Source organism: Vibrio sp. Y58_MX_L22 (assembly GCF_024181865.1).
GTDB lineage: Bacteria > Pseudomonadota > Gammaproteobacteria > Enterobacterales > Vibrionaceae > Vibrio > Vibrio alginolyticus.
In genome coordinates this window covers 288,358-346,028 of sequence record NZ_JAMZAN010000006.1, presented here as the reverse complement: position 1 = coordinate 346,028, position 57,671 = coordinate 288,358, and the positions used below count along the sequence as shown (strand labels likewise).

General features: G+C 45.4%; 50 protein-coding genes and 1 riboswitch (2 of these 51 only partly in view). Of the genes, 23 read left to right on the top strand and 27 right to left on the bottom strand.

Annotated elements, in window-relative coordinates:
* The 3 genes from NL626_RS16300 to dhaR all read left to right on the top strand — a co-directional run.
* Positions 1 to 41, top strand: partial view of a mannitol-1-phosphate 5-dehydrogenase gene (locus tag NL626_RS16300; protein ID WP_053306863.1) — the end only. It extends 1,108 nt beyond the left edge of the window; only the last 41 of its 1,149 coding nucleotides appear in the window; its start codon lies off the left edge, out of view; it ends in the stop codon at positions 39 to 41.
* 86 nt (positions 42 to 127) lie between these two features.
* Entirely contained in the window at positions 128 to 658 is a 531-nt protein-coding gene (locus NL626_RS16295) for an MltR family transcriptional regulator (protein WP_005379708.1), read from the top strand.
* A 145-nt stretch (positions 659 to 803) separates the two neighbouring features.
* Positions 804 to 2,729, top strand: a complete 1,926-nt coding sequence (dhaR, locus tag NL626_RS16290) for a dihydroxyacetone kinase operon transcriptional regulator DhaR (RefSeq protein ID WP_213868544.1) — start codon at positions 804 to 806, stop codon at positions 2,727 to 2,729.
* 80 nt (positions 2,730 to 2,809) lie between these two features.
* Here the strand turns inward: dhaR and ptsP are convergent, their stop codons facing one another.
* Genes ptsP through dhaK form a run of 3 tightly spaced genes read right to left on the bottom strand, consistent with a single transcriptional unit; the run spans position 2,810 to position 6,920 of the window.
* The gene (gene ptsP, locus NL626_RS16285) at positions 2,810 to 5,209 is read right to left on the bottom strand and encodes a phosphoenolpyruvate--protein phosphotransferase (protein ID WP_253657533.1); all 2,400 of its coding nucleotides are present in this window, start codon (positions 5,207 to 5,209) and stop codon (positions 2,810 to 2,812) included.
* Position 5,210: 1 nt separating this feature from the next.
* On the bottom strand, positions 5,211 to 5,846 hold the full coding sequence (gene dhaL / locus NL626_RS16280) for a dihydroxyacetone kinase subunit DhaL (protein WP_005379705.1): 636 nt from the start codon (positions 5,844 to 5,846) through the stop codon (positions 5,211 to 5,213).
* Between the two features lie 15 nt (positions 5,847 to 5,861).
* The gene (dhaK, locus tag NL626_RS16275) at positions 5,862 to 6,920 is read right to left on the bottom strand and encodes a dihydroxyacetone kinase subunit DhaK (RefSeq protein ID WP_005383055.1); all 1,059 of its coding nucleotides are present in this window, start codon (positions 6,918 to 6,920) and stop codon (positions 5,862 to 5,864) included.
* Positions 6,921 to 7,272: 352 nt separating this feature from the next.
* Here dhaK and NL626_RS16270 point away from each other — a divergent pair, with 352 nt between their 5' ends.
* On the top strand, positions 7,273 to 8,355 hold the full coding sequence (locus NL626_RS16270; protein WP_206953639.1) for a glycerol dehydrogenase: 1,083 nt from the start codon (positions 7,273 to 7,275) through the stop codon (positions 8,353 to 8,355).
* An 82-nt stretch (positions 8,356 to 8,437) separates the two neighbouring features.
* On the opposite strand, the gene glmS is transcribed toward NL626_RS16270, so the two are convergent.
* Positions 8,438 to 10,270: a glutamine--fructose-6-phosphate transaminase (isomerizing) gene (gene glmS, locus NL626_RS16265; protein ID WP_253657532.1), complete on the bottom strand. Its 1,833-nt coding sequence runs from the start codon at positions 10,268 to 10,270 to the stop codon at positions 8,438 to 8,440.
* 110 nt (positions 10,271 to 10,380) lie between these two features.
* Positions 10,381 to 11,142, bottom strand: a complete 762-nt coding sequence (locus tag NL626_RS16260; RefSeq protein ID WP_005379701.1) for a DeoR/GlpR family DNA-binding transcription regulator — start codon at positions 11,140 to 11,142, stop codon at positions 10,381 to 10,383.
* Between the two features lie 433 nt (positions 11,143 to 11,575).
* Here NL626_RS16260 and pykF point away from each other — a divergent pair, with 433 nt between their 5' ends.
* Both pykF and NL626_RS16250 read left to right on the top strand, forming a co-directional pair.
* Complete coding sequence (gene pykF / locus NL626_RS16255; RefSeq protein WP_005392243.1) at positions 11,576 to 12,988, top strand: pyruvate kinase PykF; 1,413 nt, start codon at positions 11,576 to 11,578, stop codon at positions 12,986 to 12,988.
* Between the two features lie 157 nt (positions 12,989 to 13,145).
* Positions 13,146 to 13,832 (top strand): GntR family transcriptional regulator, encoded by a 687-nt coding sequence (locus tag NL626_RS16250; RefSeq protein ID WP_080659233.1) that lies wholly within the window; start codon positions 13,146 to 13,148, stop codon positions 13,830 to 13,832.
* A 54-nt stretch (positions 13,833 to 13,886) separates the two neighbouring features.
* Here the strand turns inward: NL626_RS16250 and NL626_RS16245 are convergent, their stop codons facing one another.
* The 8 genes from NL626_RS16245 to NL626_RS16210 all read right to left on the bottom strand — a co-directional run bounded on the left by NL626_RS16245 (position 13,887) and on the right by NL626_RS16210 (position 24,712).
* Positions 13,887 to 15,767 (bottom strand): GGDEF domain-containing protein, encoded by a 1,881-nt coding sequence (locus NL626_RS16245; RefSeq protein WP_206953635.1) that lies wholly within the window; start codon positions 15,765 to 15,767, stop codon positions 13,887 to 13,889.
* A 110-nt stretch (positions 15,768 to 15,877) separates the two neighbouring features.
* Positions 15,878 to 16,372, bottom strand: coding sequence for an acetolactate synthase small subunit (ilvN, locus tag NL626_RS16240; protein WP_005379697.1), 495 nt, complete (start codon positions 16,370 to 16,372; stop codon positions 15,878 to 15,880).
* 1 nt (position 16,373) lies between these two features.
* Positions 16,374 to 18,098 carry an acetolactate synthase 3 large subunit gene (locus NL626_RS16235; RefSeq protein WP_005383061.1) on the bottom strand — a complete coding sequence of 575 codons (1,725 nt, stop codon included), beginning with the start codon at positions 18,096 to 18,098 and terminating at the stop codon, positions 16,374 to 16,376.
* Between the two features lie 449 nt (positions 18,099 to 18,547).
* Positions 18,548 to 20,356: a long-chain fatty acid--CoA ligase gene (locus tag NL626_RS16230; protein WP_005379694.1), complete on the bottom strand. Its 1,809-nt coding sequence runs from the start codon at positions 20,354 to 20,356 to the stop codon at positions 18,548 to 18,550.
* 293 nt (positions 20,357 to 20,649) lie between these two features.
* A complete protein-coding gene (calR, locus tag NL626_RS16225) occupies positions 20,650 to 21,609 on the bottom strand; it encodes a LysR family transcriptional regulator CalR (RefSeq protein WP_005379693.1) in 960 nt (319 codons plus the stop codon).
* 555 nt (positions 21,610 to 22,164) lie between these two features.
* Positions 22,165 to 23,211, bottom strand: a complete 1,047-nt coding sequence (locus NL626_RS16220; protein ID WP_005379691.1) for an MJ1255/VC2487 family glycosyltransferase — start codon at positions 23,209 to 23,211, stop codon at positions 22,165 to 22,167.
* Between the two features lie 3 nt (positions 23,212 to 23,214).
* On the bottom strand, positions 23,215 to 23,763 hold the full coding sequence (locus tag NL626_RS16215) for a phosphatase PAP2 family protein (protein WP_017820266.1): 549 nt from the start codon (positions 23,761 to 23,763) through the stop codon (positions 23,215 to 23,217).
* 151 nt (positions 23,764 to 23,914) lie between these two features.
* Positions 23,915 to 24,712, bottom strand: a complete 798-nt coding sequence (locus NL626_RS16210) for an SH3 domain-containing protein (RefSeq protein ID WP_085569670.1) — start codon at positions 24,710 to 24,712, stop codon at positions 23,915 to 23,917.
* 517 nt (positions 24,713 to 25,229) lie between these two features.
* Here NL626_RS16210 and leuA point away from each other — a divergent pair.
* The 5 genes from leuA (at position 25,230) to NL626_RS16185 (ending at position 31,194) form a co-directional block, all read left to right on the top strand.
* Complete coding sequence (leuA, locus tag NL626_RS16205; protein ID WP_005379685.1) at positions 25,230 to 26,777, top strand: 2-isopropylmalate synthase; 1,548 nt, start codon at positions 25,230 to 25,232, stop codon at positions 26,775 to 26,777.
* A gap of 82 nt (positions 26,778 to 26,859) precedes the next feature.
* The gene (leuB, locus tag NL626_RS16200) at positions 26,860 to 27,951 is read left to right on the top strand and encodes a 3-isopropylmalate dehydrogenase (RefSeq protein WP_005379683.1); all 1,092 of its coding nucleotides are present in this window, start codon (positions 26,860 to 26,862) and stop codon (positions 27,949 to 27,951) included.
* Between the two features lie 110 nt (positions 27,952 to 28,061).
* Positions 28,062 to 29,462 (top strand): 3-isopropylmalate dehydratase large subunit, encoded by a 1,401-nt coding sequence (gene leuC, locus NL626_RS16195; RefSeq protein ID WP_239932122.1) that lies wholly within the window; start codon positions 28,062 to 28,064, stop codon positions 29,460 to 29,462.
* Positions 29,463 to 29,473: 11 nt separating this feature from the next.
* Positions 29,474 to 30,076: a 3-isopropylmalate dehydratase small subunit gene (leuD, locus tag NL626_RS16190; RefSeq protein ID WP_005383071.1), complete on the top strand. Its 603-nt coding sequence runs from the start codon at positions 29,474 to 29,476 to the stop codon at positions 30,074 to 30,076.
* A 335-nt stretch (positions 30,077 to 30,411) separates the two neighbouring features.
* Positions 30,412 to 31,194, top strand: coding sequence for a DUF547 domain-containing protein (locus NL626_RS16185; RefSeq protein WP_042522426.1), 783 nt, complete (start codon positions 30,412 to 30,414; stop codon positions 31,192 to 31,194).
* Between the two features lie 138 nt (positions 31,195 to 31,332).
* On the opposite strand, the gene djlA is transcribed toward NL626_RS16185, so the two are convergent.
* Complete coding sequence (gene djlA / locus NL626_RS16180) at positions 31,333 to 32,187, bottom strand: co-chaperone DjlA (protein WP_005383076.1); 855 nt, start codon at positions 32,185 to 32,187, stop codon at positions 31,333 to 31,335.
* 266 nt (positions 32,188 to 32,453) lie between these two features.
* Between djlA and lptD the strand changes: the two genes are divergently transcribed.
* The 6 genes from lptD (at position 32,454) to apaH (ending at position 39,214) form a co-directional block, all read left to right on the top strand.
* Entirely contained in the window at positions 32,454 to 34,799 is a 2,346-nt protein-coding gene (lptD, locus tag NL626_RS16175; RefSeq protein ID WP_005379673.1) for an LPS assembly protein LptD, read from the top strand.
* Positions 34,800 to 34,858: 59 nt separating this feature from the next.
* On the top strand, positions 34,859 to 36,142 hold the full coding sequence (gene surA, locus NL626_RS16170; RefSeq protein ID WP_253657531.1) for a peptidylprolyl isomerase SurA: 1,284 nt from the start codon (positions 34,859 to 34,861) through the stop codon (positions 36,140 to 36,142).
* Positions 36,132 to 37,130: a 4-hydroxythreonine-4-phosphate dehydrogenase PdxA gene (gene pdxA, locus NL626_RS16165; protein ID WP_213905902.1), complete on the top strand. Its 999-nt coding sequence runs from the start codon at positions 36,132 to 36,134 to the stop codon at positions 37,128 to 37,130. The genes surA and pdxA overlap by 11 nt, the downstream gene beginning before the upstream one ends.
* Positions 37,127 to 37,936: a 16S rRNA (adenine(1518)-N(6)/adenine(1519)-N(6))-dimethyltransferase RsmA gene (gene rsmA, locus NL626_RS16160; RefSeq protein WP_005379669.1), complete on the top strand. Its 810-nt coding sequence runs from the start codon at positions 37,127 to 37,129 to the stop codon at positions 37,934 to 37,936. The genes pdxA and rsmA overlap by 4 nt, the downstream gene beginning before the upstream one ends.
* A 75-nt stretch (positions 37,937 to 38,011) precedes the next feature.
* Positions 38,012 to 38,392, top strand: a complete 381-nt coding sequence (gene apaG / locus NL626_RS16155) for a Co2+/Mg2+ efflux protein ApaG (RefSeq protein ID WP_005379668.1) — start codon at positions 38,012 to 38,014, stop codon at positions 38,390 to 38,392.
* A 15-nt stretch (positions 38,393 to 38,407) separates the two neighbouring features.
* Complete coding sequence (gene apaH, locus NL626_RS16150) at positions 38,408 to 39,214, top strand: bis(5'-nucleosyl)-tetraphosphatase (symmetrical) ApaH (protein WP_053306853.1); 807 nt, start codon at positions 38,408 to 38,410, stop codon at positions 39,212 to 39,214.
* Positions 39,215 to 39,471: 257 nt separating this feature from the next.
* Here the strand turns inward: apaH and folA are convergent, their stop codons facing one another.
* The 6 genes from folA to rplU all read right to left on the bottom strand — a co-directional run bounded on the left by folA (position 39,472) and on the right by rplU (position 43,408).
* A complete protein-coding gene (gene folA / locus NL626_RS16145; protein WP_132936736.1) occupies positions 39,472 to 39,951 on the bottom strand; it encodes a type 3 dihydrofolate reductase in 480 nt (159 codons plus the stop codon).
* A 9-nt stretch (positions 39,952 to 39,960) separates the two neighbouring features.
* Positions 39,961 to 40,434 (bottom strand): threonine/serine exporter family protein, encoded by a 474-nt coding sequence (locus tag NL626_RS16140; RefSeq protein WP_053306852.1) that lies wholly within the window; start codon positions 40,432 to 40,434, stop codon positions 39,961 to 39,963.
* On the bottom strand, positions 40,434 to 41,234 hold the full coding sequence (locus tag NL626_RS16135) for a threonine/serine exporter family protein (RefSeq protein ID WP_005383089.1): 801 nt from the start codon (positions 41,232 to 41,234) through the stop codon (positions 40,434 to 40,436). The genes NL626_RS16140 and NL626_RS16135 overlap by 1 nt, the downstream gene beginning before the upstream one ends.
* Positions 41,235 to 41,430: 196 nt before the next feature.
* Complete coding sequence (cgtA, locus tag NL626_RS16130) at positions 41,431 to 42,606, bottom strand: Obg family GTPase CgtA (protein WP_005383091.1); 1,176 nt, start codon at positions 42,604 to 42,606, stop codon at positions 41,431 to 41,433.
* Positions 42,607 to 42,818: 212 nt separating this feature from the next.
* Entirely contained in the window at positions 42,819 to 43,076 is a 258-nt protein-coding gene (rpmA, locus tag NL626_RS16125) for a 50S ribosomal protein L27 (protein WP_005383095.1), read from the bottom strand.
* A 20-nt stretch (positions 43,077 to 43,096) separates the two neighbouring features.
* Entirely contained in the window at positions 43,097 to 43,408 is a 312-nt protein-coding gene (gene rplU / locus NL626_RS16120; RefSeq protein ID WP_005383096.1) for a 50S ribosomal protein L21, read from the bottom strand.
* Between the two features lie 256 nt (positions 43,409 to 43,664).
* Between rplU and ispB the strand changes: the two genes are divergently transcribed.
* The gene (gene ispB / locus NL626_RS16115) at positions 43,665 to 44,636 is read left to right on the top strand and encodes an octaprenyl diphosphate synthase (protein WP_064353590.1); all 972 of its coding nucleotides are present in this window, start codon (positions 43,665 to 43,667) and stop codon (positions 44,634 to 44,636) included.
* A gap of 93 nt (positions 44,637 to 44,729) precedes the next feature.
* Here the strand turns inward: ispB and NL626_RS16110 are convergent, their stop codons facing one another.
* Complete coding sequence (locus NL626_RS16110; protein ID WP_005379661.1) at positions 44,730 to 44,921, bottom strand: hypothetical protein; 192 nt, start codon at positions 44,919 to 44,921, stop codon at positions 44,730 to 44,732.
* Between the two features lie 113 nt (positions 44,922 to 45,034).
* A complete protein-coding gene (gene mdh / locus NL626_RS16105; protein ID WP_005379660.1) occupies positions 45,035 to 45,970 on the bottom strand; it encodes a malate dehydrogenase in 936 nt (311 codons plus the stop codon).
* A gap of 359 nt (positions 45,971 to 46,329) precedes the next feature.
* On the opposite strand from mdh, the gene argR reads away from it, so the two are divergent.
* From argR to NL626_RS16085, 4 genes are all read left to right on the top strand, one after another.
* On the top strand, positions 46,330 to 46,800 hold the full coding sequence (gene argR / locus NL626_RS16100; protein WP_005379659.1) for a transcriptional regulator ArgR: 471 nt from the start codon (positions 46,330 to 46,332) through the stop codon (positions 46,798 to 46,800).
* Between the two features lie 405 nt (positions 46,801 to 47,205).
* Positions 47,206 to 48,174, top strand: coding sequence for a TAXI family TRAP transporter solute-binding subunit (locus tag NL626_RS16095; protein ID WP_005379657.1), 969 nt, complete (start codon positions 47,206 to 47,208; stop codon positions 48,172 to 48,174).
* Between the two features lie 291 nt (positions 48,175 to 48,465).
* Positions 48,466 to 51,045, top strand: coding sequence for a TRAP transporter permease (locus NL626_RS16090; RefSeq protein WP_005383099.1), 2,580 nt, complete (start codon positions 48,466 to 48,468; stop codon positions 51,043 to 51,045).
* Positions 51,046 to 51,090: 45 nt separating this feature from the next.
* Positions 51,091 to 51,528 carry a universal stress protein gene (locus NL626_RS16085; protein WP_005379654.1) on the top strand — a complete coding sequence of 146 codons (438 nt, stop codon included), beginning with the start codon at positions 51,091 to 51,093 and terminating at the stop codon, positions 51,526 to 51,528.
* Positions 51,529 to 51,591: 63 nt separating this feature from the next.
* On the opposite strand, the gene NL626_RS16080 is transcribed toward NL626_RS16085, so the two are convergent.
* On the bottom strand, positions 51,592 to 52,668 hold the full coding sequence (locus NL626_RS16080; RefSeq protein ID WP_253657530.1) for an alkene reductase: 1,077 nt from the start codon (positions 52,666 to 52,668) through the stop codon (positions 51,592 to 51,594).
* 92 nt (positions 52,669 to 52,760) lie between these two features.
* On the opposite strand from NL626_RS16080, the gene NL626_RS16075 reads away from it, so the two are divergent.
* Complete coding sequence (locus NL626_RS16075; RefSeq protein ID WP_005379650.1) at positions 52,761 to 53,708, top strand: LysR family transcriptional regulator; 948 nt, start codon at positions 52,761 to 52,763, stop codon at positions 53,706 to 53,708.
* Positions 53,709 to 53,726: 18 nt separating this feature from the next.
* Here the strand turns inward: NL626_RS16075 and thiQ are convergent, their stop codons facing one another.
* The 4 genes from thiQ to NL626_RS16055 form a co-directional block, all read right to left on the bottom strand.
* Positions 53,727 to 54,431, bottom strand: a complete 705-nt coding sequence (gene thiQ, locus NL626_RS16070) for a thiamine ABC transporter ATP-binding protein (protein ID WP_171345714.1) — start codon at positions 54,429 to 54,431, stop codon at positions 53,727 to 53,729.
* Positions 54,431 to 56,017 (bottom strand): thiamine/thiamine pyrophosphate ABC transporter permease ThiP, encoded by a 1,587-nt coding sequence (gene thiP / locus NL626_RS16065; RefSeq protein WP_151514461.1) that lies wholly within the window; start codon positions 56,015 to 56,017, stop codon positions 54,431 to 54,433. Before thiP ends, thiQ begins: the two co-directional genes overlap by 1 nt.
* 41 nt (positions 56,018 to 56,058) lie before the next feature.
* Entirely contained in the window at positions 56,059 to 57,051 is a 993-nt protein-coding gene (gene thiB, locus NL626_RS16060; RefSeq protein WP_151514462.1) for a thiamine ABC transporter substrate binding subunit, read from the bottom strand.
* 72 nt (positions 57,052 to 57,123) lie between these two features.
* Positions 57,124 to 57,260, bottom strand: a riboswitch (TPP riboswitch).
* Between the two features lie 37 nt (positions 57,261 to 57,297).
* A protein-coding gene (locus tag NL626_RS16055) for a flavin prenyltransferase UbiX (protein ID WP_033906022.1) crosses the window boundary here: on the bottom strand, positions 57,298 to 57,671 show its 3' portion. The gene runs 265 nt beyond the window's last position; the window shows 374 of its 639 coding nt (coding positions 266-639); its start codon lies off the right edge, out of view — the gene reads right to left on this strand; its stop codon occupies positions 57,298 to 57,300.

The window sequence follows — 57,671 nt, the reverse complement described above, 5'->3', positions numbered from 1 at the left end:
ATGAAGTGGCTCAAATCGAGACACTTTACAACCAACTTTGATTTACCTAGGGGAGCTTGGCTCCCCTTCTATGTCCTTCTCTGCTTGAAGAGTTGGGATAGCTAATAATTAGAAATGTATTCAGTATATGGCAGATAACATCAACGAAACCGAGATCATTGAGCGATTAAACAGCGCCCCATCGGTACGAGGCTTTTTCATTGCAGCAGTCGACGTTTTTAACGATTCGATCGACGGGTTAGTGCAAAGAATCTTTCGTAAAGATAACTTCGCTGTTCAATCGGTTGTCGGTCCGCTGCTACAAGACTCTGGACCTCTGGGCGATCTGTCTGTTCGTTTGAAGTTATTGTTTGGCTTGGGAGTGCTCCCCGATGACATTTACCACGACATCGAAGACATCATCAAACTCAAAAACCAACTCAATAGTGACGCTTCAGATTACGAATTCACTGACCCGAATATTCTAGAACCAATTAAGAAACTGCACTTGGTGAAGAAAATGGGCATGGTGCAACTGGAAGTCAGCGAACCAGATGACGACATCGACCTTGAGTTTTATCAGCTACAACTGCAACGTCAACAACAAATCATTAAGTCAGGGCTCTCACTTGCCATTGTCGAGATTTGCAATGAGCTCGGCAAAGACAGCCCTTTTTAATCGAAAAACTGGCACGGAAGCCTCCTCAACTCGCCCCTCTTTTTGCACATTCTTCTATACAACGTGCGTGAAAGCCATCACAGTCCATATTCCGATGTCTCTGTAACATCAGACCAATCTATCGCTAGTATTGAAACGGTATCGCATGCTTTCAATCGAAGACACTAAAACTAAGTGGGAGTTTTTCCAGAAACACCACTGGGTATCTCCAGAATTTTCCCGCACTCCCGTCCTCGAGTCGTGGGAGCGTTGCATAAAGCAATGCAGCCCTTACACCTGGTCAAAACCACATATTGCTTCTGGATTTACCTTCTCATCTCTAATGAAGCGCAACGAGCATCTCATCGAATGCGCCACGACCGTACTTGAAGATACGTACGATATGCTTGGTGACGAAGACCTGGTGTTGATGGTAACCGATGGCAACGGCTGTATTCTCTCCACCGTCGGGCACGACTCTTTGCGACAAGAGATGCAAACGCTCGGCATAAAACAAGGCTGTTTTCTCTCCGAAGGAAAGATAGGCACAAATGCAGTCAATCTCTGTATCAACACTCATATCCCGTGTGAAGTTTTTGCTGCCGAACATTTCAATCGCCACTTGCACTCTTATGCCTCTGTAGCGGCGCCTGTTTTCGACCAATTTGGCAAATTACGCGGTACAACATGCCTTTTCAGAAAAGCGGAAAGCTATAAGAAAGAAGACTTAGTCATCATCGCGTCGAGCGCGAAAGAAGTCAGCTTGCAAATCCACATTCAGTCGGAACAAGAAAACATGAACCGCCTCACTTGTGCGCATAACGCAACGTTAGAGTGCATGGATGACGGCCTTCTGGCCTGGGATGAAGAAAGCCGTATAACCATGGTAAATCACCAATCAGAGCGCTTGTTAAACATTGAAGCCAGTCAGGTCTTGGATAAAGAAGTCTTTTCTGTTTTACGCTTCCCACCGAATGTCCTTACTAGTATTGAGTCAGGTGCGAGCATAAACCGTAAACTCACAACGGTAGAGGTTCGTGGCGAGTTTGTTGAAGCGATCATCACCTTGCGTCCACTCAATGACGGCACACACTTATTGTTCTTGCACCCTATCGATAAAATTCGCGAACTTGCTCAACAACAAATAGGTGGCAGTGCGCGCTATACGTTCAGCACTTTGCCCGTCATTTCACGAAAAATGAAGCATGTCATTACCGTGGCAAAACGGGCCATAAAGTCCAAATCACCGATTCTAATTACAGGTGAAGAAGGCGTAGGAAAAGCCACTCTCGCCATGGCGATTCATAACGAAAGCACCTACAAAGAAGGGCCGTTCATTACGCTCAACTGCCGCTCCATCAATACAGAGCAACTGGTCAAAGAAACCCTGGGGTATGACGAAGGGCAAGGCATGCCTTCAAAGTTTGAGCTCGCCCATGGCGGTACGCTCTTTTTAGAAAAGGTGGAATATCTGTCACCCGATTTACAAGCCGTGCTACTTAAGTTGTTAAAAACTGGGCTCGTCAGCCGCAGCGACAGTTTGCGATTGATCCCCGTAGATTTTCAACTTATTACCAGCACCGCTTCAGAGATCAGCGAGTATGTCACTCAGCGCTCATTTGGTCGGCAACTTTATTATGAAATCTCCTCGAACGAGCTGCATATTCCACCACTACGAAAGCGTAAAGAAGACATTGAATTTCTCGTCCAGCAGCTTATCAGCCATTACGAACGCCGCCACAATGTGACGATCTCGATAGAGCCAGTCGCACTGGAAGCGTTGATGAATTTTCGTTGGTCAGGCAATAACTCCGAATTAAGAAACCGAACTGAGCGAATTTTGCTGAACCGCAGTTCGAACTTAATCAAGCTGAACGATATTCCTGAAGACATTAAACTGAATTCTCGCCATACCGCAGAAAATACGCCAGTAATCACGTTAGAAGAAGCCGAGAGAAGAGCGATTGTTCAAGCTTGGAATCAGTGTGATGGCAAAATGCATGATATGGCGAAAGCATTGCAAATTGGCCGCACGACCTTATGGAGAAAAATTAATAAGTTTAGGCTACAGGAGCAAATGAAGCTGTATTAAGTCGTGAAATGGCGTTCCTATAACAAAAGTAAAACCGGCGTAAGCACGCCGGTACAGATGTACTAACGATAAGATATCGATTAAACATCGACAGACAACTGACGAATCTGCGCTTTTAGTCCCGGGAGCATACTCGAACTGGCGCTGAATTTTCGCAACCCCACGCGAAGCAATGTTTCTGTGGCATTTGGATCGCCAGCCATCTCACCACACATACTAACCGGTATGCCCGCGCGATCGCCTGCTGCACACGTGAGCTCAATGGCTTTTAGTACCGATGGTTCAAAGTAGTTCACCAATTCAGCAACAGCGGCGTTACCTCGATCGGCGGCCATAACATATTGAGTCAAATCATTGGTGCCAATAGAGAAAAAGTCGACTTCTTGGGCTAACGCATCAGCATTTAACACCGCGGCTGGTACCTCAATCATAATACCAACGGGCAAATGAGTCACATCCAAGCCGAGTTGGTTCGCTTGATGCGCCAACAGCACTTTTACTTTTCTCACTTCTTCAACCTGAGCCACCATCGGTATCATCAATTGAATATTCGGTTGCTCGTGAAAGGCTCTCAGAATGGCTCGAAGTTGAGCGGTAAACAATGACTCATGTTGAAGGCACAACCGCACCCCTCTCAAACCTAAAAATGGATTATCTTCTGCTGGCATAGGATAAGCGGCTAAAGGCTTGTCACCGCCAACATCTAGACTACGAATCGTAAGTGGCTTATCACCAAGTGCGGCGGCAATATCACGATACACTTGGTATTGCGCTTCCTCAGTCGGCAACTCATCACTGTTTTGAAATAGAAACTCAGTCCGGAATAGACCAACGCCCTCAGCTCCTGATGTTAGTGCATCATCAATATCTTTCGGTCCACCAATATTGGCGAATACTGGAATATGGACACCATCACAGGTGACTGCGACTTGCTGAGCACTCGCTAGTGCACTCTGTCGGGAGTTTTGCCACTCAATTTGCTGAGCTTCTAATTCCTGCTGTACGGCATCTGAAGGAGAGAACCATAAATGCCCTCGGAAGCCATCAATAGTCACCACTTGACCAGCACGCACAGCATCAAGGCAGCCCTGAGCTTTAACGATGGCAGGAATACCCATCGCACGAGCAAGAATCGCACTGTGAGAGGTTTTCCCTCCCTCACTCAAACAGATACCAAGCACTTTCGATTTATCAAGCCCGGCCACATCAGAAGGCATCAGGTCGCGGCCCAACAAAATACTCGGTTCCTGAATGTCGATGGCATTAGGCGTTACGCCTGTCATTTCGACCATAACTTGGCGTGCGATATCATGCACATCTGCTTCACGCTCCCGCATGTACTGACTTTCTGCCTGGCGAAACTCTTCGGCCAACGTTTGCAGTGATTCTATCCAAGCTTGCTCGGCTATCATGCCCGTTTGAATTCGCGCCTCAACCGATGCCCATAACTCTGGGTCACTGAGCATCATGCTATGAGCAGAAAATATTTCCCCTTTCGGCTGCTTCGCTTGCTCCTGCAAATGTTGAACAACCACGCCTATCGCATGCTTAACCCGTTCAATTTCATCTTGTTCACTTTGGAAATCACGTTCAGGCACAGCTGGCATTTCATGAGTAAAAAGGACAACTGGAGCAGTAGCGATACCGTCATTGACTCGAATACCAACAACAGCACCTTCAATCTGACTTGAGGCCATGCCATCGAGCAAAGTATCCGTGCTCTCTTCAGATTCGATAATGCCTTGCTCAACCGCCTCTTTTTCTCCGAAGTGCTCACTAGCTAAGGCTTCAAATGCCTTGATTGCTTCACTGGATTGAGGTCCAAGTGCGCACAGCGTGATCGTCTCTTGGCTACAAACGCCAAGTTTCGCAATGCTGTTTAAGCTTTTTGCGTTCACACGGCGCTCGCCTTTTTTCAACCATAATTGGCAGTCAAAAGGCGCGAGTGCACCAACAATGGCCGCAGCGGGACGAGCATGTAATCCATGCGGATTTTGCACCACCCAATCAAATGTCCGTTCTTGCTCAAAGTTCTCTGATACTGGCGCTATCTCAGCGGATGTTAGTGGCTGATCACCAAGGTGCTCTTGTTTTACGCTTAACGCATTCTGTGCCTCTTCGACTACCGTCGATAAAGGTAGTCCGGCAGCAGCAGCCACCGACGCCGCCATGGTCCCTTCAACAATAGGGGCCGAGATAAGGGTGACATTTTCCCTCACATGATCATCAACCAGATCCAGAGCCATTTCCGTGCTAAGCAACGCGCTGCCAAGATCCATCAACACAACAACCCCTTGTTGATCTTGTACCTGCTCAATCGCTTCCATCACGGCAATGGCATCGGTTCCGATCGGGTTCTCTGGATCATCAATCCCAGCAGCAATCGCAAGCTTGGCTTTGCCTTGCGTCATTTGGGTGGCAAGTTCTGCCACCCCTTCTGCAAGTCGACGACTATGAGATACAACTACAATTCCCACCATCTTAATTACCTGCTATTGCCTGCTGTAGTGCTTTAATCATTAACAAAGAAGAGGTTGCACCGGGATCTTGGTGACCAATACTACGTTCCCCCAGATAGCTTGCTCGCCCTTTTTTCGCCAACATTTCAATCGTGGCAACCGCGTTCGTTTCTGCTAGCTCAACCATTTCATTAAGTAAGTGATCGGCGCTCATGCCATTTTCTAACGACGCCTTCACGCTAACTAAAACGGGTAACCAAACATCACACATGGTTTTATCACCCAGCTCTGCTTTACCACGAGACACCACGCCATCCACACCGCTTTTTAGTGCATCGACCAACTCTTCAAACGTTAGTTGCTCTCGGGTTCCGACAGCGGCAGCCGTGCGAATAAACAGCGTGCCATACAGCGGGCCACTTGCCCCACCGACACTAGAAAGCAAGGTCATGCCCGTATTCTTGAGAATGCTGCCGATATTTTGGTCCGCAAATTGCGGCAGTTTTTCAGCAACTTTTTTAAAGCCACGGTTCATATTGAGACCGTGGTCGGCGTCACCAATATCACGATCAAGGTCGGTCAGAAAATCTTGATTCTCTTGATACGTTTTTGCACATAACTCTAGCCAGTGAACGATATGTTGTTTTTCAATTTGCATGTTTGCTCTCCCCTGTTACCACTTGATCGCGGCCGTATCGACAGGAGCATCAAACAGCTCCAACATCTCTTTGTCTGCCTTCAGCAACGTAATCGAAACGCCTTCCATATCGAGTGACGTACAGAAGTTACCAACCATATTACGCACGATACGGAACCCTGCTTGCTCACAGTTATGAGCCAGACGGCGGTACACTCCGTAAAGCTCTGAAGTTGGCGTACCACCCATACCATTCACCATCACGATGTAGTCGTGTTCAGCGGCGAAAGGCTCAATGCTGGATTCCACTTCATCCCATTCACCTTCGTCACGATTCCAAATACGCAATGTGCGCTGATAAGGTGTGTTTTCAGCAACTTCAGCAAACATTTCATCCACTAACGTATCGACATCGGTGTATTTCACTCGCTTGATACCTGGTTCACCATGGATACCAACACCAAACTCCACTTCATCATCTTCCAGAACAAAAGATGGTTTACCTGCTGCGGGTACAACACAAGCATTAAGCGCCACGCCAAATGAACGACAGTGATTATTAACGCGACGAGCCAGCGCTTCACATTGCTCCAACGAATAACCTTTGTTCGCGGCAGCCCCAACTAACTTTTCAACCAATACCGTTCCAGCAACGCCACGGCGACCAGCGGTGTATAGGCTGTCTTTGACTGCAACATCGTCATCCACCAACACCGACCCAACTTTGATACCATCGGTATGAAGCAGCTCCACAGCCGTTTCAAAGTTCAACACATCACCGGTGTAGTTTTTAATGATAAATAGCACGCCTTCACCAGTATTCACTTGGTTGCCACATTCGTACATTTGATCTGGCGTTGGTGAAGTAAACACCTCACCAGGACAGGCGCCTGTCAGCATGCCTTTACCAATAAAACCAGCGTGCAAAGGTTCATGACCACAGCCACCACCAGAAACCAGTGCCACTTGCCCCGGCGTTTCCTCGTGCCACATGTAACGAGGCTCGTAGTTCGCTTTTAGCTCAGGGCGGGACAATGCCAGGCCTTCCATTTGCTGCAATACAACATCATCGACTTGGTTAATTAACTTTTTCATCGTTCTATCTCATTCCATTTATATTTTTATGTAGGGTATGAATTCATCTTAAACAGAGAAAAAACGTGCTCAACAAAAATCAATCTGTTTCATATTGAAACAACGACTTCGGTATTTTCGTTTCAATATGAAACGAAAAACGACAGATTAGCTTGAATAGTGATCGGCGCCATAAAGCATGCTGATGCTTATTACTTCTGACAGTCGGTTTGACACAGAGGTCATAAAAGCATGGAACAAACCAGAGATATCCTTCACCACCTACCACACCAAACCTAATATAAACCTTATCCCTACAATGGATATTCATTGCAGTCCAAAACACACAAAAAAAAGGTTAAAGGTTTGAATTATGGACAAAATTATTATCAGCCCAAGCAAATACGTCCAAGGTGAACAAGTACTTACATCTATAGCTCACTATGTGAAAACATTGGGTGAACGTCCGTTAGTAATTGCCGATGAGTTCGTGACTAACCTGGTTGGTGATGACGTCAAACAAAGTTTTGCTGACGAAAAGCTTCCACTCACTATGAACATTTTTGGTGGCGAATGTTCGCGCGTTGAGATTGAACGCATCACGGACATTTGTGCCACTCAGAAACACGATGTCATTGTCGGTATTGGTGGTGGTAAAACGTTAGATACAGCAAAGGCTGTTGCGTTTTACACCAAAATTCCTGTCGTGGTGGTTCCTACGATTGCCTCGACTGATGCGCCAACCTCAGCGCTTGCGGTGATATACACACCTGAAGGTGAATTTGCAGAATATTTGATGATCCCTAAAAACCCAGACATGGTCATCATGGATACGTCAGTCATCGCCAAAGCCCCTGTTCGCTTACTTGTATCGGGGATGGGCGACGCGCTTTCCACCTACTTTGAAGCTCGTGCCAACATGACTTCTGGTAAGGCAACAATGGCTGGTGGGTTAGCGACGCGTTCAGCACAAGCGCTTGCGAAACTTTGCTATGAAACCTTGCTTGAAGATGGTGTAAAAGCAAAAGCTGCGGTAGAAAATGGTGTGAGCACCAAAGCGGTAGAAAACATTATTGAAGCCAATACATACCTAAGCGGTATCGGTTTTGAAAGCAGTGGTCTAGCGGGTGCTCACGCTATTCATAACGGCCTAACTAAGCTTGAAGAGTGTCATCATCTCTATCATGGTGAGAAAGTCGCGTTCGGCACACTTGTTCAGCTGGTACTAGAAAACGCAGCGATGGAAGAGATTAATACGGTTCTTGCATTCTGCCGCTCTGTAGGTCTACCAACCAACTTATTTGATATGGGCGTTAAAGATCTTAACCACGCTAAGTTGCGCGAGGTCGCCGAAGCCTCAACGGCCGAGGGAGAAACCATCCACAATATGCCATTCCCAGTGACGGCAGAAAATGTCTACTCTGCAATTCTAACCGCTCACCAGTTGGGTCAATAACTCACCCCCTTAAAGTGGGCTTAAATAAAAAAGCGGCACATACTCTCGCATGTGCCGCTTGGATTTTTGCTGTTAAGCGTAATTACTCAACCGTCACCGCTTTCGCCAGGTTACGTGGTTGGTCTACGTCCGTACCTTTGATCAGTGCTACGTAGTAAGACAGTAACTGCATTGGGATGGTGTAGTAGATCGCCGCCGTGATTTCACTAACGTGAGGCATCGTTATGATCTTCATTGTTTCATCGCCTTCGAAGCCTGCGTCTGCATCTGCGAATACGTATAGAAGGCCGCCACGCGCACGCACTTCTTCAACGTTTGATTTTAGCTTTTCAAGTAGGTCGTTGCTTGGTGCAACCACAACAACTGGCATGTCAGCATCAATTAGAGCCAGAGGACCGTGTTTCAGTTCACCCGCCGCGTACGCTTCTGCGTGGATGTACGAGATCTCTTTCAGTTTTAGAGACGCTTCCATCGCGATTGGGTAGAACTCGCCACGGCCTAGGAACAATGTGTGGTGCTTGTCTGCAAAATCCGTTGCTAGTGCTTCAATTTCTTTCTCGAAAGAAAGTGCCGCGTTGATTTGCTTAGGAAGTGCGTGTAGCGCTTCAACAATCTCTTTTTCTTTCTCTTTGCTGATGCGGCCTTGCTCTTTACCTAGTGCCGTTACCAACATAAGTAGTGCAGAAAGTTGAGTCGTGAACGCTTTGGTTGAAGCCACACCGATTTCAACACCAGCGCGAGTCATGAACGCAAAATCTGATTCACGAACCAGAGAAGAGCCTGCTACGTTACAAATGGTCATCGCCGCCATATAACCTTTCTCTTTTGCTAGGCGAAGTGCTGCTAGCGTATCAGCGGTTTCACCAGACTGAGACAACGTGATCAATAGGCTGTTTGGACGAATCACAAACTTGCGGTAACGGAATTCAGACGCAATTTCTACATCACAGCTAACGCCTGCAATGTCTTCAAACCAGTAACGTGCCGTCATACCTGCGTTGTAAGACGTACCACACGCCACGATTTGTACGTGTTCTACTTTGCTTAGAATGTCTGCCGCGTGCACACCGATCGCGTCTGTCACAACAGAGTCTGCCGTGATACGACCTTCCATTGTGTTGATCAACGCTTTAGGTTGCTCATAGATTTCTTTTTGCATGAAGTGACGGTATTGGCCTTTATCACCTGCATCATGCTCTGCGTTAGATTCAACAATTTCACGCTCAACTGGCTCACCCGTTGCATCAAACACAGTGACTTCACGGCGAGTAATTTCTGCTACGTCACCTTCTTCTAGGTACATGAAACGGCGCGTAACGTTAAGTAATGCAAGTTGGTCAGACGCTAGGAAGTTTTCACCTACACCAAAACCGATCACGATCGGGCTGCCTGAACGCGCTACTACGATGCGTGAAGGATCTTTGCGATCCAACGCTACCGTGCCGTATGCGCCTTCAAGTTGTTTTGCTGTTTTTTGTACCGCTTCTAATAGCGTTTCTGAAGTACGAAGTTCCCACTCAACCATGTGTGCGATAACTTCTGTATCCGTTTGCGATTCAAACACGTAGCCACGAGATTGAAGCAGCTCACGCAGCTCTTCATGGTTTTCGATGATGCCGTTATGGACCACTGCGATATCACCAGACATGTGTGGGTGAGCGTTGATTTCAGAAGGTTCACCGTGCGTCGCCCAACGAGTGTGCGCAATACCAGTTCCGCCGATCACTTTTGCTTCTTCTACTGCATCAGCCAATTCTTGTACTTTACCCAAGCGACGAACGCGCGTTAGGTTTGATTCGCCATCAACAACCGCAACGCCAGCAGAGTCGTAACCGCGGTACTCTAAGCGGCGTAGACCTTCAACCAAAATTTCTGCAACATCTCGTTGTGCTACTGCACCTACGATTCCACACATGTGTTTATCTCCGTTTGTAGTTTTGTTCTTCCCTAGCCATGATTTCAAATAGAGGCAGCAAGCAAAGGCCTTTATCCAGAGGGAAGTGAAATATGAAACTGATTACATTATTAGGCGCAAATGACTTTCACGCCATGTTGTTCAATCTGTACTTTATGCTCTGCTTGGATATCTGCATCGGTCACCAACACATCAACTTGATGCCAAGCGAGCTCTAAGTTTGGGATCTTACGGCCGATTTTTTCGGACTCGATCATTACGATCACTTCACGTGACGCTTCTGCCATTACCTTACTTAAGCCAACCAATTCATTAAATGTCGTGGTTCCACGCTCGAGATCGATGCCATCCGCACCGATGAATAGTTGGTCAAAGTCGTAAGCTCGTAATACAGATTCGGCTACTTTGCCTTGAAAGGACTCTGAGTGCGTATCCCAAGTACCGCCAGTCATCAGCAGTGTCGGTTCGCTCTCTAATTCATTAAGAGCGTTAGCAACATGCAACGAGTTGGTCATGACCACTAAGCCACGTTTATCATTCAACTGTTGAATCAGCGCGGCAGTCGTGCTGCCACTGTCGATCACGATGCGATTATGATCGCGAATCAATGATGCTGCTGCTTTTGCTAAGCTTAACTTTCGAGTCGAAACATTAGCGCCCAATTCTTCGTGAATGACTTCCTTTGGGATAGCAATCGCACCGCCATAGCGGCGTAGAAGTTGGCCGTTTTTCTCTAAAGAAGCTAAATCCTTTCTAATCGTGACCTCTGAGGTTTCGAATTTCTGAGCAAGTTCATCAACGCTGACTTCTCCTAGTTCAGAAACCAAGTTAGAAATGGCGTGTCTTCTTAATTGAGTGTTTCGTTTCGACATTTAAGTTTTTATTTTAAGTTTCGATGTGAAACTTATTATAGTCAAACCGAAACTTTCAAGTCCATTTATTTCGATCCAAAAAATTAATATTTCTCGATAAAACCTTGTCCTAAGACAATTCTTAAACAGTGATATTGGATTCATTCAGTGGTAGAATTCGCCACCGAAAAGAAAAAAAATTACAGAATTGAAGGCTATTTTTTTGCAACTTTCTGCATATAAAGTGGGATTAGTCACAAAAAGGTAACCAAAATCGCCGATCTTTTAGTCATAAAATGACTAAACTTGGTGAAAGACTTTCAGAATCTGAAGTTCTAATAATGAGACGAAAAATCGGTGGGTGACAGGTACTAAATGTCATCAAAAACGTCCTGACTTCAGAGTAAATAACCGACTTTCAAATTGTAACTATACTTACCGGAGAGTATCTTCCATGAAAAAGACCAAAATCGTATGTACGATTGGCCCTAAAACAGAATCTGTAGAGAAGCTAACTGAACTAGTTAACGCAGGCATGAACGTAATGCGCCTTAACTTCTCTCACGGTGACTACGAAGAACACGGCACTCGTATCGCGAACTTCCGTAAAGTAATGGAAGCTACTGGCAAACCACTAGCAATTCTTCTAGATACTAAAGGTCCAGAAATCCGCACTATCAAGCTAGAAGGCGGTAACGATGTTGATCTAGTAGCAGGTCAAGAATTCACTTTCACAACTGACACTTCAGTTGTAGGTAACAAAGATAAAGTTGCAGTAACTTACGCTGGTTTCGCAGCAGACCTAAACGTAGGTAACACTATCCTAGTAGACGACGGTCTAATCGAGATGGAAGTTATCTCTAAGACTGAAACTGAAGTTAAATGTAAAGTTCTTAACAACGGTGCACTAGGCGAAAACAAAGGTGTTAACCTTCCTGGCGTTTCTGTAAACCTACCTGCACTATCTGAAAAAGATAAGAACGACCTTAAATTTGGTTGTGAGCAAGGCGTTGACTTCGTAGCAGCTTCTTTCATCCGTAAAGCGTCTGACGTTCAAGAAATCCGTGAAGTACTTGCTGCAAACGGCGGCGAGAACATCCACATCATCTCTAAGATCGAAAACCAAGAAGGTGTTGATAACTTCGATGAGATCCTAGAACTTTCTGACGGCATCATGGTTGCTCGTGGCGACCTAGGTGTTGAAATCCCAGCTGAAGAAGTAATCTTCGCTCAGAAAATGATGATCGAGAAGTGTAACCGTGCACGTAAGATGGTTATCACAGCAACTCAAATGCTTGATTCTATGATCAACAACCCACGTCCTACTCGTGCGGAAGCAGGCGACGTTGCTAACGCGGTAATGGACGGTACTGACGCAGTAATGCTTTCTGGTGAAACGGCGAAAGGTAAATACCCTGTTGAAGCGGTAACTATCATGGCTCAAATCGCGAACCGTACTGACTCAGCGCTAAAAGCTGAACTAGGTTCTCGTCTAGACAGCCCACGCCTACGCATCACTGAAGCAGTATGTAAAGGTGCAGTAGACACAGCTGAGAAACTAGCTGCTCCACTTATCGTTGTTGCAACTGAAGGCGGTAAGTCTGCACGTTCAGTACGTAAGTACTTCCCAACTGCAAACATTCTAGCGCTAACAACTAACAAGAAAACTGCTGCACAGCTAGTTCTAACTAAAGGTGTTACTCCTGTAGTTGTTGATTCAATCGAAAGCACTGACGCATTCTACGTAGCGGGTAAAGAACTTGCTCTAGAATCAGGTCTAGGTAACAAAGGCGATATCGTTGTTATGGTTTCTGGCGCTCTAGTTGCTTCAGGTACTACGAACACAGCTTCTGTACACGTACTATAAGACTGAACTTTTAACACTTCAGTTTCTTGAGAAGGAGGGCTTATGCCCTCCTTTTTTATATGGCTTTCTTGCTCTCATAATAGGCTAATTGTATTATTCACCTCTATCAGAATTTCGTACTGTTTAATTTTATCGTCACGATTAAAGTTTCTATGAGGTGTATGTGTCTAGTCCCACTCTTACCGACAAAGTATTAAGAATGATCCGTCAGGATATTCTCGATGGCGAGCTTAAACCAGGTCAAAAACTCGTGGTTGCCGAACTCAAAGAGAAGTACAACGTAGGAGCGTCACCCATTCGAGAAGCATTGGTGCAATTATCTTGGAGCAAATACGTCAAACTCGAGCCGCAAAAAGGCTGCTGGGTTGCACCTGTATGTAAAGATGAGTTACATGACTTGTACGAAAGCCTGCAAATGGTCTCCGCATGCTTACTCAGTAAGGCAATTATGATTGGCGATGAAAAATGGGAACTGGATGTACTAACTGCTTATCACAAGTTATCCCGAGTAAAACCTGGCGAAAGCTTTTGTTGGAGGGAATGGGAAGAGCGCCAAAATCAGTTTCTTACTGCGCTGTTTGAAGGTGCTGGCTCTGTCAATATGTTTGGGTTTTTCCGCGATCTACTCACGCAAATTAAACGCTACCAATACTTCGCGATGCAGATTTTAGGCACAGGGAACCCTGGGCACTGTAATCTCGATGAGCAAGAAATACTGATGAAGGCATCGCTAGACAAAAAGAGTCAGGATGCTTTAGGTTATCTAGAGCGTTATTTGAGACAGTCAATACAGTGTATCGAAGCCGCCATCGACAACCAATGTCGCATACTGGCTAGCGAATAACGCTGAGACTAAAAAGCGGGGGTCTATCCCCGTTTTTTCGTTTTTGTAAAAGCACTAAGCAATATCATCATAACTATGACATAGCGATACGCAGTTACGCCCTGCACTTTTTGACTCATACAAAGCAATATCAGCACATTTATACGTTCTTGTACGATCAGAGGTTAAATCACTATACCCAGCACTTACAGTAATGCCTCTATCACTACGCATTTGAACCGCGACACGTAGCCTGTTCAATACAATTTCAGCCTCTTCTAGTGTTGTATGCGGCATAATCACTGCAAATTCCTCACCACCGACACGAGATACAAAGTCTGTGCTGCGGACTTCTTCTAGGAGGGTTTCTGCGACACTACAAATCACCTTGTCTCCTTCGTCGTGGCCAAGCTCGTCATTAATACGTTTAAAGTGGTCAATATCAAACAACGCCAAACAAGCAGGAGGGCTATCAGGATAGCGTTCAATAATCCCCGCATATTGCGCCAATTGCTCTTCAAATTTTCGGCGGTTCCACAACCCCGTCAAGCCATCTTTTTCGCTTAGGTTTCGTAATTTTTCTTCTAACTCTTTTTGCCCAGAGATATCCACCAGCGACGTAATGTAATAACTCACTTTACCTGATTTGGTTAAATTCGCCTGAATACGCATTATTGCAGTAAAGACTTGATTAAACTTAGTTCGACAACGAATCTCCCCTTCCCATACGTGTTCACTCTTCAGTGTTTTCCAGATACTCAGGTTTGCTTCGAGATCTTCAGGTAGAAAAATTAAATGATGTGCACTCCAACCTTGGGCATGCTTGGTTGAGTAACCCATCATGTTTTCAAACTCTTGATTAACCATGATGATTCTATGTGAAGCATCCGAGATCATCACCGCAGTCATACCATCAAGAGCAGCTCGAGCCAACTTCGATTCCATACTATGACGCCGATAATGCAGAGCAAGGGCTGCCGTCGGCAAAGTGAAGCCGAGCACCAAACTTAGAACAAAAAACGCTTCTTGGATTAAGTCATCAATATCCCTCTGAGCTCGGGATAATAACTGCTCATTGGTAAGATCAATAACCAGATGAAGAGGTTCGCTAGAAACAAACTGGATGGTGCGATACGCGACCAAATTCGAACCATTGTAAGCATAGCCCGAATCTTTTGAATTTAAACTACGCCAAATGTTTGGGTACATCCGGCCAAAATTAAATTGAGAGCGAGCGGGAATTATATGGCCATACAAACGAGCTGATTTAGGGCTATCAATGTAAAATCCGTCACTCTTAATCAGCTCAATATGGAAATCAAGCACTGACGAATAGTTGAGTCGAGAGGATAAATAGTCAATATCAACATTAAGCACAAGATACCCTTCGCGCTTTCCGTTAAGCGAAATAGGCATCAAAATACGCAGTGACGGGCTATAGGGATAGACTAACTCGCCATACTCTCGTTCTAAACCTATCCCCCACGAAGCGATTTCGCCATCGTCTAAGTTCTTAGCGAATTGAAAGTAATCTCGCTCTGACTTATTTTGCAATTTGATCGCGGGCAACGCAGCGCCTGTTTCAATCTCATAATTAATCCTCACTTTTTCTCGACCAGAAACATCAAGAAAGCGAATTTGCTTATACAACTTTTGATTGATTGCGACCGAGATCCACATGTCTTCTAAGATGGAACGGTTCACCCGGTTAGGTTGGCGCAGATATTCATACAGACTTTGGCTGTGACCAAGTAGGTCACTGATCGTTTCGATTTGATCCTGAATATTGCTGTATTCACGGCCAGTATAGGCCAATTGATGTAACGCTTCTTGAGCGGTGTTCTCAACATTGTTTTCTAACAACGTCAGATATTTCTGATAGTAGTAAGCGGCAGTGAGTGCACTAAAAAATAGTGCTGTCGCCAATAAGGTGCCGACTCGCTTAGGTACTTTCACACGTCTAATGCCTATCATGCTTACTAAAACGACAATTATATCATTAATTGTTATTTTCTAAACAAAAAAGCCACTTAGATTAAGTGGCTTTTCTATATGCAATCAGAGAGTTAAGGTTTGAGGGCTCGCTCTCCTCGCGCAATGCCAACGACACCACTACGAGCAACTTCGACAACTTCGGTCACTTCGGATATCGCTTGAATGAAGGCATCTAGCTTTTCACTCGTACCCGCAAGTTGTACGGTGTATTGGGAAGCCGTGACATCCACGATCTGGCCACGGAAGATGTCTGCCGTCCGCTTCACTTCTGCTCGCGCAAAACCACTGGCTTTCACTTTCACCATCATCAGTTCACGCTCAATGTGCTCATACTCGGTGACTTCTTGTACTTTCAGCACATCGATCAGTTTGTGTAACTGCTTCTGAATTTGTTCCAACTGCATCTCATCAGATGTCGTGGTAATGTTCATTCGCGACAGGGTTTCATCATCAGTCGGTGATACCGTCAAAGATTCAATGTTGTAACCACGTTGAGAGAACAAACCAACAACACGAGACAACGCACCCGGTTGGTTTTCCAATAGCAATGAAATAATGTGTCTCATATTAAGTTCTCTCCGTTTTGCTTAGCCACATTTTATCCATACCCTCACCTTTGATTTGCATCGGGTATACGTGTTCGGTTTCGTCTACGTTGATGTCCACAAACACCAGACGATCTTTCATATCCAACGCTTTTTGTAGCCCTTCTTCGAGCTGATCAGGCGTTTCGATACGAATACCGACGTGACCATAAGCTTCTGCAATCGCTGCAAAGTCAGGAACAGAACTCATGTAAGAATTAGAGTGACGACCTTGATAAATAATGTCTTGCCACTGTTTTACCATGCCTAAGAATCGGTTGTTCAGGTTGATGATCTTCACTGGAATGTCGTATTGCATGGCTGTAGACAATTCTTGAATGTTCATCTGAATACTGCCGTCACCAGTCACAACCACGACCTCTTCTTGTGGCATGGCAAACTTCACGCCCATGCCAGCCGGAAGACCAAATCCCATGGTGCCAAGACCACCAGAGTTTATCCAACGGCGCGGCTTATTGAATGGGTAGTACAGCGCCGCAAACATCTGATGCTGGCCCACATCAGACGCCACATACGCGTCGCCATTAGTTAGCTTGTGCAGCGTTTCAATTACTTGCTGTGGCTTGATTCGTTCTGGAGACGTTTCATAAGACAAGCAGTTGCGGTCACGCCACACTTGAATGTCATCCCACCATGCGGTAATAGCATCTTGATCATTTTCACTACCTTGCTCTGCAAGCAGCCCGAGCATGGTTGTCAGCACTTTTTCCGCAGAACCTACGATCGGCAAATCCACTTTCACGTTTTTCGAGATCGATGACGGATCGATATCAATATGCATCACTTTTGCGTTTGGGCAGTACTTTTCAAGGTTGTTGGTTGTACGGTCATCAAAACGCACACCGATACCAAAAATAAGATCCGCTTCATGCATTGCCATATTAGCTTCGTAAGTGCCGTGCATACCCAACATGCCCAGTGAGTTTTTATGTGTACCCGGGAATGCCCCCAAGCCCATCAAAGTACTCACTACTGGTAGGTTCAGTTTGTCGGAAAGCTCTAAAATATGTTCATGGGCGCCAGAAATCACCGCACCACCACCGATATAAAGCACTGGTTTTTTCGCTTCTAATAGCGATTTAAGCGCTTTTTTAATCTGGCCTTTATGGCCCGAAGTTGTCGGCTTGTAAGAGCGCATAGAAAGCGTTTCTGGATATTGATAAGGCAGTTTGATTTGCGGGTTCATTACATCTTTTGGCAAATCGATCACAACTGGACCAGGTCGACCTGTAGTCGCGATATAAAACGCTTTTTTGATTGTTTCAGGAATATCTTCCGCTTTTTTTACTAAAAAGCTGTGTTTGACCACTGGGCGGGAGACACCGACGATGTCACACTCTTGGAAAGCATCATTACCAATTAGGCTATTCGGTACGTTACCCGAGATAACGATCATTGGGATAGAGTCCATATACGCTGTTGCAATACCCGTAATGGTATTGGTCGCGCCCGGCCCCGAGCACACAAGTACGACACCCGGTTTACCGGTAGCTCGAGCGTAACCATCAGCCATATGAGTGGCGGCTTGCTCATGCCTTACAAGTACGTGTTTGATTTGATCGGTTTTGGCATGCAGTGCATCGTAGATATCCAAAACAGAGCCACCTGGGTAGCCAAAGATCTGCTCTACGTGCTCTTCTATCAGAGATTGAACCACCATCTCTGCGCCTGACAACATTGCTGTCATAATTGCTCTCCTTAGCCAGTTTCCTCACCGTAAGGTCAACGGATTGGTCTGGTTTTACATAGTCTAGGTCTTATTCGTAGCCTAATCGAAATACTTCCACGTTTTCGGCTATGTCTTGCGTTCGTCATAACATCCCGCAAGGTTACCCAACAAATGTAACGTTTTATTATCAAAGGGTCTAATGAGAGATTGGTCTACTTTTTAAACAAGATACTAGTAATTAGAATGTTAGTAGGAATAGCAGCCACACATCTCCTATTTCACAGTACAACCTAAAAAATTAACGCTTAAAAAAAGAACATTATTTCATAAGCTTTTAGCTATAGGGTGCGAAATAGCGTTATTTGACGAGCAAAGCAGAAAAAATCAATGCAAACAAAAATCCCCAGCAATGCGCGATCACATCACTGGGGATTTTTTCATCAATATAAAACCTAAGTCAGCTTAAGTTACTTTTTATCCGACTTTTCCTTATACATTTCTTCAATTTCATCTTGGTATTTGTCATTGATGACTTTACGACGAAGTTTTTGAGTTGGCGTTAACTCACCATCATCCATAGAGAAAGCTCTTGGTAACAATTTAAACTTCTTCACTTGTTCAAACTTTGCCAACTCTTTTTGAAGATCGTTCACACGCTTCTCAAGCATTTCGACCACCTGGTGGTGCTTAATCAACTCAACGCGATCGTGATATTTAATATTCAGCTCTTTCGCGTACTCTTCTAGCGAGTCATAACAAGGCACGATAAGCGCAGAAACAAACTTACGAGTATCCGCAATGACTGCGATTTGCTCGATGAAGTGGTCTTTACCAATCGCACCTTCAATCATTTGTGGAGCGATGTATTTACCACCTGAAGTTTTCATCAACTCTTTGATACGATCGGTGATGAACAAGTTGCCATTTTCATCAATGTAACCAGCGTCGCCCGTTTTTAGAAAACCGTGCTCATCAAAGGTCTTTTCCGTCTCTTCTGGCATTTTGTAATAGCCACGCATCACCATTGGACCACGAACCAGAATCTCGTTGTTTTCGCCGATCTTAACCTGTGCGCCAGGCATCGACATACCAATAGAGTCGGGGTTAAAACATTTATCATCCCAACACGATACTGTCGCCGTGGTTTCAGTCATACCGTAGCCCAACTTAACGTTGATACCAATCGCATGGAAGAATCGACCGATGGTTTCATCCAACTTTGCACCGCCACAAGGCATAAAGTTGATTTGCCCGCCAAGTAGCGCACGCAGTTTGCTCAGAACCAACTTATCCGCCAAAGCGTATGACTTACGCAGCAAGAGCGATGGCTGACGTTTTTCTTGATGACAAGCGGCCATTTTTGCGCCCATGTTGACTGCCCAAGTAAACATGATCTTACGGTGAATCGGCGCGCGAGACACTTTCTCGTGAATCGCAGAGAAGATCTTCTCATAGAAACGCGGTACGGCACACATCACGGTAGGTCGCACCTGGCTCAGTGCATCACGTACTTGCATGGTGTCTTGCAAATAGCAGTTGGTCGCCCCTTTGTACAATACATAAAAGGTCCAAGCGCGCTCAAATACGTGTGACAACGGAAGGAAACATAATGACACGTCACTTTGAGAAAGGCTCAAGCGCTGATCGTGTCCTTCCAATTGCGCCGCAATGTTTGCGTAGTCCAACATAACGCCTTTTGGCTGGCCTGTTGTACCCGAGGTGTAGATCAGCGTGAGTAGATCATCTTCTTTTGCCTGATCTAAACGCGCGTCCAATTCAACTTGATATGTAGCGTCGCCTTTGGCAACAAATGCTTGCCAAGAGATAACGAAATCATGATCGCCAAGTTCTATATCATCAGACATCGCAACAATGAGCTCTAACTGTTCGCACTGGTCGAAAATGCTCACTGCTGCATCAAATTGAGGCTGTTCACCAACAAACAGAACTTTGACGTCTGCATTGTTAATGATGTACGCCGACTGGGCGGCAGTATTGGTTGGGTAAATAGGTACTGTCACGCTGCGTAATTGCAGTGCTGCGATATCAGCGATCGTCCATTGCGGCATGTTGTTCGAGAAAATGCCGATCTTATCTTGGACTCCTAATCCCTGAGCCAAAAGTGCAAGTGATAAAGCATCAACTTGCTGACCAAATTGCGTCCACGTAATACCTTGCCACTCCTCACCCACTTTATGCTTGAGTGCAACGCGTGTACCACCGTTCGCAATTTGTTCACGAATACGTTTAACGATATGAAAATCTAACTTGGCCATTCTTTTACTTACCTTTTGGCTTACAGGCGTAAGCTAATTGAGCGAACAAGTGTACTCACGGCTTGCTAAAACGCAACTGACCAGTATCAAACTTATCACTAATAAGAGACAACTATCACTTATACGTCGCGAACGTACCTCAAATTGCTGAATGATTACTCTATTTAACTTACTGTTTCGATTGTTGATTACGAAAACAAAAAGCCCCGAGAGACAAAAATCGCTCGGGGACCAATGAATTGTAAAAATTGATGATTACCAATATGGTCTAATCGAGAAGACCAAACGTCATCTTATTTTGCGGCAACGACTTCACCACAAGTGATCATCAGTTGATCGCGCAGCCAAATGTGGCCTTTATCTTTTTCGCTTGATTCATGCCAGCTTAAGAAGCCGCTGATTTCTTTGTTCGCAAATGGGAAATCAAGAATTTGCAGTTGATCGCTGTTTACCGCATTTTCCGCCATCCAACGTGGTGCAATAGTCACAAGCTCAGATTGACCCACCACGTATAGTAGGTTGCTTAAACTAGAACCTTCATACGCCGCTTGGCAATCCAGTTCACGGTACGCTTGCTCTGAGAAACTACGTTGGCCATGCACTTTCGATAACTTCGCATGCTTTTCGTTAAGCAGTTGCTCAGCCGTCACACCACCTTGAATGCGTGGGTGTGTTTTTGATGCGATAACCACTAATTCATCTTTGAAGATTTCAGTACTTGAGAAACCTTGCTCATCAAAACGAGCGTAGTCGATCACGAAATCAATTTCTTGGTAGCGCATACGCTCAGACAACAAACGGTCAAATTCTGCATCTAGGTGAAGCTGAACGTTTGGTGCTTGTTGATTCACTTTTGCCATGATCTTCGGAGCAAAACGCATGTCACAAGGGCTGCAAATCGCAAGCTTGAATAAGCGAGTCGAAGATTCTGGTTGGAATACAGAGCTAGGAAGTTCATTGCGAATCAGCTGTAGTGCTTGGCGAATAGGGCCAAACAGTTGACGAGCTCGTTGCGTAGGCTGAATACCACGGCCTTGGCGCATGAATAGCTCGTCGTTAAACATCACTTTTAAGCGTGCCACGGCGTTACTTACTGCCGGTTGAGACATGCCTAGGTTATGTGCTGCACGAGTAATATTTTGCTCTTGCATTACAGCATCAAATACAGTCAGTAGGTTTAAATCTACACCACGCAAAGTGCTTTCCATACGGTAGCTAGCAATTGCGCTCATCGCGTCTTTCTTCTCTAACATTGAGTGCGCCTCTTTTGTAATCGTCAACTTTGTTCATTAAATTCATAACGAATAGAATCCCATCTCGCACAAAAGACGGCGGCTGGATTCGAATCATTTTACGAATAGATAACCTAACTTTTTATTATATTTATCGTCCGGATACTTCCGGCTCGAACTGTACTATCAACTAATCGATTGCGGTTTCGCAACTAGATTGATATTTAATCAGTAAATTTTAGCCAATTAGGTATTTATTTTTTAAATAACAAATACTTGATAAAAACATAAAAAACTATAAAACACGTAAAAATGCATTCTTTGATGACGTATTTAGCAAATTGATAGGACAGGCGGTCAACACAAGCATGCATTTAGCTCAGTTATTAGTTGGAATAAGAACAACAGATGACAGCTATATCTCTGATTGAATTTTGCACTTATCAGTCAAATTATCAGCAAATACACACTGAATAGAAATGAGAGAGGAAGAATAAAAATGCAGCCTTCCAAACAGAAAGGCTGCAACAAAATCGTGTCAAAAATGGAAGGAACAATGTACTTAGAACAACGTACTTAAATGTTCGACACGTAACTTGGAAAATCAACCTGCTCCCACAGCTGTCTGGATAACTCTGCTTTTGAATCCCATGCACCTTGCAGTACCCAATGAACAATAGCCTGAGCAACATCTGGGTATTTCACACTTTCGGCTTGTTGCTCCTTTAGCCACTGGCGTACTGCGGAAATGTCTAAGCTCTCCATCGACATCGCAAGCCCTAAATCTTCTAAGGTCGCAACATTGCTCTGCTGCTCGAATTGACCCGCGAGTGGCTTTAGTAACAATTTTTTCCCCAAAGACAAGGCTTCTGAAGGAAGCTCAAACCCACCATTAGCAATGACACCACTACAGCGATGCAAATGATGCTGGAAGTTGCTGTGGCATAAAGGGCGCAGTTCTATGTTTTCTACCTGCTCACATTCGATCACATCCGGGTGATAACAGATAAACGCTTGTTGATTAAAGTGGAACAATAAGTCCGAGATATCTTCAATCGATTCGAACGGTAGATACACCAACACGAAGTCGTCGTTTTCTGCTTGGCTATCGACGGTATGCACTATCGGTGGTAACAAAGGTTGATCAAAATGATGCCAATGCAAACCAAGGTGATGTTGAGAAGGCGCAAAGTATTCAATGACGGATTTATCTAACCAACTTGCTCCCTTTAGTGGCACCGGATAACGGAAAGCATTTTGGTGGCTGATACCAATAGAAGGCTTATTTTGTTGTCTCGCTGCCCACGCAGTCACAGGTTCGAAATCATTAATGATAAGATCGTAGGACGATAGATCGAGTTGCTTAACTTCTTTGAAAAACTGCACCAAATTGTTATTCAATGCTGTTTTCGCGTAGTTTACAGAGCCTTTTTCGGTAATAAAGGTGAAGCCTCGGCGAGTCTGGTAATCGCCAAATGCTTCCATTGAAAAGTATTTTTCCGGCGCTCGCCCAGAAAACAAAAAGTCGACCTCAACATCGTGCTCTTTAAACGCATGACTCATCGCCCTTGCGCGTGCAATATGTCCGTTTCCTGTCCCTTGAACACCGTACAAGATTTTCATCAATTAGCCTCCTAACATCGCAATCGCTAATCCACCACAAAGACTGCCAAGCAGTGCACCAATGATGACATCGGTAAAAAAGTGCACACCCAATAAGATTCGCGCGGTTCCGATTAAACTTGCCCAAAAGAATGCAGCAACGCCTAGGCTCGGATAGAAATGATCAATCAGCGTCGCCATGACAAACGCAGCGGCAGTGTGTCCTGAAGGAAGACTATAGCGATCAGAGGGGGTAATAAAAGCAGGAAGGAGTGCACTAAGCTCTTCAGGGCGACGACGCTTAAAACTATTTTTCAGCGTCCAATAAATTGGTAGCTCGATAGCAAAAGCAAGTAAACCCGCCAGTAAAAACCAGACTCCTTGCTCCTTATCTAAATACCAAGCTAATAAACCCAACACCAAGTAAAGGTGCCCGTCACCACTGTGGGAGACTCCTTTGCTGATATTGGCGACTTTTTGATTAAAACGGTGCTTAAGACAAACACTAGAGAGCGCTAAATCAAACTTAGCAATGGTTGCAATTGGCTGTGTAATTGTCTCTATGGTTCGCATGTGACCTTTCCTTACTTTGACAACGCCTTTGTGTGAAAAGTAGGAGGTTTAGGTGACAACAGCATGACGGGAGTTTGGACAATTAATGACAAAGGCCAAATTAAAGTGTGCCCAACAATTTATCTATTGGGCATAACCATAAAATAGAACACTAAGAAGGGTTTGCTGGTTGCGGTTGAGGGGTATCTATATACCAGACTTTTCTCTTCTTGCGGCAGGCGCGCAAAGAGCCTGTCGTCATGTCACCATCTTTTGTTAGCTCATAGCTCAGTGAGCGGCAAGTATAGTTTCCCGACAGTTCATGCTCTATACTCGTTTGCTCCGTTTTACTCGAGTTAGGCTCTAGTAAAGGGTTAGGCTGTGTAGATAAAATGTCACGATTTATCACATTGCTGCGCGCATAATCCTTATGGACATAACCTTTTATCACTCCTTTCTGTTCAACGAGAAACCAAGGTTGATCAACCACTTTTGCTAGCACATTAAAGACTTCCCCTTTCGATAATACGCCAAGCTTTTCCCCTTCAAGACTCGGTTTGGAGCGTAGGTTTAATGTGGTCTTAGAGCGGTAAGAAACATCCATAAACTCTACTGGGTTTGAGGTATCGACACCTTCAGTGGTTGGTCGGAAAACTTCCGCTTGCTGTTTCTCACTAGGTTGAACACGGATCTTCCACCAAGAATACGTTTCCGGATCTTTACCTTTAAACTTATTTCGGCTGTCAGACTCAAGGGCAACAAGCATCTGATTCAAGAACGATTCGCGTCCCTCATAACTCAAAAATCGATCCATTTGATCATTGATAACCATGACGCTCTGCGAATGATCATTCATAACAACGGGGGAAGCCACTTCCACATAGGTCTGCGATTGAAACAGCTGACAACCCGACAAGCTGACCAGAGTAAATACTATGGCTGAACGTCCAAATTGTTTTGTTAACCTCATTCTTTCCCTAACCCTTATTTCTTTTACCTAGTGCAACTGCACTACTATAAATGGTCATTCAAAACTTTTGCCAAACAATTCGGACCTTTGTGTGACAAGTCGCAATCCCGATGCTTGTTTTGGTAATGAAACGTCGCAAACTTGATGAGAACTTACTTCTTCTAGCACGTTTCTATCGCATCATGTCGTTTCACTTAGTGCATCATTTTTCTCAAGCAAATGAAAAGACTCATCCGATATGAATAAAAAATCGACTTTAGGGTTGACGCGCTTCATGGAGTGCGGTACTAATTTGTTAACTTAATTATGTGGAAAGCTTAACAACTATGTCAGCTCATTTTTCTATCCTGCTTAGCCTCCTCCTGATCGTGACCAGTTCGCGCGGGTAGGCTGTGGAAGAAAAATAACCACACCAATTTCTAAGAACCCGCATGAGAATGCGGGTTTTTTTATATCTAAATACTGGAAGTAAACGATTCACTTGCGCGAAAGTGCAGAAATCAGGAAGGAAGCAAACATGAACGATCAGGTCATTATATTCGACACCACATTGCGTGATGGCGAGCAAGCGTTGTCAGCAAGCTTGACGGTTAAAGAAAAACTGCAGATTGCCTATGCGCTGGAAAGACTCGGCGTTGATGTTATCGAAGCTGGCTTCCCAATCTCTTCACCAGGTGATTTCGAGTCTGTACAAACCATCGCAAAAAACATAAAAAACAGTCGAGTTTGTGCCCTTTCGCGTGCCGTTGCGAAAGACATTGATGCTGCCGCTGAAGCCTTAAAAGTGGCCGACCAATTCCGTATCCACACATTTTTAGCCACTTCCACCATTCACGTAGAAGACAAACTACGCCGCAGCTACGACGATGTACTAGAAATGGCAGTCAACGCCGTTAAACATGCGCGTAACTACACTGATGATGTCGAGTTTTCTTGTGAAGATGCAGGTCGTACTCCTATAGACAACCTATGTCGCATGGTAGAAGCCGCCATCAATGCAGGTGCGAGTACAATCAACATTCCAGATACCGTTGGCTACACGGTACCAAGTGAGTTTGGTGGGATTATTGAAACCCTATTTAACCGCGTTCCGAACATTGATAAAGCGATCATCTCCGTTCACTGTCACGACGATTTGGGGATGTCAGTTGCCAACTCTATTGCCGCCGTTCAAGCTGGCGCACGTCAGATAGAAGGCACGATCAATGGCATTGGAGAGCGAGCGGGTAACTGTTCACTTGAAGAGATCGCAATGATCATCAAGACTCGTCAAGAGTTTTTGGGCGTTCACACTGGCATTAAGCATGATGAAATTCACCGCACCAGTAAGTTGGTTAGCCAGCTATGCAATATGCCTATTCAAAGCAACAAAGCAATTGTGGGTGCAAATGCGTTTAGCCACTCTTCAGGCATCCACCAAGATGGCATGTTGAAGAATAAGAATACCTACGAAATCATGACCCCTGAGTCTATTGGCCTAAAAAACCAAGCTCTGAACTTAACCAGCCGCAGCGGTCGCGCTGCCGTGAAGAGCCATATGGACACCATGGGTTACAACGAAGACGAGTACAACCTAGACGCACTGTATGCGGATTTCTTGAAACTTGCTGACCGCAAAGGCCAAGTGTTCGATTACGACTTAGAAGCCCTAATGCACTTCTCGAACTTGCGTGAAGAAGATGACTTCTACAAATTGAGCTACCTAAGCGTGCAGTCTGGCAGCGTAATGGCTACCACCAGCATCAAAATGCAATGCGGTGATGAAGAAATGTGTGAAGCAGCGGTCGGTAATGGCCCAGTTGATGCGCTATACCAATGTATCTACCGCGTGACAGGCTACGACATCGTTCTGGATAAATTCGACCTAACCGCGAAAGGCGAAGGTGAAGATGGTTTGGGTCAAGCAGACATCATTGCCAACTACAAAGGTCGCAAATACCACGGTACGGGTGTTTCCACCGACATCGTTGAGGCTTCCGGCCAAGCATTATTGCACGTTATTAACAGCATTCATCGTGCAGATAAAATCGAAGAAATGAAGCAGAAAAAGATTGCGACTGTGTAATAACAACCGGGCTACACGGCTCAGGAAAGAACACGCTCGTTGAAATAATTAAGCTCAAAATTAGAAAACTTAAAGGATTAACATGACAGACAAATCGTACAAAATTGCCGTCCTACCCGGTGACGGCATTGGCCCGGAAGTAATGGCGCAGGCACATAAAGTATTGGATGCAATCGAAAAGAAACATGGTATTGCGTTTGAGCGTGACGAGCATGATGTCGGTGGTATCGCGATCGACAATCACGGTTGTCCACTTCCAGAGAGCACAATAAAAGCATGTGAAGAGTCTGATGCAGTCTTATTCGGCTCGGTTGGCGGCCCTAAGTGGGAGCACTTACCACCAAATGACCAACCTGAACGCGGTGCCCTACTGCCGCTACGTAAACACTTCCAACTGTTCTGTAACTTACGTCCAGCGCAAATTCACTCAGGTCTTGAAGCTTTCTCACCGTTACGTGCAGACATCTCGGGTCGCGGCTTTGACATCGTGGTAGTCCGTGAACTGACGGGTGGTATCTACTTCGGCCAACCGAAAGGTCGTGAAGGTGAAGGCGCAACAGAAAAAGCATTTGATACTGAGGTGTACCACCGCTTTGAGATCGAACGTATTGCAAAAATCGCTTTTGAGTCTGCTCGTCTACGTCGCAAGAAAGTGTGCTCTATCGACAAAGCGAACGTTCTACAAAGCTCTATCTTATGGCGTGAAGTAGTCGAAGAAATCGCAAAAGACTACCCAGATGTCGAGTTGTCACACATGTACATTGATAACGCGACTATGCAGCTTATCAAAGACCCTGCTCAGTTCGACGTAATGCTGTGTTCAAACATCTTCGGCGACATCATTTCTGATGAATGCGCGATGATCACAGGCTCTATGGGTATGTTGCCATCAGCAAGTCTAAACGAAAGCAAATTCGGTCTGTACGAGCCAGCAGGTGGCAGTGCACCAGATATCGCAGGTAAGAACATCGCTAACCCTGTGGCACAAATCCTGTCTGCGGCACTGATGCTACGTTATAGCCTAGGTGAGGAAACGGCGGCACAAGACATTGAAGCGGCAGTTTCAAAAGCACTATCAGCGGGTGAGCTTACGGGTGACCTTGCTGGTGACAACCCAGCACTTTCGACGTCTGAGATGGGCGATAAGATCGCTGAGTACATCTTAAACTCTTAATACAGAACAGATTCATAATAAATACTAAATCCTCTATCCACCAATGACTTACCTCTAAGTCATTGGTGCTAAAACAAAGCAACAAGGATAATGAGGAAAGGAAGCAAACAATGAGCAAAACATTATACGAAAAAGTCTACGACGCACACGTTGCCGTCGCAGCAGAAGGGGAAAACCCAATCTTGTACATCGACCGTCACTTGGTACATGAAGTGACGTCTCCGCAAGCATTTGACGGCTTGCGTGAAAAAGGTCGTAAAGTGCGTCAGGTCAGCAAAACTTTTGCCACCATGGACCACAACGTTTCGACAACCACCAAAGACATCAACGCATCCGGTGAGATGGCTCGTATCCAGATGGAAACGCTATCGAAAAACTGTGAAGAGTTTGGTGTAACGCTTTATGACATTAACCACAAATACCAAGGTATTGTCCACGTTATGGGCCCAGAGCTTGGTATTACCCTACCAGGCATGACCATTGTTTGTGGTGACTCGCACACTGCTACACACGGTGCGTTCGGCTCTCTCGCTTTTGGTATTGGAACATCTGAAGTTGAGCACGTATTAGCAACTCAAACGCTAAAACAAGCGCGCGCTAAAACGATGAAGATCGAAGTGAAAGGCAAAGTGGCTCCGGGTATCACGGCGAAAGACATTGTGCTAGCAATCATCGGTGAAACTACAGCAGCTGGCGGTACAGGCTACGTGGTTGAATTCTGTGGTGAAGCGATCACTGACCTTTCAATGGAAGGCCGCATGACCGTATGTAACATGGCGATAGAGCTAGGTGCGAAAGCCGGTTTGATTGCGCCAGATGAAACCACATTCGAATACATCAAAGGCCGTAAATTCTCACCTCAAGGTGCGGATTTTGATGCCGCTGTAGAATATTGGAAGACATTAAAAACGGACGATGATGCTCAGTTTGATGCAGTCGTGACACTAAACGCAGCGGATATCAGACCACAAGTCACTTGGGGTACTAACCCAGGCCAAGTGATCGCAGTAGATCAACCGATCCCAGCACCAGAAAGCTTTGCCGACCCAGTAGAAAAAGCATCGGCAGAAAAAGCATTGGCTTACATGGGCCTAGAGGCAGGCAAGTCATTGTCTGATTACAACGTTGATAAAGTCTTCGTTGGTTCTTGTACTAACTCACGTATCGAAGACATGCGCGCAGCCGCTGAAGTAGCGAAAGGTCGCAAAGTCGCGCCTCACGTTCAAGCGCTAATCGTTCCTGGCTCTGAGCAAGTAAAAGCGCAAGCAGAAGCGGAAGGCTTGGACGTTATCTTTAAAGAAGCGGGCTTTGAGTGGCGCCTACCAGGTTGCTCGATGTGTCTAGCAATGAACAATGACCGTTTGGGTCCACATGAACGTTGTGCGTCTACTTCAAACCGTAACTTTGAAGGCCGCCAAGGTCGTGATGGCCGTACCCACCTAGTGAGCCCTGCGATGGCAGCGGCAGCAGCAATTGCTGGTCACTTTGTAGATATTCGTGAACTAGACTAAGGAGCAAACCAATGTCAGGCTTTAAACAACACACAGGCTTAGTTGTTCCTCTAGATGCAGCGAACGTTGATACTGATGCCATCATTCCAAAGCAGTTCCTACAAAAGGTCTCCCGCCTAGGGTTTGGTAAGCACCTATTCCATGACTGGCGCTTCCTAGACGATGCTGGCGAACAGCCAAATCCAGAGTTCGTGATGAACGCACCTCGCTACCAAGGCGCGTCTATCTTGCTGGCTCGTGAAAACTTCGGCTGTGGCTCATCTCGTGAGCACGCACCGTGGGCACTAGCGGATTACGGCATCAAAGCGATGATCGCACCAAGCTTTGCCGATATTTTTTACGGCAACTCGATCAACAACCAAATGGTGCCAGTTCGTTTGACTGAACAAGAAGTGGATGAAATCTTCCAGTTTGTTGAGGCAAATGAAGGTGCAGAAGTCGAGGTCGACCTAGAAGCGAATGTCGTTCGTGCCAACGGCAAAGAATATGGTTTTGAAATCGATTCGTTCCGTCGTCATTGCTTGCTAAACGGTTTGGACAACATTGGTCTAACCCTTCAGCACGAAGATAAGATTGCCGAGTACGAAGCAAATATTCCAAGCTTCTTACGTTAAGACGCGTTAGTAAATACACAAATCAAGGGCTGGCAATTGTCGGCCCTTTTAATGTTTTGGGTAACCGTTCTCATATCGCTTTGCTTACAGAATACCGAACGCCTCTGTTGAAATTCGTCATCCTGAACAGCGGCGAAGGAGTGTAATTCAGGATCTACTGCCAGAGCGCACTGTGCAGATTCATACTGTCTTTACTCAAGAGTTTGTGGGTATTAGATTCCTGATATCGCTTATGCTCCTCAGAATGACGGCGAATAAAGGCCACTGATTACTGAAAGAAAACAAGCACTAAACTGGTCTACACTATCAACAATATCTCATTCAAAGGTATCTCTATGAAGCGTCTGTTATTGCTGTTGTGTGCTCTGGTTTCTTTCTCGACATTTTCCGCTCCAAAATCCGACTTATGGCCATATTGGAAACAATCGAATCAAGCCAACCAAACCCAAATTTCTCATCAAGAATGGCAACAACTACTCGATACTTATTTAGTTGAACAAGGCGAGAATACCTTGTTTCGTTACAGCCAAGTCTCCTCTGTCGATAAAACCAAGCTGAAACAATACATCCAGCGTTTGGCAAAACTAGACCCTCTACAATACAGCCAAGCAGAGCAGTATGCCTATTGGGTAAACCTTTACAACGCCATCACGGTAGATCTTATTTTGGATAACTATCCAGTCGAATCAATCACCAAGCTAGGTGGCTTATTTAGCTTTGGTCCTTGGGGAGACGATGTGGTCGTAGTCAACGGGAAGGATCTAACTTTAAACGATATTGAACATCGCATTTTACGTCCAATTTGGAATGACCCGAGAACACATTACGCGGTTAACTGTGCCAGCTTGGGATGCCCTAATCTGCAGTCTCAAGCATTCACTGCTGACAACACGCAAGTTCTACTGGATAGTGCCGCCAAAACATTTATTAACAGCAGCAAAGGCGTATCTATCCAAGGTAACACGGCACAGCTGTCTTCTATTTATGATTGGTTTGCAACGGACTTTGGTGGAGAAAAACAAGTCTTCAACCACATCGCAAAGTACGCACCGCAATACAAAAATTTCTCTGGTAAAGTGAAATACGAATACGATTGGGACTTGAATCAAGCCAACTAAACTGGAGAGATTTGAGGTCAATTAGCGTTAGGATCATGATAGGCCAAAAGCTAAAGACACCGGCAACTCAAAAACTAAGACATAAAAAAGGGCACTGAGTGCCCTTTTTAAATCCAATACTTGATAGAAAACGTCCGACTACTTGAAGCCTTTGACTTTCTTAATCAGATCGTAAGCGTTTTGAATCTCTTGAGATTTCTCTTTCGCGACGTTCATCATCTCTGGTGGTAAACCTTTAGCCATCAATTTGTCCGGGTGATGCTCGTTCATCAGTTTACGATAAGCACGCTTAACGGTTTTACTGTCGGCATCTGAAGACACATCCAGAATTTTGTACGCGTCGGCCAACTGATCCGCTTGTGAAGCTTGTTGCCAGCTACCACCAGAAGATTGGCCTTGATGCTGACCATGAAAACCACCCTGGCTTTGGAAACGGAATGCGGCTTCTTGCATTTGCAAGCGACGCTCTAGCTGCTCAGAAGAGAAACCCAAACCACGTGCTATTTTGTGTAACACATTTCGTTCACTAGGATGAATCGAGCCATCTGCAAAGGCCGCCGAGATTTGCAGCTCTAAGAAAAATTGCAACAAGTCAAAGCGACCAGCTGTCGAAATTTTCACACGAACAAGAACATCTTCTAACGGAAAGTCGCTGTCTTTACCTTCACGAAACGCGTCTTGCGCTGCGCGACGCTGTTCGCCATGCAAATTCATGCGGTCCATCATGGCAGAAGCCAGTTGGATTTCCTCTTTGGTGACTTGGCCTTTCGCTTTTGCCACATGTCCCATTACCGCAAACGCCGCTTTAAAAAACTCTTCTTGGCGCTGAGCTTGACTTGGCCCTTTTCCAAAGCCGCCAGTAGAGAACCCGGCTTGACTCAAGCGACGTGCTTTATCGAATTGATGGCCAATAAATAAGCCAAAGAGTAAACCTAGCGGCCCGCCAAGTAACAAGCCAAAAAAGGCACCCAGAATTTTGCCAAAAATATGCATTATGTGTTCTCTATCAATGAATTTTTATCGACGACGGCGGTCTTATAGTGCCGGATGCAACGATTTCCTTTATGATAATGGAATTAGTTTTATTTCGGCTAGGCCATTTCGCCTGCTTATCTTTGCAGCTATTTTGTCGTCATTATGCCACAGTGAATCAATACGCTGGGATAAATGCGACTATAGTTGATTCATTTGGCTATTACGCTAGGGTACAACAAGCCCTATAGCCATCGAGTAGTAGTGACACAGGAAAGTTCAATTCAATGCAACATTTCTCCCGCACATTTTTAGCGGCCTCTATCAGCACCGCCTTGTTTGTACCCACCACTCAAGCTGAAGCGAATATCCATGATAGTGTGCAGGAAATGCCCGCCACAGATCAATGTTTGGTCGATACAAGTGGCGAGGAGGACGCTCTTAATACCCCAGTAGTGGTAGAAGCTGACACCCTGCAAGCCATCAATGGTGACAAAGCTCAGTACTCAGGTAATGTACAAGTCACCCAAGGCCAGAAGAAAATTACCGCAGATAGCGTAACGCTGCACCAACAAGACAACGTCGTGGTTGCCGAAGGCAACGTGACTTTCAATGACGGCCAAGTCAAAGCTCGATCTGATCGTGTTACTAACGACATTAATCAAGATACGTTTTCACTTGAGAACACCGATTATCAGTTCCTTTGCCAACAAGGCCGAGGCACTGCAGCCTATATCGCTCGCACAGGTCAGTCGGTTTATGAACTCGAAGACGGCTCTATCACATCGTGCCCTCAAGGCGATAATTCATGGCGATTGGTTGCGTCAGGCATCGATGTTGACCAAGATGAAGAGACAGCGACGCTGCACCACCCTCGATTTGAAGTGTTAGATGTGCCTGTTTTCTATGTGCCGTATCTAACCATGCCAATTGGAGATACGCGTAAAACGGGTTTCCTCTTCCCTTCTTTATCGTACGGTTCTAGTGATGGTATGGAAGTCGAGGTGCCATTCTATTGGAACATCGCGCCTCAATATGACATGACACTCACCACGCTCTATATGCAGCAACGTGGTACAAAACTCGATACTGATTTCCGCTACCTAACAGATGGTTGGGGAAATGGAGAAATCAAAGGCGAATACCTCAATAGTGATCGCAAATATCAGGACGAGTCTCGTTGGGGCTACCAAGTTAAACACGACGGTATCATCAATAAACAGTGGATAGTCAAAGTCGATTACTCAAAAGTGAGTGATATTGATTACTTCCTCGATCTCGACTCCGACATTGGTAACCGTGAAGATGGTCAACTGGTCCAAGAAGGACAAGTACAATATCGTTCTGACTTCTGGGATGCCTCGTTAACCGTTCGTGACTTCCAAATCTTATTGAAAGAAGAGAACCGCCCTTATCGCCTGCTTCCTCAGTTAGACTTGAACTACTACACGCCGTTGTGGGGAGATTACCTTAACTTTGACGTGAAGAGCCAAGTCAGCCGCTTCGATACCAGCGATGCTGCGCGACCAAATGCGACCCGTGTTCACATTGAACCAGGGCTTACATTACCACTCTCAAACTCATGGGCAACGTGGACAACAGAAGCGCGTGTGCTCTCTACGTATTACTCTCAAGACTTAACGGGTTTGACAGATGTAAACTTGCAAAACCAGTTGGATGATGAAGTTTCTCGTGTTATTCCTGAGTTCCGTACGCATGCGCAACTTTACTTAGAGCGAGATACAAGCTGGATCAAGGGCTACACACAAACACTGGAGCCTCAGCTGCAGTACTTGTACGTACCTGAAGAAGATCAAACCAACATCTACAACTACGATACCACCTTGCTACAAACCGACTACTACGGGCTATTCCGCAGTCGTAAGTACAGTGGCATTGATAAAATCGCCTCGGCGAACCAGTTAAGCTACGGTGCGAGTACTCGCTTCTTTGATGATGACTATAAAGAGCGTCTTAACGTTTCATTTGGTCAGATTTACTACTTCGATAAAAAGACCAAACTGAGCAACAGCCCAAATCTTCCGGATGAGACAACCAATTACTCATCATGGGCAATTGAAGCTGATTTCAACTACAACGATTACTTGTTCTATCACGGTGGAATTCAATACGATATTGATTTGAGCTCCATGCAGTTGGCAAACAGTACCTTGGAATACCAATTCAACGGCGGCTTTATTCAGGGTAACTATCGCTACGTTACGCGTGAATACATCGAAGATACGATCATTCTCGAAAACCTAGACACAATTACTCGTAAAGGTATTTCTCAAGCAGGTATTGTAGCGGCCTACGAGTTCAACCCGAACTGGTCTGCGAGTGGTCAATACTACTACGACCTCAATGAAAATGCGGACCTAGAATGGTTAGCGAGCCTACGTTACCAATCTGACTGTTGGTACATTGGCGTCACTTACTCAAACCAATTGCTTGGTTGGGAAGACCAAGCTATCGGCAGCACCGGGGCATCACCTGAATACGAAAATAACTTCAGCGTTAACTTCGGTATTCAAGGCTTTGCGACCAACCAGCGTGAAGACACTGCTGTCAAAGAACTGGATGGTTCTGACAACGCGATTAAGTACGGCCGCCCATTCTATCTGAACAATTAATCAAAATAGGCGTCTTAAATGAATAAGACGCCTATTCAAAAATACTGACGGAATTTTAAATGAAAATTTGGAAATCAATCTTATTCACGACCCTACTCTCTTGCGGAGCGGTTGCAGCACCAGTAGAGATCGATAAGGTTGCGGTCATCGTGAACGACGGTGTAGTTCTACAAAGCGACATCGAAACAGCGATGAAAACGCTGCAAGCCAACGCACGTCAAAGTGGAAAGAGCTTACCTTCCACCAGCGTGTTAAAAGAACAAGTCGTTGAAAAACTTATCATTGATACGTTGCAAGGCCAAGAAGCAGACCGTATTGGTGTGCGTATTGACGACAACCGTTTAAACCAAGCGATTGCAGAGATCGCACGTAATAATGAGCAATCGGTAGAACAACTCGCCGCTTCTGTAGAAAGTGAAGGTTTAAGTTACCCAGAATTCCGCGAACAAATTCGTAAGGAAATCGCCGCATCAGAAGCTCGCAATGCACTGGTTCGTCGCCGTATTAATATCCTTCCAGCAGAGGTCGATAGCCTTGCTGAGCAACTATCACAAGAAACCAATGCGACTGTTCAATACAAAATTGGACACATTCAACTGCGCTTCTCTGACGATAAAGAAAAGTCAGCTGTAGAAGCAGAAGCTAAAGCGCTCGCGAAAAAGCTAAACGAAGGTGCAGACTTTACGGAGATGGCCTACACCTACTCAAAAGGTCCTAAAGCTTTACAAGGTGGTGACTGGGGCTGGATGCGTAAAGAAGAGATGCCAACCATCTTTGCTGATCAGATCAAGATGCAAAACAAAGGCAGCATTATTGGTCCATTCCGTAGTGGCGTTGGTTTCCACATCCTAAAAATAGAGGATGTAAAGGGCCTAGAAACGGTTGCGGTAACGGAAGTAAATGCGCGTCATATTTTGATTAAACCAACCGTGATTCTGAGCGACGAAGGGGCGAAGAAGCAACTGAATGAATTTGTACGCCGCATCAAAGGCGGTGAAGCAACGTTCGCTCAATTGGCAACACAATACAGTCAAGATCCTGGCTCGGCAGCACAAGACGGTGAACTAGGTTATCAAACACCAGATCTTTACGTGCCAGAATTTAAGCACCAAGTAGAAACTCTGCCAGTTGGCTCAATCAGCGAACCGTTCAAAACCGTTCACGGCTGGCATATCGTTGAAGTGTTGGATCGTCGCCAAGTTGACCGCACTGACTCAGCGATGAAGAACAAAGCTTACCGTATTCTATTTAATCGTAAATTTAATGAAGAAGCGGGCGCATGGATGCAAGAGCTACGCGCAAGTGCGTTTGTTGAAATCGTGGATGACAACAATGACAACTAATACAATTCGTAGAATTGTCGTAACCGCAGGGGAACCTGCGGGTATCGGCCCAGACTTAGTGCTTGCCCTATCGAAAGAAGATTGGGCGCACCAAATTGTCGTCTGTGCCGATAAGAATATGCTGACGGAGCGAGCCAAGCAGCTTGGCATCGAAGTCCAACTGTCTGATTACAATCCAGAAGAAGCACCTAAAGCACAAAAAGCGGGCACGCTTATCGTTGACCATATCCATATATCAGAACCTGCGGTCGCAGGCGAGCTCAATGAAGCGAATGGCCACTATGTACTAAAAACGCTAGAAAGAGCGGCTTTAGGCTGTATGAATGATGAATTTGATGCTATTGTCACCGGCCCTGTTCATAAGGGGGTGATTAATCGCGCAGGTGTTGCATTCAGTGGTCATACTGAATTTTTCGCCGAGAAGTCACAAACGCCGCTAGTCGTAATGATGCTAGCAACGGAAGGACTACGCGTGGCGCTGGTTACAACACATATTCCTTTAGCTTATGTGTCCAAAGCTGTCACCGAAGAGCGATTAGAAAAAATCATCGATATTCTTCATAAAGACCTTGTAGAAAAGTTTGCTATCGCACAACCAAACATCTACGTTTGCGGGCTTAACCCTCATGCTGGCGAAGATGGCTGCTTAGGTCGTGAAGAGATCGAAACCATCACTCCGACACTGGAAAAAATTCGACAAGAAAAAGGTATCAACCTGATCGGCCCTCTGCCGGCTGATACCATTTTCAATGAAAAATATTTAAATGATGCTGATGCTGTTTTAGGCATGTACCATGATCAAGTGTTGCCAGTATTAAAATACAAAGGCTTTGGTCGTTCAGTAAACATTACTCTTGGTCTACCTTTTATTAGAACATCGGTGGACCACGGTACTGCATTAGATCTGGCAGGGACAGGTCAAGCGGATACAGGGAGTTTCCGAACAGCGCTCACGCATGCGATAGATTTGGTAGAGAAGAAACAATGAGAAATGATGTCCATTTAGGACACAAAGCGCGTAAACGTTTTGGTCAAAACTTCCTGAACGATCCATACATTATTGATGGAATCGTATCAGCGATTAACCCAAAACCAGGTCAAAACCTGGTTGAAATCGGTCCTGGTCTTGGTGCAATCACTGAGCCAGTAGGTCGTGAAGTAGATAAGTTCACAGTTATCGAATTAGACCGCGATCTGGCGGAACGCCTACGTACTCACCCTGAACTGGCGGATAAGTTGACCATCCATGAGGGTGACGCTATGCGTTTTGACTTCACTCAATTAGTGAAGCCAAACAACAAGCTGCGCATTTTTGGTAACTTGCCATACAACATCTCTACACCATTGATGTTCCACCTTTTTGAGTTCCATAAAGACATTCAAGACATGCACTTTATGCTGCAAAAAGAAGTGGTAAACCGCTTAGCCGCCGGCCCTGGCAGCAAAGCTTACGGCCGTTTAACGGTAATGGCTCAGTACTACTGTAAAGTAGTACCGGTACTGGAAGTACCGCCAACGGCATTCGTTCCACCACCGAAAGTGGATTCTGCCGTTGTTCGTTTAGTGCCTTACGAAGAGCTGCCATGCCCGGCGAAAGATCTGCGTTTGCTCGATCGCGTTTGTCGTGAAGGCTTTAACCAACGTCGTAAAACAGTTCGTAACTGCTACAAATCGTTGTTAAGCACAGAAGTACTAGAAGAGCTAGGTGTTAATCCAAGCATGCGTCCAGAGAACCTGACGCTAGAACAATTCGTCGCAATGGCGAACTGGCTTGCGGATAACCCGCAGCACTAAGAACTCAAACAATAAGCCAAACCCTTGTAGGTTTGGCTTATTATTATTGGGATATTACGTTTCTGAGGAGTGCACATGGACGTCATTCAACCTTGCATCAAAATTCAAGTTCACACCAAATACATCGAAGAACAGTCCAACCCAGAGCTACAACGCTACGTTTTCGCTTATATCATCACCATCAAAAACCTTAGCCAACAAACCGTACAGTTAGTGAGCCGCCGCTGGCTAATCACAGACTCGAATGGCAAGCAAATGACGGTTGAAGGTGACGGAGTGGTAGGCCAGCAGCCCTTTATTCCAAGCAATGATGAATACACGTACAGTAGCGGAACCGCGTTAGAAACCCCTGTCGGCGTTATGCAAGGACACTACAAAATGCTGGATGAGAAAGGGCAAGAGTTCATCACCGAAATCGAACCATTTCGCTTGGCTGTTCCAAATGTTTTAAATTAGTAAATTGGAGATTCAGTGGCTACCTATATTGTTGGTGACATCCAAGGCTGTTTTGATGAATTGCAGCGATTACTAGAAAAAGTATCTTTCTCTGCGAAAAAAGACCAACTTTGGCTTGCTGGTGATTTGGTCGCCAGAGGGCCTAAATCACTAGAAACGTTACGCTTTGTGAAGTCACTTGGCGCAAGCGCAATCGTGGTGCTTGGTAATCACGACCTTCACCTTCTCGCAGTGGCTCACGGGATAAAAAAGGTCAAAGACAAAGATAGAACCGCACCTATTTTCACGGCCCCTGACAAAGAGGAACTACTGACATGGCTAGCTCAGCAACCTCTATTGGCCGAGCATGACGAGTTCGTGATGTGTCACGCTGGCATATCACCGCAGTGGAATCTAAAAACAGCGAGAAAGTGTGCCCGTGAAGTTGAGCGCATCATCCAAAGTGAAGAGCTGCCTTGGCTATTAAAAAACATGTACAGCAATCAACCTGATTCCTGGGATGACTCTCTACAGGGTTTGGACCGATACCGTTATATTATCAATGCTTTTACGCGGATGCGCTTTTGTTTCCCTGATGGTCGTTTGGATATGGATTGTAAATTGCCACCGCAACAAGTTTCCGGTAACGAACTTATTCCATGGTTTGAGGTGCCTAAACGTATCCACTTAAACAAAGCGGTGCTCTTTGGGCACTGGGCTGCACTGCAAGGTTATATGAACAACGAAGTCATCGGGCTAGATACTGGCTGTGTTTGGGGCGGAAGCCTAACCATGATCCGTTGGGAAGATAAGAAAATTTTTACTCAGGATGCGTTAAGTTAAACACTGAATAACAGTCGATAATCCATAGTAGGAGGAATACCTGTCACTTAACACCTCCTGTAGGGTCATTCCAACGAGCCTTAACGAGACTAGGAATCTAATATCCTCGCGCTGCGAATAGATAGAAATACCTTTGACAACAAAGTACTCGTATAGAGGCTCCTGAACCTCGCTCGTTCGTCGCTTTTCAGGATGACGGTAGGTTGGGATGACCGCTCGCTGCTATACGAACGGCATTACCCCGTTTTAATCTCGAATTACTTCTCTAACACCGTAAAACGCATGTTGTAGGCGTTCTTCTCATCGGCTTGATACATTTCTGAGTAAGTTTCCTTAAACTCGTCTCCCCAATCTGGGAACTGAGTATCACCATCAATGGCCGCTTCAATGTGTGTTACATACAGTTTATTGGCCATAGGCAGACAAGATGCGTAAATCGCACCACCACCAATGATCATCACTTCTTCCACGTCACCAGCCACGTCCAAAGCTTGCTCAATCGATGTTACGGTAGTGACGCCTTCGATCTTTAGTGTCTCATCACGGCTGATAACAATATTCAAGCGACCAGGTAAAGGGCGACCAATAGACTCATAGGTTTTGCGTCCCATCACAACCGGTTTTCCCATGGTACAACGCTTAAACCAAGCGAAATCGGCGGGAAGATGCCAAGGCATTTGATTGTCTTTGCCAATGATGCGATTGTCGGCCATCGCGGCAATCATACTAATGATCATGTTAGGTCCTTATACAATTGGTCTGCGGCGATAGAATAACAGCCCTGGAACCGCAAGACCAACAGCTAAACCTGCAATAATAAACATGGCCTTAAGAAAGTTTTCCATACAGGTTGCGACAAGCTCGGGTGAGTAGCCAACATGATTGATTTCTACCATAGCGATCATTGCTTTGTACGCAAACACACCCGGCACCATCGGGATCAAAGCAGCCACAGTAAACACTTTTGGATGCGCGAGAAAACGGTGAGACCAGTACACACCAATCATCCCAACTAACGTCGCGGCAAAAAAGGTTGCCCACTCAATAGGAATGCCAAACTGCATCATCAAGTAGCGGCTACCATGACCAATCGCACCACCAACAGCGCAATACACTAAAGCTCTTTGTGGCACGTTAAAAACCAATGCAAATCCTACGGCGGGAATCGCCGCAAAAAACATGTCATTCAACAGGCCAAACATCAATTCAAATAAACTCATTAGATTGCCCACCCCCAAATTCCAGTTACACTCATCGCAGCAACGATCCCCAAACATGTCGCCAACGTTAGTAAACTAGCCATCACAAATCGAGCAATCCCCATATTAATGTGGCCTTTCAACATATCTGCGACAGAGTTAATGAGTGGGAAACCAGGTACAAGCATTAATACCGACGATGCCATTGCTACGGTAGGTAGATTACCGATTTGGTAAATTTCCGCCTGTGCTGAAATTAAGGTAGTCACAAAAGCGGTCGCAGCAAAGTTCAATAGAGGGTTGAAATGACGATGACCAATTTCTTGGCGAACGATCATGCCACCAGCTGAAGCTAAAAAGGTCATGATGAATACTCCCCAGTCACCACCAGCTAGATGACTGAATGCCGCACAAGACAAGCCAATCATAAACACCACCAACCAGCGGTTATAACGCTCTGGACTGATAGCGTTCAGCTTTTTCTGCGCCATGGTTGCATCGAGCAAACCACGCTCCATCATGATACAGATTCGTTGAATTTGCGTAATAACGCGCATATTGATGCCACGATCAGCGCAGCTTCGGGTGGTGGTGATGCAGTGTCCATCCATTACCGTCGTCACAACCAATGCATTAGCTGATAGTGCTACCGCAACTTCATTCACCCCACAAGCAAGGCCAATACGACGCATAATATCGCTCACAAGAGTACTTTCAGCACCATGAGCAAGTAGCATTTGTCCGGCTTGGGCGACAAGACGAGAAATCGATCGTTGAGTAGATACCGCCAACTCTCTAGGCGGTATGGTTTCTAGAGTCATAAATAAGTCTAATTCCTTTTAGGGTGTTACTCATTCATACGCGCGAGGGCCAAACTAACCCTCAAAAAAACACGACGTATCAGTTATTGTGCCGTAAATCACATCACCTAAATATGATTTAGATACAAAAAAAGCCGCAATAAATAATTGCGGCTTAATGAATTATAGGCAAACAGGCATTGTTTGACCGTTCTGATTAGTCACGAACGTAGACAACGTGACCGTCATCTTCTTCATCGTCCCAGTCATCCCAATCGTCGTCGTCATCTTCAGTGATAACGTCTTTACCCGCCATCGCATCTTTATGGTAATCATCCCACATGAAGTTAACTTTATCTTCTTCAGCCACTTCTTCCTCTTCGCGAGGTAGGTTATCCATAAAGTCAGCCAGTTTGTAACAAAGCTCTTTAGTACCGTTACGATTGATCGCCGAGATCTTAAAGTACTCGTCTTCCCAACCTAGTGCGTCTAAGATTTCTTGGATCTTCTCATTCGCTTCTTCTTCAGGCATTAGATCAACTTTGTTGAACACTAACCAGCGCGGCTTACTTGCCAGTTTTTCGCTGTATTGTTCTAATTCATCAATGATCGTCAATGCATTTTGCACCGGATCGGACTGATCAATTGGCATAATATCGATCATGTGCAGCAACACTCGACAACGCTCTAAGTGCTTCAAGAATCGAATACCAAGGCCAGCGCCATCTGCTGCACCCTCGATCAAACCAGGGATGTCTGCAACAACAAAACTTTTCTCTGGTACGACACTTACGACACCCAAGCTTGGGATCAAAGTCGTGAATGGGTAATCAGCGACTTTCGGTTTTGCTGCTGATACTGCGCGGATAAAGGTTGATTTACCGGCATTAGGTAGACCAAGCATACCCACATCAGCAAGAAGCAATAGCTCAAGGCGAATTTCGCGTACTTCACCTTTTGTACCCAATGTTCTCTGACGAGGCGCGCGGTTTACTGAAGATTTGAAACGCGTGTTACCTAGACCGTGCCAACCGCCTTTTGCGATCATCACTTTCTTACCGTGTTCAGCAACTTCCGCCACGATTTCATTTGTGTGGATATCCACAGCGCGCGTACCCACAGGTACACGAAGAACGATGTCTTTACCACGCTTACCTGTACAGTTACCACCGCGACCGTTTTCACCACGCTCAGCTTCGTAGAAGCGCTGGAAACGGTAATCAATCAGGGTATTTAGGTTTTCATCGGCTTGGATATAAACATCACCACCGTCACCGCCATCACCGCCATCAGGGCCACCTTTAGTGATGAATTTTTCACGCCAGAAACTGACAACGCCACTACCGCCATCACCAGCCTGAACTTTTACTACCGCTTCATCTACGAACTTCATCTTTTACTCCGACTACTTCGTGCGTGGATTAAATCTTACTATGTCATCCGACAATTTTAGCAGATGACAGATCTAAGCTCCCAGATTCAAATCGCTTAGGATCTTAGCGAGAAACTTCGATATGTCGACTGCCACAAATAAAAAACCCCGCCGATTCGGCAGGGCTTTTGAATTCAGCTTAAAGCTATTAAGTAATTTGGTTAAAAACCTAATTACTCAGCTTCGATGCTTACAAACTTACGGTTCTTAGGACCTTTTACTTCGAACTTCACTTTACCTTCAGTAAGAGCGAATAGAGTGTGGTCTTTACCGATACCTACGTTGTTACCAGCGTGGAACTTAGTACCACGTTGACGAACGATGATGTTACCTGCAAGTACAGATTCACCACCGAAACGCTTAACACCTAGACGTTTGCTTTCTGAATCGCGGCCGTTACGAGTAGAACCACCAGCTTTTTTGTGTGCCATTGTTAAACTCTCCTAATAAATTAAGCGTTGATACCAGTGATCTTCACTTCAGTGAACCACTGACGGTGACCCTGTTGCTTACGAGAGTGCTTACGACGACGGAACTTAACGATTTTAACTTTATCGCCACGACCGTGTTGTACAACTTCAGCAACAATTTTGCCGCCCTCTACAAGAGGAGCACCAACTTTGATGTCTTCGCCGTTAGCAACAAGAAGAACTTTATCAAATTCTACAGTTGCACCAGTTTCAACGTCTAATTTCTCTAAACGAAGAGTTTGACCTTCGCTTACACGGTGTTGTTTACCACCAGATTGGAAAACAGCGTACATATTTTACTCCGCTTTTTCCGCACAGCCTTTCTTGAGGGTGTGCGCTAAACTAATCATCAATAGGGCGCAGATTCTACAGAATAGATGCTCCTATGACAAGCCATATTTTGAAAAAATTGGCGAAAAGCTAATCGCCAAAGAAAAGTGCGGCAATCATGCCCTTTAGTAATGTATTAATCAACGTTTTTTAGTGTATTATTCGACAATTATATAAATCGAATAAGCCTTGCAGGGTCTAACTTCAGCCGGATATACGATGGATTTTAAAACTATCCAAGCGCTTACTGCCGATGACATGGCAAAAGTGAATGAAACAATTCAAGCCCAACTTAATTCTGATGTCTCTTTAATCAACCAGCTCGGTTTTTATATCGTGAGTGGTGGAGGCAAACGTCTAAGACCGCTTTTAGCGATACTGTCAGCCCGCGCACTTGGTTACCAAGGCAATGGTCATACAATGGCAGCTGCGTTTATTGAGTTCATCCATACAGCGACTTTGCTGCATGATGACGTGGTAGATGAATCAGACATGCGCCGTGGTAAAGCCACTGCGAATGCAGCATTTGGCAATGCGGCTAGCGTATTAGTTGGGGACTTTATCTATACACGCTCATTTCAGATGATGACAGAACTAGGATCCATGAAGATCCTTAAACTAATGAGCAATGCCGTAAACGTGATCGCCGAAGGTGAAGTACAGCAGTTGATGAACTGTAACGACCCTGACACGACAGAAGAAAGCTACATGCAAGTCATCTACTCTAAGACTGCGCGCTTATTTGAATCCGCAACTCAAATCGGTGCAATCTTAAATGATGCTCCTGAGCATGTTGAAATCGCAATGCAAAATTACGGTAAGTATCTAGGCACTGCGTTTCAGCTCATTGATGACGTCATGGATTACACTTCTGATGGCGAAGACATGGGTAAAAATGTGGGTGATGACTTGGCCGAAGGCAAGCCAACTTTACCTCTACTCCATGCTATGCGTAATACCACACCAGAAAACGCCATCATGATTCGTGAAGCGATTGAGAAAGCGAATGGAATGGAGCGCTTAGAAGAAATTCTTGCGGTCATGAAAGAAGCAGGCTCTCTGGAATACACAACGCAAAAAGCTCTAGAAGAAGCAGACAAAGCAATCGCAGAACTATCAGTGTTGCCAGAGTCTGAATACAAACAAGCGCTTGTTACTCTGGCTCATGTCGCAGTACAACGCACGAAGTAATCAATAGCTACCCGTAACGCAAGGCTTATAGCGAAAAGGAAGAGCACGCTCTTCCTTTTTTACGTTTGATACCTAATGACGACGCCCGGGGCGCTAGTAATATCTGTCACTACCGCCATGCAGTTGTGGATCATCTTCTATTTCATCAAAGCTAACGGCGAGTTGCTGTTCAGTCCCTTGTTTGGACAACAATACCGTCTCTGCTTCATGGTCGACCACTAATATCGTACCGACGCCTTGTTGGCACTCAACAACCATGCCTTTACGGATTCGACTCGCTTCCATCATCTTCTCCTTCACTACGTGGTTTTGTTCGACCATTTTTACGAAGTTGAGAAATCAAGGATCAAAAAAGCCGATCAAAATGATCGGCTTTCTTCTTATATAGGCTTTCTAGGTTACTTTGCGAATTCAACACCAATGTTGATGTCGCCATTTAGTGTTTCTAGCATACCGTCTAATGCAGACTTTTCGTAATCGCTGAGTTTGCCGTAGCTTAGTACTTCTTCAACGCCTTCTTTACCCAGTTTTACAGGTTGCGCGAAGTACGTCGCGTGTTCGCCGTCGCCTTCAACGTAAGCGCACTCAACTACGCCTTCTTCACCTTGAAGAGCACGAACCAGAGACAGACCAAAGCGACATGCAGCTTGGCCCATTGATAGTGTTGCACTACCACCACCCGCTTTCGCTTCTACAACTTCAGTACCTGCATTTTGAATACGTTTCGTTAATGCTTCTACTTCTTCAGCTGTAAACTCAACACCTTCTACTTGAGACAGTAGAGGTAAGATCGTTACGCCAGAGTGACCACCAATTACTGGCACGCGAACGTCACCTGGATCTTTGTCTTTTAGCTCAGCAACAAACGTTTCTGAACGGATAACATCCAACGTTGTTACACCAAATAGACGACGCTTATCATAAACACCCGCTTTTTTAAGAACTTCAGCAGCAATTGGCACTGTTGTATTTACAGGGTTTGTGATGATACCAACACAAGCTTTCGGACAAACAACCGCAATCTTCTCCGCTAGCGATTTAACGATACCAGCGTTTACATTAAATAGATCCGCACGATCCATACCTGGCTTACGCGCAACACCAGCAGAAATTAGCACAACATCCGCGCCTTCTAGTGCTGGAGTAGGATCTTCACCAGCGTAACCTTTGATAGAAACTGGCGTAGGGATGTGGCTAAGATCAGCGGCCACACCAGGAGTTACTGGAGCAATATCATATAGGGCTAAATCAGAACCAGCAGGAAGACGGTTCTTAAGTAGAAGGGCCAGGGCTTGACCGATGCCACCAGCGGCACCAATAACGGCTACTTTCATGTAGTTCTCCTTGAGAGTATTTCTCTTATAAACGTATTCGTAGGGTAGTTTGTAACCAACTTAAATAAAGCTATCGGAATCACAACTTGATTACAATCAATTAACGCTAGCTTTGCGACCTCGCGCAACTCGCTGTTACCGTGCTACAAATGGGGCTTGGATTATTCTTTTATTCTGTTGAAATGACAAGGAATTCAAGAAAACAGATACAGCCCTACTTCAGCGCGCTAAAGAATTCTATGTGGTATATAGTTTACAGTGACGCATCTAACATAATCCTGGGACTCTTTGGCACCGCCTGAATATATATGCGAGAATATGCAAAATTGCTTACCCGTAATAAGAGATTTGTAATGACTATGCGCAATTCAGAAAAACAAGACAACTTAGTTCGCGCCTTTAAAGCCCTGTTAAAAGAAGAAAGCTTTGGCTCACAGGGCGAGATTGTTGACGCACTCAAACAGCAAGGGTTTGAGAGTATCAACCAATCTAAAGTCTCACGTATGCTGACTAAATTTGGCGCCGTCCGTACGCGCAATGCAAAAATGGAAATGGTTTACTGTCTTCCTGCTGAGCTAGGTGTCCCAACAGTCAGCAGCTCTCTGCGTGAACTGGTACTAGACATCGATCGTAACGCAGCGTTAGTAGTAATTCACACCGGCCCAGGTGCAGCGCAGTTGATTGCTCGCTTGCTTGATTCACTCGGTAAATCCGAAGGTATTCTTGGTGTTGTCGCGGGTGACGATACCATTTTCATTACGCCAACCATGGCAATTACGACTGAGCAACTCTTCAAATCAGTGTGCGAGCTGTTCGAATATACTGGTTAAGTTCTATAAAGCTTCAATCAGCTAACTCATTGTGGGTTATAAAAGAAGTCTCATTTTGTAGCCCATAATTTATGTAAATTTTTTGCTTACTCCGCTCATTCTTTAACCATCCGTTTTGTGATTAACATCACGCAATTGATCTTTTTCATTTCAGTCACTAAACGTTAATTAAGTAATTGTTATAAAAAGAATTAAATCAAAAATTGAATCCTATCCCCTGATACAAAATTCAGACTTATCAACTATAACATTTAACAATTGGATAATTTTCTGCCAATTTTTTGTTATGATTCGCTCGCTTTTTCAAACGATTGGATTGAAAAAGGTGCCGTTTCCAAATAGGAAACTCCAGAAGTGATTTATGGTTATTTCCGGGTAAATAATGAATATAAGGAAGGGAAATTCATGGCATTTAACAAACTTCTCAAAGTAGGCGCTATCGCTGCAGCCGTAATGGGCGCAGGCGCAGTTAACGCTCAAGAGTTTATTACCATCGGTACTGGCTCTGTGACTGGTGTTTACTACCCAACTGGTGGTGCTATCTGTAAGTTGGTAAATAAAGGTCGTAAAGACCACAACATCCGTTGTTCAGTAGAATCGACTGGTGGCTCAATTTACAACGTTAACACTATCCGTGCAGGCGAATTAGATTTTGGTATCGTGCAATCGGATTGGCAGTACCACGGCTACAACGGTACGAGCAAGTTTGAAGAACAAGGCCCGTACAAGAAGCTACGCGCAATGTTCTCTCTTCATACAGAACCTTTCAACATCATTGCGCGTGCAGATTCAGGTATTGAAAACGTTGAAGACCTGAAAGGTAAGCGCGTAAACATCGGTAATCCAGGCTCTGGTGACCGTGCAACGATGGGCGTTGTCATGGAAGCGATGGGTTGGACAAACGACAGCTTCAAATTGGCGTCTGAGCTAAAAGGCTCTGAACGCTCTCAGGCACTTTGTGATAACAAAATTGACGCCTTCATTTACATGGTCGGCCACCCGAACGGTTCAATCAAAGAAGCAACCACATCATGTGATGCGAAGCTAGTTTCAGCAACAGGCCCTAAAATCGATAAAATTGTTGCCGACAACCCATACTACGCCTTTAGCTCAGTACCGGCTGGTATGTACCGCGGTACAGACAAAGACGTAAACAGCTTTGGTGTTGCAGCAACAATGGTAACGACCTCTGATGTTTCAGACGATGTCGCTTACAACGTGGCAAAAGCTGTGTTTGAAAACTTTGATACCTTCAAGCGTCTACACCCTGCATTCGCAAACTTGAAGAAAGAAGACATGGTGAAAGCTGGTCTTTCTATTCCTCTTCACCCAGGTGCAGAAAAATACTACAAAGAAATGGGTCTAATTAAGTAATTTCCTCAGACTCTACATACAGGCAGGAAAGAATATTTTCTGCCTGTTTGAGCATACAGGTTGTAGCACGTTCTAACTGTATGCTTCATTCGCCAGTTTTCTTCTGAAAACTGCGAGCTCATACCCAAGAAAACTTAAACGCCGCCTAACAGAGTATCCAACAATCAACACTTTGAGTTCAGGCAGCAAAATACTCGAAAGCAAACTTCGCTCCATTCACTACACTGATAGAGGCGAAGTGTGGTTCTCGATAAAAATCAGACAGGACCATCAATAATAAGGAAAAAGTACATGGCGACGAATCAAGCTCCGTCACAAGATGTGCAAGAAATGGTGGCTCAGGCAGACACAGGTGCACGTAGCCCTTCGGGAATGCAAGGACGAATCCTTTGGTTTGTTCCTCTGTGTTGGTCACTATTTCAATTATGGTACGCATCCCCGTTACCATTTATTTTCAATTTTGGCGTACTGAACGACACGGAAGCGCGATCTATCCACCTTACTTTCGCGATCTTTTTGGCTTTCACTGCTTATCCAGCGATGAAGAATTCTCCTCGCGATCATATCCCTCTTGTTGATTGGATACTCGCGTTGGCTGGCAGCTTTTCAGCAGCCTATATATACCTTTTTTATACCGAGCTAGCAGGACGCTCAGGCGCACCGACAACGGTTGATATCGTTGTTGCTGTTATCGGTATGATCCTCCTTTTAGAAGCAACACGCCGAGCACTTGGTCCACCATTAATGGTCGTGGCTGCTGTTTTCCTTACTTACACCTTTGCAGGCCCTTACATGCCTGACGTTATCGCGCACAAAGGGGCAAGCTTGAACAAGGCCATGTCTCACTTGTGGCTAACAACTGAAGGCGTATTTGGAGTTGCGCTAGGTGTTTCTACCTCTTTTGTCTTCTTGTTTGTATTGTTTGGAGCAATGCTGGAACGCGCTGGTGCTGGTGCTTACTTCATTAAAGTTGCCTTCTCGTTACTTGGCCATATGAAAGGTGGTCCAGCTAAAGCGGCCGTTGTTGCATCAGGTTTATCTGGTCTGGTTTCTGGTTCTTCAATCGCAAACGTAGTAACAACTGGCACCTTTACGATTCCACTGATGAAGCGTGTTGGCTTTCCCGGCACAAAAGCGGGTGCGGTAGAGGTAGCGGCTTCAACCAATGGTCAGTTAACACCGCCAATCATGGGTGCAGCAGCATTTTTGATGGTGGAATACGTCGGTATCTCCTACGTTGAGGTGATTAAAGCCGCCCTACTTCCAGCGCTAATCTCTTATATTGCTTTAATTTACATTGTTCACCTTGAAGCGTGTAAAGCAGGCATGACAGGCCTTCCTCGTCGCCACAACCCAACACTAGTACAAAGTCTGCTGTCCTTTACTGGCACAATCTTAGGATTGTGTGTGATCAGCGCATTGGTTTACTACGGAGTGGGTTGGACAAAGGACGTCTTTGGTGATGCCGCGACACCAATTGTTACCGTCGCACTATTAATCGCGTACGTTGGGTTGGTGAAAGTCTCAGCAAATCACGTGCAAGATGGCGCAATTGAGATTGATGCAGAATTAACAGAAGTACCTGATCCTGGCCCAACCGTTAAGTCAGGCTTGCACTACCTACTCCCTATCGTCGTATTGGTTTGGTGTTTGACTGTCGAACGTTTCTCACCTGGCCTTTCGGCATTCTGGGCAACGGTGTTCATGATTTTCATTTTGCTGACTCAACGTCCGTTGATTGCACTGCTGTCAAAGCAAGGTGACATGCTTCAGCAAACCAAAGATGGCTTTGTCGATCTTGCCGAGAGCTTAGTTTCTGGTGCGCGCAATATGATTGGTATCGGCGTTGCAACCGCGGCAGCGGGCACCGTTGTTGGTGTTGTTACACTAACGGGTATCGGCCTAGTGATGACCGACTTCGTCGAGTTTATCTCTGGTGGCAGCATCATTCTTATGCTGCTCTTTACCGCCATCATTAGCTTGGTTCTGGGGATGGGTCTGCCAACAACGGCGAACTACATCGTGGTCTCTACGCTAATGGCGCCGGTTATTGTTACGCTCGGCGCAGCGCATGGCTTGATTATTCCGTTGATAGCTGTGCACTTGTTCGTTTTCTACTTTGGTATTTTGGCCGACGATACCCCACCTGTAGGTCTTGCGGCTTTTGCAGCAGCAGCAATTGCGAAATCAGATCCAATTCGTACCGGTATCCAAGGTTTTACTTACGATATTCGAACCGCTATTTTGCCGTTCATGTTTGTGTTCAATACCCAGCTATTGTTAATGGGGATCGACTCTTGGTGGCATTTGGCACTCACGGTCATCTCATCGATCATTGCAATGCTGATATTCTCTGCGGCAACTCAAGGGTGGTGGTTCACGCGTAACAAGTGGTGGGAAACAGTCCTATTATTAGTACTGACGTTTTCGTTTTTCCGTCCAGGTTTTTGGTGGGACATGCTGTACCCAGCGAAAGTTCTTTCTCCTGGCGTTGAGGTAGCTCAAATCACGGAAACACTAAATGTAGGAGAATCATTGGAGTTACGTGTTGCCGGTGAAAACCTTGAGGGCGACTACATTGAGAAAACGGTTCGTCTTCCATTCGAAGACAGTGCGACAACAGCAGACGCACGTATTTCATCTATGGGTCTGATGCTGACCGAAAGTGACAACAAAATGATTGTCGATATGGTTGAATTTGGTAGTCCAGCAGAATCTGCAGGTATCGACTTTGATTGGGAAATCAAGTGGGTTATCCAGGATGCAGACCGTCCGATGAAAGAGTGGGTGTTTGTACCATGCTTAATGATTTTGCTGGTGCTTGCCATGAACCAAAAACGTCGTGCTCGTAAGGAACAATTGAGCGCATAGCCGATTTGGCCCCGAGGATAAAGGGGCCTTAATGAGAGACATTGAATGTACAAACAAATTCTTGTTCCGGTTGATCTAAATGACCAAGGCTTTTCAGACCGAGCAGTTGAACTAGCGGTTTGGCAGGCAAAGCAAGCAAATGCTCAAATCCATCTTCTGACGGTACTACCTGGTATTCACATGTCGATGGTTGCCACATACTTTCCGAAAGATGCTGCAGCCAAAATGAAGCAAGACGTGAAGCAGCAACTAAAAACTTTCGCTAATGAGCATATTGCTGAAGATGTGGTTTACCAAGTGCATGTTGCTGAAGGCAAGGCCTACGCGACCATTCTTGATTATGCAGAACGTTTAGGCGCTGACCTCATCATTATGCCAAGTCACAAGCGCTCTAAAATCAATAAAGTAATGCTTGGCTCTGTCGCGAGTAAGGTTGTGGAATATTCTCCAATCAATGTGATGGTCGTAAAACCGCAAGGCTAAGTAAATACAGAAACGAAAAAGGACGCTAACATTAGCGTCCTTTTTATATTAAACAAGTAAGGGTTATGCCATCACTGGGTAATCGGTATAACCTTCTGCTCCACCCAAATAAAAGTGTTCTGGTTTCGCCTCATTAAGAGGTGTATTTTTCTTAAATCGCTCAACTAAATCTGGGTTTGCGATAAAGGGAACGCCAAATGCGACCACATCAACTTTGTTTTCTGCAATTGCTGTTGCCGCTTCTTGTGCACTGTAGCCCACGTTCGCCATTAAGTGACCTTTATAGTTTTCGCGTGCTGGCTTGAGAACATCTGCTTTTTGTACGCCTTTCAGATCCGCACGCATCACGTGCCAATAAGCAAGATCGAAAGAATTAAGTTGCTCTGCTAAGTAACGCATCAAGCCAACTGGATCACTGTCTTTCATGTCATTAAATCCATTTAGCGGAGATGTGCGCAGACCGACTCTTCCAGGTCCCCACACCTCAACGACTTCTTTCACTATCTCAAGTAAAAATCGAGCACGATTTTCAACCGAGCCACCGTATTCATCGGTACGTAAATTTGAGCCGTCACGAAGGAAGTTATCAATAAGATAACCATTGGCGCCATGTATCTCGACCCCATCAAAGCCGGCTTTCTTGGCGTTTTCTGCACCTTGTTTAAACGCCGCAACAATGGAAGCTATCTCATCCACTTCGAGTGCTCGTGGTACCGTATATGCTTGCTTACCCGAAGGGGTATGGACTAATTCATCACGAATGGCCAATGCGCTCGCCGCTACAGGTGTTTTTCCTTCATTCAGATCAGGATGACAAGCTCGTCCCGCATGCCAAATTTGCAGTACAATCTTACCGCCTCTCTCATGAACCGCATCCGTTACCTTTTTCCAAGCTGCGATTTGCTCTTCGTTGTAAATGCCCGGCTCTGCCATGAAAGCAGACGTACCTTCCATCACCATGGTGCATTCAGCAATGATAAGTCCGGCACTCGCACGTTGAGCGTAGTATTCAACCATAAGGTCATTAGGAATATGGTCTGCGCCAGCACGAGCTCGCGTTAAAGGTGCCATAATGGCACGGTTATCTAATGCTAATTGACCGAGTTCGATAGGAGAAAATAAGTCTACAGAGTTGGACATGTTGTTTACCTCAAATGACAATAACTTGATGGCTAAGGATGAGGTGCCAGACTATAATCAGATTAATATTGAAACAATATGGATAATTGAAAGTGATTGTTCGCAATTTAGAAACAATTGACTTTAGAACGCTTTCTATCTTTGTCACAAGCTGTCGACTACTGAGCTTAACCAAGTGCGCGCTGGAGTTAAACCTACCAAAATCTACTGTTAGCAAAGCCATAACCAAACTCGAACAACACTTTGAAGCCAAACTGCTAGAGCGCACAACCCGAAAGTTAGTGATCACCGAAGCTGGCCAAATGGTTTTAGAGCGTGCTGCAAGCTTAGTTGAGGAATTCCACTCAATTGGCCATGACGTTCAGGAGATGGAACAACAGATCCAAGGCCGGCTGCGTATTTCCGCGCCACCAGCGTTGGATGCGTATATGGCGGAGCACATCTTTTTGCCATTTTTAAAACAATGGCCAAAAGTACAAATTGCGTTAGAAGCATCGAACGATTTTGTTGATCTGTTTTCACACGGCTTTGATATGGCAATTCGAGTCGGTCAGATAGTTGATGATCGATTGATCGCAAAAAAATTAGGCTATACCACTCGAGTCCTGGCTGCTAGCCCTGAGTATTTAGCTGAGTTCGGCGTACCTGAAACGCCAGAAGATCTGACAAAACACAACTGTTTGAGGTATCAATATGTTTCAGAAATAGGGCCTTGGACGCTGATCTCACACGATAATACCGTCAATGTTTCAATAACCAGTAACTTCTCAAGTACAACTGTAGAAGCAATATTAAAAGGCGCACTTAAAGGACTAGGCATCGCGAACTTACCTGTGCAGAACATGACGCAAGAGCTAGAAAGTGGCACCTTAGTCAGAGTGTTACCGCAATGGCACACGGTACCAATGCCTATTTATTTAGTCTATCGTCCTGGAGCAAACCGCCCACGGCGTGTACAAGCAATGATTGACCATATCATGAGCTTAAGATCTCAATTTGAATTTGGCCCTCGGCATGGTTTGTGTTGCGGAGAAGCATAACCTAGCAACTATCAGGCACTAGCATGCTGCTCGGATAAATGCCGCAAGCTTCTCACTAGCATGCTGTTCACTCAATGCAGACATATCACCCGCGGCTTCCACTTTACCATCTGCCACAAACACAAAGTGGCTGGCAATCGCTTTGGCATCGCTTAAATGGTGCGTGACCATCAATACGGTTATTCCCCGCTCTGCTGCGAGTTTTTTTACCAAGCTCAGCATCTCTTCACGCAACACCGGATCAAGCGCCGAGAACGGCTCATCCAATAGCCACATGGGATGAGGCTGAACAAAACAACGCGCTAAGGCAACACGTTGACGCTGGCCACCAGAAAGATGCTCTGGCAAACGGTCGAGGTACTCTGCAACACCAACTTGCTGCGCGGCTTGTTCAATCTGACGATTTTGGTCCACCGTAAGCTTTAGCCCTGGGTGTAAGCCCAAACCGATGTTGTCACGCACCGATAAGTGAGCAAACAAATTGTGCTCTTGGAACAACATAGAGAACGGACGCAGATAAGGCTCTTTACGCACAATGGACTCACCATCAACACGAATATCACCACAGCCAGGATGGATGAATCCTGCCACCAACGCCAGCAAGGTTGACTTCCCTGCCCCACTTGGTCCCATCAGCGATACAATCTGTCCTTGCTCAATCGTTAAGTCAAAACGAAACAGTTCACGTTGGTAGGTGTACTGCACATCATCCAACACTAACATTACGCTCTCTCCTTCGTTTTCAATACTTTCTCAATCAAGGCAAAACAGCCCACACTCAACAACAATAGGGTCACCGATACCACCGCAGCTGCGTCCATCTGATAACTGCCAAGCAACTGGAACAAATACAGAGGTAAGGTACGAAACTCTTGTCCACCAAACAGTGCGATGGCACTTAAATCCCCTATTGCAAACATAAAGCTGATCGCAAACGCATGTGCAAACGGCTTGCGTAGCGCCTGCCACTCCACCACTTTAAACCGTTGCCAGCCACGCATGCCTAAGCTGGCACATACATACTGATACTGTTGTTCAATGTGCAGCATTGGCTGCGCTAGCGTTTTGATCACGTAAGGCAAAGCCATCAAACCGTTCACCAAAATCACGACAAAAAATGCCAAGCTAAAAACATCGGTAAATGCGCGCAGTAATAAGAATAAACCGGTGCTAATCACCAGACCTGGAGTCACCAAAATAATGGTGCCGATTAACTCTATCTGATCGGCTCGCGTGTTTTTGTACTGCAACCGCCAACGGCGACTGGTCAATAGTATGGACACCCCTGCAGCGACCGCAAGCGCGCTAGCGACACAGGCGACTTTGAGGGAGTTCAATAGCGCAGACCAAAAACGCTCATCGGTTAATACTGTCCAAACTTGTTGGTTGATGCCACTCAGTAACACCATCAATAACGGCGGTATTACCAGTAAAAAGGCACCTATGATCCAAAAGCTATCCCAAGCTTTTGACCACCCATGATCCTTCGTTAAATATTGCTGTACCGATGTGCTTCCAGTACTGATAGAAACAGGCCTTGTTAACTTCTGCACTCCAATAGAAAGCAGTCCACATAACAGCATCTGCCACAGCGCCAATAACGCCCCAGCTTGTAAATCAAAATCAAACTTAATCGCTTGGTAAATGGCCAATTCAATGGTGGTGGATTTTGGCCCGCCCCCCAACGCCATTACAGTGGCAAAACTGGTAAAGCACAACATAAACACCAACCCACAAACGTGGGGAAGCTGCTGCCTTAAACGCGGCCATTCTACCCAGCGAAACTTATCCCAATGGCTCATCCCAAGATGCGCGCAAAGCTTATGCTGCTCGGCAGGAATAGACTCCAAGGCTTGCAGAAGCAATCGTGCCGCGTAAGGTAAATTAAAGAACACATGGGCGAGTAAAATGCCGTTCAAACCGTAAATAGAAAATGGCAGTTTAGTGTCGAAACTTTGCAACCACTGCGCCAACAAACCACTGTTGCCATAAATCGCTAACAGCCCAAAAACACCAACCAAAACCGGCAAAACCAGTGTCGATGCAAACAGCTTAAGCAGTAATGATTTACCAATAAATTGGCGACGCGAAAGTGCGTGCGCTACTGGAATGGCAAAGCCAACACTGAGCAATGTGGAAAGAAACGCTTGGTAGAAACTGAACTTGGTGACATGTTGATAGTACGGGTCGCCCCATACCACAGACACATCAAGTGAAGGGGCTTGAACAATCAAAGCACCTAGGGCAGAAATAACAAAGGTCGCGATGATCATCGCGACCCCTAAACCTATTTTTGGAACAGAATTCAAAGGTAAAACCTATCTCATTCAGATGAGGGTGGAAACGTCAGCTAAAACGTCAATGCGCTTTGCCATTCGCGAATCCAAGACTTACGCATTTTTGCCACTTCATCAGCACTAAAGCTCAACGACTTGCTTGGAACACTCAAAGTTTCAAAACCTTTAGGTAACTCAACGTCAGTGACTGGGTACATCCAGTTACCCGTTGGCATCGCCGATTGGAACTCATCACTTAAAATGAAACTCATAAATTGATCAGCAAGTTCTGAATTTTTTGCCCCTTTCACTTTGGCGGCTACTTCAACTTGCATGTAGTGGCCTTCAGCAAAATTCGCCGTAGCAAACTTCGAGTCGTTTTCCGCAATTAAGTGGTACGCAGGTGAAGTGGTGTAAGAAAGCACTAAATCGGACTCACCATTGAGGAACATAGAATACGCCTCAGACCAACCTTTCGTGACCGTTACGGTTTTGCTCGCTAGCTTCTGCCACGCTTGCGTCACATCGTCGCCATAAATAGATTTCATCCATAGCATCAAGCCTTGGCCCGGCGTTGAAGTCCGCGGATCTTGGTAAATCACTTTCAGATCGTCGCGCGTTTCCACCAGCTCTTTCATGCTTTTCGGCGGATTAGTCAGTTTCTCTTTGTTGTACACAAACGCGAAGTAGCCGTAATCGTACGGTACAAACGTCGTGTCGCTCCAACCGTTTGGTAACACTGTATTGGACGTATCTACATTGTGCTCGGCAAGCAGACCGGTTTTCTTCGCTTCTGCCATCAGATTGTTATCCAAACCTAATACGATGTCCGCTTTGCTATTACCGCCTTCAAGACGAAGACGATTCAGAATCGACACACCATCGTCCAACGCTACGAAGTTAACGTCACAGCCACATTTTGCTTCAAAAGCTTGCTCGATTTTAGGACCCGGCCCCCAATCTGCGGCAAAAGAGTCGTAGGTATAGATGGTTAATGTGTTTTCAGCGGCAAACGCTGAAGTAGAGGTGATTGCAGCTAAGGCAATCAGATTTAGAGTGGGTTTCACTGCTCGCTCTCCATGAGTATTTCAGAGAAATAAGTTGAGCGGCACAGGGTTTGAGGCGGCTATTAAGGACTTCCAATATCCAGACTCAATTCCTACGCCAGCATTATCTGGTTCAGGTAATACGGGTCCCTAGTTAAACACTTAGGTCTCAGCGCCCCAATGCATTGATTGACTCAATGCTAAATGGGTTTGCTCCCCGATGAGTTGGATGGATTGTAAAGGTATTTGAGTGGTTACACAATCAGCTCACGAGCGCTGGTCATAACCCCAACGAGGCACCAAACCTTGCTCAATACCTAAGTGGTCGAGAATTCTCGCCACCATAAAATCCACTAAGTCTTCAATGCTCTTTGGCTGATGATAGAAGCCCGGAGCCGCTGGCATGATGGTGACGCCCATTTGCGACAGTTTGTGCATGTTCTCCAGATGCAGCGTTGAGAATGGTGTTTCGCGAACCACGAGCAACAGCTGCCCGCGCTCTTTCATTACTACATCAGCGGCCCGTTCGATCAAGTTGTCCGACATACCGTGTGCTATGGCCGCAACGCTTCCCGCAGAGCATGGGCAAACCACCATTTGCTTGGGTGCAGCAGAACCAGACGCAACCGGTGAGAACCAGT

What these genes read in the sequence shown, in the direction of transcription:
- leuA (WP_005379685.1), top strand. Translation starts at nt 25,230, where the DNA reads ATGAACGATCAGGTCATTATATTCGACACCACATTGCGTGATGGCGAG.
- NL626_RS16230 (WP_005379694.1), bottom strand. Translation starts at nt 20,356, where the DNA reads ATGGCCAAGTTAGATTTTCATATCGTTAAACGTATTCGTGAACAAATT.
- pdxA (WP_213905902.1), top strand. Translation starts at nt 36,132, where the DNA reads ATGACAACTAATACAATTCGTAGAATTGTCGTAACCGCAGGGGAACCT.
- calR (WP_005379693.1), bottom strand. Translation starts at nt 21,609, where the DNA reads ATGTTAGAGAAGAAAGACGCGATGAGCGCAATTGCTAGCTACCGTATG.
- leuD (WP_005383071.1), top strand. Translation starts at nt 29,474, where the DNA reads ATGTCAGGCTTTAAACAACACACAGGCTTAGTTGTTCCTCTAGATGCA.
- pykF (WP_005392243.1), top strand. Translation starts at nt 11,576, where the DNA reads ATGAAAAAGACCAAAATCGTATGTACGATTGGCCCTAAAACAGAATCT.
- cgtA (WP_005383091.1), bottom strand. Translation starts at nt 42,606, where the DNA reads ATGAAGTTCGTAGATGAAGCGGTAGTAAAAGTTCAGGCTGGTGATGGC.
- leuB (WP_005379683.1), top strand. Translation starts at nt 26,860, where the DNA reads ATGACAGACAAATCGTACAAAATTGCCGTCCTACCCGGTGACGGCATT.
- NL626_RS16110 (WP_005379661.1), bottom strand. Translation starts at nt 44,921, where the DNA reads ATGGAAGCGAGTCGAATCCGTAAAGGCATGGTTGTTGAGTGCCAACAA.
- NL626_RS16135 (WP_005383089.1), bottom strand. Translation starts at nt 41,234, where the DNA reads ATGACTCTAGAAACCATACCGCCTAGAGAGTTGGCGGTATCTACTCAA.
- lptD (WP_005379673.1), top strand. Translation starts at nt 32,454, where the DNA reads ATGCAACATTTCTCCCGCACATTTTTAGCGGCCTCTATCAGCACCGCC.
- dhaK (WP_005383055.1), bottom strand. Translation starts at nt 6,920, where the DNA reads ATGAAAAAGTTAATTAACCAAGTCGATGATGTTGTATTGCAGCAAATG.
- rsmA (WP_005379669.1), top strand. Translation starts at nt 37,127, where the DNA reads ATGAGAAATGATGTCCATTTAGGACACAAAGCGCGTAAACGTTTTGGT.
- NL626_RS16235 (WP_005383061.1), bottom strand. Translation starts at nt 18,098, where the DNA reads ATGACAGCAATGTTGTCAGGCGCAGAGATGGTGGTTCAATCTCTGATA.
- dhaR (WP_213868544.1), top strand. Translation starts at nt 804, where the DNA reads ATGCTTTCAATCGAAGACACTAAAACTAAGTGGGAGTTTTTCCAGAAA.
- NL626_RS16215 (WP_017820266.1), bottom strand. Translation starts at nt 23,763, where the DNA reads ATGCGAACCATAGAGACAATTACACAGCCAATTGCAACCATTGCTAAG.
- apaG (WP_005379668.1), top strand. Translation starts at nt 38,012, where the DNA reads ATGGACGTCATTCAACCTTGCATCAAAATTCAAGTTCACACCAAATAC.
- leuC (WP_239932122.1), top strand. Translation starts at nt 28,062, where the DNA reads ATGAGCAAAACATTATACGAAAAAGTCTACGACGCACACGTTGCCGTC.
- NL626_RS16210 (WP_085569670.1), bottom strand. Translation starts at nt 24,712, where the DNA reads ATGAGGTTAACAAAACAATTTGGACGTTCAGCCATAGTATTTACTCTG.
- NL626_RS16090 (WP_005383099.1), top strand. Translation starts at nt 48,466, where the DNA reads ATGGCGACGAATCAAGCTCCGTCACAAGATGTGCAAGAAATGGTGGCT.
- argR (WP_005379659.1), top strand. Translation starts at nt 46,330, where the DNA reads ATGCGCAATTCAGAAAAACAAGACAACTTAGTTCGCGCCTTTAAAGCC.
- NL626_RS16260 (WP_005379701.1), bottom strand. Translation starts at nt 11,142, where the DNA reads ATGTCGAAACGAAACACTCAATTAAGAAGACACGCCATTTCTAACTTG.
- glmS (WP_253657532.1), bottom strand. Translation starts at nt 10,270, where the DNA reads ATGTGTGGAATCGTAGGTGCAGTAGCACAACGAGATGTTGCAGAAATT.
- ilvN (WP_005379697.1), bottom strand. Translation starts at nt 16,372, where the DNA reads ATGAGACACATTATTTCATTGCTATTGGAAAACCAACCGGGTGCGTTG.
- NL626_RS16295 (WP_005379708.1), top strand. Translation starts at nt 128, where the DNA reads ATGGCAGATAACATCAACGAAACCGAGATCATTGAGCGATTAAACAGC.
- mdh (WP_005379660.1), bottom strand. Translation starts at nt 45,970, where the DNA reads ATGAAAGTAGCCGTTATTGGTGCCGCTGGTGGCATCGGTCAAGCCCTG.
- NL626_RS16080 (WP_253657530.1), bottom strand. Translation starts at nt 52,668, where the DNA reads ATGTCCAACTCTGTAGACTTATTTTCTCCTATCGAACTCGGTCAATTA.
- dhaL (WP_005379705.1), bottom strand. Translation starts at nt 5,846, where the DNA reads ATGCAAATTGAAAAACAACATATCGTTCACTGGCTAGAGTTATGTGCA.
- NL626_RS16095 (WP_005379657.1), top strand. Translation starts at nt 47,206, where the DNA reads ATGGCATTTAACAAACTTCTCAAAGTAGGCGCTATCGCTGCAGCCGTA.
- NL626_RS16185 (WP_042522426.1), top strand. Translation starts at nt 30,412, where the DNA reads ATGAAGCGTCTGTTATTGCTGTTGTGTGCTCTGGTTTCTTTCTCGACA.
- NL626_RS16270 (WP_206953639.1), top strand. Translation starts at nt 7,273, where the DNA reads ATGGACAAAATTATTATCAGCCCAAGCAAATACGTCCAAGGTGAACAA.
- NL626_RS16220 (WP_005379691.1), bottom strand. Translation starts at nt 23,211, where the DNA reads ATGAAAATCTTGTACGGTGTTCAAGGGACAGGAAACGGACATATTGCA.
- rpmA (WP_005383095.1), bottom strand. Translation starts at nt 43,076, where the DNA reads ATGGCACACAAAAAAGCTGGTGGTTCTACTCGTAACGGCCGCGATTCA.
- ptsP (WP_253657533.1), bottom strand. Translation starts at nt 5,209, where the DNA reads ATGGTGGGAATTGTAGTTGTATCTCATAGTCGTCGACTTGCAGAAGGG.
- NL626_RS16085 (WP_005379654.1), top strand. Translation starts at nt 51,091, where the DNA reads ATGTACAAACAAATTCTTGTTCCGGTTGATCTAAATGACCAAGGCTTT.
- folA (WP_132936736.1), bottom strand. Translation starts at nt 39,951, where the DNA reads ATGATCATTAGTATGATTGCCGCGATGGCCGACAATCGCATCATTGGC.
- ispB (WP_064353590.1), top strand. Translation starts at nt 43,665, where the DNA reads ATGGATTTTAAAACTATCCAAGCGCTTACTGCCGATGACATGGCAAAA.
- rplU (WP_005383096.1), bottom strand. Translation starts at nt 43,408, where the DNA reads ATGTACGCTGTTTTCCAATCTGGTGGTAAACAACACCGTGTAAGCGAA.
- djlA (WP_005383076.1), bottom strand. Translation starts at nt 32,187, where the DNA reads ATGCATATTTTTGGCAAAATTCTGGGTGCCTTTTTTGGCTTGTTACTT.
- surA (WP_253657531.1), top strand. Translation starts at nt 34,859, where the DNA reads ATGAAAATTTGGAAATCAATCTTATTCACGACCCTACTCTCTTGCGGA.
- NL626_RS16140 (WP_053306852.1), bottom strand. Translation starts at nt 40,434, where the DNA reads ATGAGTTTATTTGAATTGATGTTTGGCCTGTTGAATGACATGTTTTTT.
- thiQ (WP_171345714.1), bottom strand. Translation starts at nt 54,431, where the DNA reads ATGTTAGTGTTGGATGATGTGCAGTACACCTACCAACGTGAACTGTTT.